Source organism: Nocardioides albertanoniae, assembly GCF_006716315.1.
GTDB lineage: Bacteria > Actinomycetota > Actinomycetes > Propionibacteriales > Nocardioidaceae > Nocardioides > Nocardioides albertanoniae.
Genome location: NZ_VFOV01000001.1, coordinates 1,195,723 through 1,252,775, shown reverse-complemented (window position 1 = coordinate 1,252,775; position 57,053 = coordinate 1,195,723). Strand labels below are relative to the sequence as shown.

Here is a 57,053-nt window from a genome sequence, read left to right as displayed (position 1 = left end):
CAACCTGAAGGGATAAGGCATGATCGGGACCATTCTCGTCACCCTCATCGGTGGCGTCGTCATCGGTTTGCTAGGCAAGTTCCTCGCCCCGGGCAGCCGGGACAACATTCCGTTCTGGCTCGTCGTCGTCTGCGGCATCATCGGCATGCTCGTCGGTGGCTGGATCTACTACGCCATCTTCGGTGTGGCCGGCAACGTCGAGGGCAACCCCGACTACGACATGTGGAACACGTCCAAGGGCATCGACTGGTGGCGTCACCTCTGGCAGGTCGTCGTCGCCGCCATCGCGGTCGTCGTGGCTGCCGGCATCACCGGCAAGTCCAAGGCCTGAGCTTCACCCAGGTCGCTCGAAGCGGCTCTGCCCCTGGGGGCAGGGCCGCTTCGCTGTTCCCGGCTGGGCGGCGGCGAGCTGTAACACGTCGTTCGTAGTACTACTCGCCCTATCTAAACGACCGGATAGTCCTACGAACAGCGTGTTACAGCTCCTGATCACGCCCAGTTCGGCTGGCTCGGAGGTTCGGGCGGCGCGACGTCCGGCGGGTGGATGACGTAGACGACCCTCCCCGACCGGGCCCAGGCGCGGTCGAGCTCGACGAGGTCGTACGTCGCTCGCACCTCCTCGTCGCTGGGGATCTTGTGGGAGGCGGGGTCGTGGACGACCGGGTTGCCGTCGGTGTCGAAGCCGACCAGCACCAGCAGGTGGCCGTTGGTGACATACCCGGCGCCGGTCAGCTCGCCCTCCTGGTGGGAGACGGCGAGCACGAGCGGGATCCCTGCCTCGACGAACCGGGCGGCCTCGGCGAAGGAGCGGAGCCGGGTGACGTACGCGACCAGGCCGCGCGAGCCCGCGTAGGCGGTGTTGAACGCCCAGTTGCCGGCGCCGCCGAAGGCCTCGTCGTAGACCTCGCGCACCGTGAACGGCACCTGCGGGTCAGGGGTCTTGTAGTCGACCCAGGCCATCTCCGCGCTCGACGGACCGACGCCCCAGAAGTCGGCGACCATCGCCGTCGACACCGCACTGCACCACGACTGACCGCCGCCGTCCCAGCGCGGACAGCGATCACGATGGAGCTGCTGCGAATAGGCCGGTACGCCACCCACGACCCTCCCGCGAGCCGACGGCCCCGGGACGGCTCCCGGCGCCGAGCCACGAGCATCGGCGGAGACCATCGCCCCCAGCAGGCTCACCCGGGGCCGGCTCGCCCGGGGCCGGCTCGCCCGGGGCCGGCTCCCCGCGGGACCGTGCACCGTGAGCCGCACCACGAAACCCGTGAACATGCGCCCCTCGCGCCCCAGGATCGTGTCGTCGGCCGCGACCGCGATCGGGTCGTCCTGACCGCCGACGGAGGTCGAGACGAAGGCCGGGTCGCTCGACCACCGCGCCAGGACCAGCCAACCGCTGCGCTCCCCCGATGCCGCGACCACCTGCGCGGCGACCTCGACCCACGTCTGGGGCGGGGTGGTCACGTTCCAGGAGGCGACCAGCTCGTCGAAGGCGAAACCCGGGCTGACCTCAGGAGATGTCCACACGCCGGAGGCGTCGGGAGCGATCTGCGCTCCCGACCATCCGGTCCAGGTGATGCCGGGGATCGGCCCGATCCTCAGTGCTCGAGGCCGAGCTTGCCCATGCGCTCGACGTGGCGCTGGGTGATCCGGGTCAGCATCTCTCCGATGGTGCCGAGGTCGAGCCCCGGCAGGTGGTCGTCGATGATCAGGCCGCTGAGACCCTCGCGGGTGGCCGCGATCTGCTGCGTCTGGGTGATCGCCTCGCCCATCAGACGACGACCCCACAGCGCCAGCCGGCCGCCGATGAGGTGGTCGGCCTCGATGCCGGCCCGCACCCGGTCGACCACGAAGTCTGCTCGCCCGGAGTCCTCGAGGGTGGTGACGACGAGCTTGCGGGTCTCCTCGTCGAGGTAGCCCGCGATCTCGCGGTAGAAGTCGTTGGCGAGCCCGTCGCCGACGTAGGCCTTGACCAGCGACTCCCACCAGTCGGACGGCCTGGTGTGGGTGTGGAACGCGTCGAAGCCCTCACGCAGCGGCTCCATGGCGGCGTACGCGTCGACTCCGAGCTCCCCGAGCCGGTCGAGGACCGGCTGGATCTTGGCCTGCTGAGCGGCCGCCATCGCGAGCAGCGCCGTCTTGTCCTCCAGCGACGGCGCCATCTTCGCGTCGTCGGTCAGGCGCTCGACGGCCGAGACCTCGCCGTAGGCGACCGCACCCAGCACGTCGATGACAGCGGCCTTGTAGACGGGATCACCGAACGGATCCTGAAGACCCTTGGACTCTGAGGATGCAACCACGGGAGAACCCTACCGATAGAATGATGATCGACCGACCCAGCACCGCCCGGATTCACATCACACGGCGGAGGACTGGATCCCGTATGTGCGCGGCGTGGCACTCGCCCCCGGCAAGCCCGAGACACCCGTGAGTCGCTCGCCGCATTCGATGAGACAAGCGAGTAGCGACGAAATCATGACAACGTTCAAGGACCTCGGTGTTCACCCCGAGATCTGCGCTCCCCTCGAGCGCAAAGGCATCACCACCCCCTTCGCCATCCAGGAGATGACCCTCTCGGTCGCCCTGCAGGGCACCGACCTGATCGGCCAGGCGCGCACCGGCTCCGGCAAGACGCTGGCCTTCGGCATCCCGGTCGTGCAGCGCAGCGTCTCCCCGAAGGACCCCGACTACCTCGACCTGCCCCAGGGCAAGCCGCAGGCGCTGATCGTGGCCCCGACCCGCGAGCTGGCCATGCAGGTCTCGGCCGAGATCTCGCTGATCTCCGAAGACCGCGGCCTCCGCGTGCTGACCATCTACGGCGGCGCCGGCTACGAGCCGCAGATCGAGGGTCTGGAGAAGGGCGTCGACATCGTCGTCGGCACCCCCGGCCGCCTGATCGACCTGGCCAACCGGAAGGTGCTCGACCTCTCCCACGTGCACGCGCTCGTGCTCGACGAGGCCGACGAGATGCTCGACCTCGGCTTCCTGCCCGACGTGGAGAAGCTGGTCACCCTCACCCCGGAGACCCGCCAGACCCTGCTCTTCTCGGCCACCATGCCGGGCGCGATCGTGGCGCTGGCGCGCTCTTACATGCGCCACCCGATGAACATCCGCGCCGAGTCCTCGACCGAGCGCGAGACGGTGCCCGCCACCGCCCAGTTCGTCTACCAGGCCCACGACCTCGACAAGCCCGAGATGATCGGCCGCCTGCTGCAGTGCGAGGACCACGACAAGGTCGTCGTCTTCGCCCGCACCAAGCGCCAGGCCCAGCGCGTCGCCGACGACCTCGCCGACCGCGGTTTCCCCGCCTCGCCGCTCCACGGCGACATGCAGCAGGCCGCGCGCGAGCGGGTCATGCAGCGGTTCCGTGACGGCAAGATCGAGGTGCTGGTGGCCACCGACGTCGCCGCTCGCGGCATCGACGTCACCGGCGTCTCCCACGTGGTCAACTACACGACCCCCGACGACGAGAAGACCTACGTCCACCGCATCGGCCGCACCGGCCGCGCCGGCGCCTCCGGTGTCGCGGTCACGCTGGTCGACTGGGCCGACCTGCACAAGTGGAAGATGATCAACAAGGCCCTCGACCTGCCCTTCGAGGAGCCGGTCGAGACCTACTCGTCCTCGGAGAACTTCCTCCACGACATGGGCATCCCGAAGGGCACCAAGGGCCGGATCAAGGCGGCCACTCCCGACCGCCCCAAGGACAAGGGCCCCAGGTCCGAGGGCGAGAAGCGCGAGCGCGCTCCCCGCAACCGTGACCGCCAGCGCACCCGGTCGCGCGGCGGCCAGGTCGTCGAGAAGTCCGGCGCGCCGGCTGCCGCCAACGCCGGGTCCGGCGAGGGCAAGAGCGAGGGGTCGGCGCCCCGCCGGCGCCGTCGCCGTCGTTCCTCGGGCGGCTCCTCCCCCAAGGCCGACTGACCGGCTCACCGAGTCGCCGGCGCCCTAGCGCGTCACGACCACTCGCGTGCCGACCGACGCGAAGCGCCACATGGCCTTCGCGTCGGGTTCGGCCTGCCGCACGCAGCCGTGCGAGAGCGGCGTGCCGAGCTGGCCCCGGGTCTGCACGCGCTTGCCCTTGTCGACCGGGATGTTGTGGAACCCGATCGCGGCGTTGGGGCCCTTCGTGAAGCGTACGAACCATCGCATCGTGCCCGAGTCGTCGATGCCCCTGGCGTGCTCGGAGCGGGAGAAGACCTTGTACCTCCCGGGCTTCAGGTTGTCGTAGACGCTGCCGGAGACTGGATACGTACGCCGCACCCGATCCTTCTCCGACACGATCCAGACACGCTGGCGGCTGATCGAGAAGACCGCCCGTCGACCGTCTCCGGAGCGCTCGGGAAGCGCCTTCTCCAAGGTGATCCGCCGCTCGGCGAGCCGACGGGACAGGTCGGCCTCGCGCTGGGCGTCGATCGGCGAGATCGGGTCGCGGAAGGTCACGTCCGGATCGATGCGCGCGCCCGCGGCCCCGGTGACCGGCTCGCCGGTCGCGCGAGGGTCGGCGAGGATCTCGACGCCGCCGTAGATCCCGGCGGAGGTCAGCATGGCCGCGGCAATGACCGACTTGGCCCGTCCCTTACGAGGGGACCGGCCGACCCGGTGCCGCCCTGAGCGGCTCACCTCTGCGTCATGCGCCGGAGACGCCGGCAAGCGTTGTCCACGAGCACCATCATCTACCCGTACGACCGCAAGTCAACTGTCACACGACAGGCCCACCGGACGGACATGGTAGAACTTGGCCGCATGTCGAACCCCACCGCGCTGATCACAGGCGCCACCGCCGGAATCGGACTCGCCTTCGCCCAGCAGCTCGCTTCCCGCGGCCACGACCTGATCCTCGTCGCACGTGACGAGGCCCGACTCGACGGCGTCTCCAAGGACCTCACCGCTGCTCACGGCATCACCGTCGAGACGCTCCGCGCCGACCTGGGCGACCGCGACGGCCAGCGGGTGGTCGAGGCCCGTCTCGCCGACGCCGACCGTCCGGTCGACCTGCTGGTCAACAACGCCGGCCACGGTCTCAAGAACCACTTCCTCGACAACACCACCGACGAGGAGACCGCGATGGCCGAGGTGCTCATCACGGCCCCGCTGCGCCTCTCCCACGCTGCTCTGGGCGCCCAGGTCGCCCGTGGCCACGGCGGCATCATCAACGTGGGCTCCGTCGCCTCCTACCTCCCCCGCGGCACCTACTCGGCCGCGAAGGCCTGGATCAACTCCTTCACCGAGTGGGCCCACAACGAGTACGCCGGCAACGGCATCAAGGTGATGGCCCTGCTCCCGGGGTTCACCAAGACCGAGTTCCACCAGCGCCTCGGCTCCGGCCACGACTCCGCACCCGCCTGGATGTGGCTCAACGTCGACGACCTTGTCCGCGAGGCCCTCGACGACTACGACGACAACAAGACCTTCTCGATCCCCAGCAAGCGCTACAAGACCCTCGCCACCCTCGCCCGGGTCGTGCCGAGCGGGGTGCTCCAGAAGTTCCAGAGCCTCGGCCGCAAGTAGCTCGGAGGTAGTCCCAGACGTTCCGGCCCATCACCCTCTGGGACTACCTCGAACCTCAGCCGTTGGCGTTGGCGATGAAGGTGGTCACGGCGTCGGCGACCATCTGGACGGCGATCGCGGAGAGCAGCAGACCGGCGATGCGGGTGATGAGGAGCACGCCGGACTCCTTGAGCACCTTGAGGATCGGGATGGAGAAGATCATCGCGAGCAGGAGGGTGAGGTGCACGACGACCAGGCCGAGACCGAGCCCGAACCCCGTCCCGATCGAGTCGACGTCCTGGACGAAGACCATCGTCGCGACGATCGCGCCCGGGCCTGCCAGGAGCGGGGTGCCGAGCGGCACCATCGCCACGTTGGCTCCGGCGGCGGCGACCGGGTCGTCGAAGTTGTCGGTGAGCAGCTCGAGGGCGACCAGCAGCAGGAGCAGCCCGCCCGCGCACTGCAGCGCTTCGAGGGAGATGTGCAGGAAGTGCAGGATCGCCTGGCCGAAGAGCGCGAAGATCGTGATCACCAGGAACGAGACCGCGACCGCCAAGATCGCGGCGCGGCGCTGCTTGGCCGGTGACTGGCCGGCGGTCAGCGAGAGGAAGACCGGGATCGTGCCGACCGGGTCCATGATCACGAAGAGCGTCACGAACGTGGAGACGAAGATCTCGGTCAACGTACGACCTCCGGGGTGGTTCGTCCGGAGGCCGCCGAGGCCGCGGCGGCTCGCTCCAGGAGCCGCGCATACTCGGCTGGTGCAGTGGTGTTCACACCCAGATCGTGACCCACCTTGCCGGTGCCGTGGTAATCGCTGGATCCGGTCACCACGAGGTCGAGGTCACGGGCGATCACCCGCAGCTTGTCGCGCACTTCGGGGCTGTGATCCTGGTGGTCGATCTCCAGCCCGGACAGGCCCGCATCGACCAGCGCGGAGATGGCGGCCTCGTCGGGCTGCTGGCGCGTCGACCGGCCCCACGGGTGGGCGATCACGGTGACTCCACCGGCGGCCGCGATCGTACGGATCATCGGCTCCAGCGGGGCGGCGTAGCGGTTGATGTACGCCGGTCTGCCGGCCCCCAGATAGCGGTTGAAGGCCTCGTCACGACTGCGCACATACCCCTTGGCGACGAGGGCGTCGGCCAGGTGCGGGCGGCCCGAGGCAGCGGCATCGCCGGAGACCGCCTCGACGTCTTCGAGGGAGATCTCGATGCCGAGGCCGGCCAGTCGGTCGAGCATCAGCGGCAGCCGTCCGTCGCGCCCCTCGAGCACCCGCTCGAGCTCGTCGACCAGCGGCGGATAGGTGCGATCGGGCAGGTAGGCCAGCAGATGCACGCCGTGGTAGGCGTGGATCGTGCTGATCTCCATGCCGCGCACCAGCTCGATGCCGACCTCGGCGGCGGCAGCAGCCGCCTCGTCCCAGCTGTCGGCGGTGTCGTGGTCGGTGATCGCGACGACGTCGAGCCCGGCGGCCTTCGCGGCCTGCATCAGCTCGGTGGGCGAATCGGTCCCGTCGCTCACCCGCGAGTGAGTGTGGAGGTCGATGCGCACCCGCACATCCTAGTGGTTGTGTTCCCTCGCGGTGCGAGAGCTAGTGGTCCCACCAGGATCCGCGAGGCCCGCCGAAGGGCAGCTCGACCATCTGCATGCCGAGCTCGCCGACCTCGCGCAGGTGCCAGCCGTCCTGGAGCATCAGCATCGCCGTGGCCGGACGGAAGACCATCCACAGCCAGCGGCCGTCGGCCTCGCCGACCACGACCGACCGCTCCCACTCCTCGGCCCCGTTCGTCCATTGGGTGATCGGCCACAGCGGCACCTGCTGCCCGGCCGCGCGCACCTTCGTCGTGGGCGGTCCGGTGCACGCGTCGACGCCGGGATCGGGGCCCGCGGTGCGCGCGCACCGAGCCCCCAGCCCGACACCGGCCTCCTCGGTCACCACGGTCATCTCGACCTGGCCGTCGTCGGGGGTCGTGCCGCTCAGGGTCAGCAGCGTCGCCGCCCCCTTGGTCGCATCGCCCACGACGGCGAGGTCGGCGATCGTCCAGCCCGACCCGATCGGCCAGGGCAGGAAGGTCGGCACGTCGCCGGCCAGCTCGAGGATCTCGACCAGGTCGGCATAGGAGGCCGTGTCGGTGCGCCACACCGGCGTGACCACGCCGTGCTCGGGGCACGAGTGGCTGCCACCGGCACCGACGCTGGCCACCGGCGTCGCGCAGCGTGGACAGCCGACCGCGAGAGCCACCCCACAACGGTGACTCCTCACGCCGGTCCGGTCAAGCATCTGCCCAGGTCAGGCGGGTCGCTACCCGTTCCAGCGCTTGATCACCGGCTGCTCGTGGTGGGCGTCGAGCATCGAGACCGTCGCGGTGTCGAGCCTGAAGAGTCGCCCCTCGCTGACGGGGAGGCCGAGCCACACCGCGGCCAGGGCGCACAGCGCGTGCCCGTGGGAGAAGACGAGCGTGTCGCCCGCACGCGTCCGGGCAGCGTCGACGACGCGACCGAGCCGCTCCTGCACGGCGTCGGCGGACTCTCCTCCGGGCGTCGGCGCCGTCCACAGGCTCCAGCCCGGGTCGCTGCGCTGGATCTCCTCGGTGGTGATGCCCTCGTAGTCGCCGTAGTCCCACTCGACCAGGTCGTCGGTGACGACGGCGTCGGGGAAGCCCGCGAGCTCAGCCGTACGCCGCGCCCGCTGTCGCGGCGAGGTCAGCACCGCGGCGTACCTCTGCTCGGCCAGCCGCGGCGCCAGCGCCTTCGCGTCCGCCTCCCCCTCGCTCAGGAGGGGGAGGTCGGTGCGTGAGGTGTGTCGGCCGTTGCGGGACCACTCGGTGGTGCCGTGCCTGACGAGGTAGAGGGCCATGCCCCCATCAAACCAGCCCGCGGGCCGGCCGCCGGGTCACGCCCGGGTGATGAGCCTGTTGACCTCGCGGGAGAGCACGTTGGGCGCGAGGTCGGCGGCGACGGAGAGTGCCTTGGCCGGGAACCCGACCGCGGTGTGCACCTTCGGCAGCCGGAGCAGCCCCGTGCGCGGCTGGGCCATCTCCCAGACCTGGTCGGCGACGTCGTCGACGGTGAGGCGTACGCCGAGCGTGCCGTGGGACGAGGCGACGTTGTCGTCGAGCATCGCGGTCTTCACCCACAGCGGCCAGACCGCCTGCACCCGGATGCCCTCCTTGCGCCACTCCAGCTCCAGCGCCTCGGTGAGGCCGCGCACGGCGTACTTCGATGCGCTGTAGGAGGCGATCTCGGGCTGCCCGTAGATCGCGCTCGCGCTGCACACGTTGATCACCCCGGAGCCCGGGGTGGCGCGCAGGTAGGGGTAGGCCGTGTGGCAGCCGTTGATCACGCCGTTGACGTTGATCTCGATGGTCTGGTGGTGCTTGGCCAGGTCGACGTCGGCGAGACGTCCGGCGCGCAGGATCCCCGCGTTGTTGATCAGCAGGTCGAGGCGGCCTCCGGCTGCGGTGGCGAACTCCTCCAGCGCCGCCTTCCACGAGGCAGGGTCGGTGACGTCGACCGCTCCGCCGACGGCGGTGGCCTCGCCGAGGCTGGCGGCGACCTGCCTGGCGAGCTCGGCATCGATGTCGTAGATGCCGACGAACCAGCCCTCGGCCGCGAACTTCTCGGCGATGGCCTTGCCGATGCCCTGGGCGGAGCCGGAGACGAAGATTGCTTTCTTGGTCGAAGCGGAGCTCGAGACGGTGTGGTTGGTCATCTGAGTGCGTCCTTCGTCGGTGTTCAGGCTGGGATGAGGGCCCAGTAGTCGAGGTCGAGCAGCACGCCGGGGGCGTACTTCCCGTCGTCGCCGCGCAGGGTCATCGACTCGTCGCGGCCCTTGGTGGCCACCAGCCGCAGGCGCAGCGCGCCGACGCCCGGGGCGACGTCCTCGACCCGGTCGAGCACCTCGGACCAGGCGTAGACGGTGTCACCGGCGTGGGCCGGCGCGGTGTGCGCGCCACCGTTGATCGCGGCGATGAGCTGGGCGTTGGCGAGGCCGTTGAACGAGAGCGCTCGCGCCAGGGAGATGATGTGGCCGCCGTAGACGAGGTTGCGCCCGTCGGGCCGCACCTCGGAGTTGAAGTGGACCTTCGCGGTGTTCTGCCACAGCCGGGTGGCCTGCTGGTGCTCGGAGTCGGTCAGGGTGACCCCGTCGACGTGGTCGATCTTCTCGCCGACCTCGTAGTCGGCCAGACGGTGCGGCTCGCCGGCGGCGGTGAAGTCGTACGCCGAGAAGTTCAGGCCCTTCGGCACGATCAGGTCCTCGGCGTCGACCGCCTTGGCCAGCTCGGGCACGACGGCCTCGGGGGCCGCGGCGTCCTGGTCGCGCTTGTGCACCATCACCCAGCGCGCCCACTCGATCGCGACCTCGCCCCGCTGGTTGGTGGCGGTCGAGCGCACGTAGACGACACCCGACTTGCCGTTGGAGTTCTGCTTGAGGCCGATGACCTCCGACTTGGTCGAGAGCGTGTCGCCCGGCACCACCGGCTGGTGGAAGCGGCACTCGGCGTAGCCGAGGTTGGCCACGGCGTTCAGCGACACGTCCGGCACGGTCTTGCCGAAGGCGATGTGGAAGCCGATCAGCTCCTCGACCGGGTGCCGCTCGAGCCCGACGGACGCCGCGAAGACGGCGCTCGAGGGCACTGCGAAGCGGGTCGGGTAGATCGAGCCGTAGGCAGCCCGGTCGCCATCGGTCACCGTGCGGGGCGTCGCATGCTCGATGACCTGTCCGACCTGGAAGTCTTCGAAGAAGTTACCGGGGTTGGTCTTGCTCATCTGCGGCCTCTCGTCGGTGAGTCTGACGGTGTTGCTGTCCTAGGATTACCGAGCAGTAACCTAGCCCACCGCCGATGCTCAGCCTACGTCCGTCCCACGCACGTGGACGACGGGGTCACACCAGGCCGTGAAGACGCTCGGGGATGCGTACGAGCGGCTGGCGCTGCAGGTTGTCGATGTGGCCCTTGCCGACCGCACGATGCACGCCGTCCTCCTCGCGGACCAGGCCGGTGGGCACGATCGCCGCCGGGTCGAAGACCGGCACGTCGGCGCCGACCGATCGGGTCTGCCGGGTCAGCAGCGTGCCCAGGTCGTCGCCCGAGCGTCCCCACGAGCTGCCCCGGCCACGCCCGACCGTCCTGGCCAGCTCGTTGCGCAGGTCGGCCTGCCGCTGGAGGAGGTCGAGATCGGCGAACTTCATGTGGACCATGAACAGGCTCGGGTCGGGCCGATAGGCGGCCTTGATCCCGTGGGAGGCGCACGTCCACGGCGCCGGCACCCGCTTGATCGACGGCTTGCACATCAGCGGCGCGAACTTCGCGTAGGCCCGCTGGCCGAGGATCGGCTCGCCGGCGACCAGGGGCCCTTCGACCGCGGTGTGGTGGACGACGTTGAGCGCGTACGGAGCGAGCACGTCCTCGCTGCGACGCGCCAGGTAGTCGGGCAGACCGGCGTAGATCGCCGGGTCGGGGATCAAGAACTCGTCGACGTCGGTGAAGATCACCCAGTCGTAGACCCCCAGCAGGCCGCGCGCGACGCCGCTGGCCAGGCTCATCCGGCCGGCCTCGAAGTTGCCCTTCCGGAAACCCGGCAGGTGCTGCACCGAGATGGGGAGGCCGTCGGTGGAGCCGTCGCTGGAGCCGTCGTCGAAGACGAGCAGGTTGTCGTGGCCCACCTGGGCGGCGTAGTGGTCGACCCAGCGCGCGAGCATGTCGCCCTCGTCGCGAGTGATGGTGAGCACGGCGATCTGCGGTGGCTCACCACTGAGCTCACCGGCGCGTTCTGGATGCTGCGCATCGACGGGGTTGCGTCGACGACGCAACCCCCAGGTGCCTGACAATGAATCCCCCGTTGATGTTGCGGCCCTACGTACGGACCAGCTCCTCTCGCCGGACGGACCACTCCACGAGGCCGGCCAGGGCGGACACCGCACGTGCGGAGGCCTTACGGCCTGCCCCCGGGTCGATGACCTCGTCTGGGATGGTCGGGTCGGCGAGCTTCTTGTTGAGGTCGGAACGCAGCGCGGCGTAGGAAGCCACCGCAGCGTCTCGGACCTGGTCGTGCGTGACCTCGCGCGGGTCGATGCCACTGACATCCACCGGGGCGAGGTCGCCGAGGTCGCCGTGGACGGTCGCGTCCAGGCCACGCAGCTGGGCGTCCTGGTCACGGGTGAACGCACGGGTCCAGCGCGGCGCCGCGAGCCCGATGCGTGGGTCGTCGATGGTCAGCTTCGGCATCAGATGCTTGCCGAGCGTGTGCTTGCGCAGGCCCATCGCGGCCGGGTAGGCCAGGCCACGGTCGTTGAGCTCGGCGTTGAGCCCGCGCAGCACCTCGACGGTCGCGGTGCCGAGGGAGGTGTTGCGCGGCGGCGCGGACTTGAGGCCCTCGGGATCGAAGCCCATCGCCGCCCCGAAACGCTCGAGCAGGAGCAGCGGCGGGCTTCCCGGGGGCGGCACGGTGACGAGGTGGAGCGGGCCGGCCTGGGCCCAGCGTCGCGCGATGGAGACCATGTCCTGCTCGCTCCAGAAGCGCTTGCCCGGCTTGGTGCGGTGCCGCTCGGCGGCGCCGGGGCGGCTCTTCTTGACCGAGGAGAGGAACTCCGACCAGGTCCAGTCCGAGCCGTTCTGCACGAGCTCCTGCCACATCGAGGGGATCTGGCGGTTGATGTCACGCAGCGAGAGCACGATCTCGGGGGTCACCCCCGAGAAGCTCGACGCGACCCGATCGACCGTCCCCTGGCCGACCGGGGCCAGCAGCTCGACGGAGATCAGGGCGGTGCCGTCCCACTCGTCGACCTCGGCGACCAGCCGGTCCCAGGCACCGGCGACCGAGTCGCCCTGGGGATGCTTGCTGCGGCCCTTCACATCGAGGACGGCCTCGATCTGGTGACGCCAGCGGGTGCCGGGCACGAGGAACCCGCGCTCGGCCAGGAGGCCCTTGTTCTTGTAGAGGGCACCCTGCAAGTAAGTCGTTCCCGACTTCATCGCTCCGATGTGGAGCACTACCCGGCGTGCCAACTTCTCGATACCTCTCGACCAAAACCCGACCCGACACCCCATCGGGTCGGCGAAAATTCAGCTCAGCATATGGCCGAATCAGGACCCGCCGCCACCGGCCTTGCGACGGTGCATCTTCGGCGCACCACCGACGACCTCGGACCCGTGCGCCTTCTCCTTGGCGTCGGCGGCCTCGGCGTGCGTGTGCTCGTGGTCCTTCTTCTTCTCGAGGGCCTCGCGCATCTTCGCCTTGAGATCGTCGTTCGTCATCGTGTCCCCCTACGTAGCGGTGCTGGGCAACAACCAACCTACGCGACGGCGCCCGCCGTTTCCCCCGATTTCATGTCGCTGACGCAGCTGTGGGCGACGAAAGATCGCTTTCGTCGCCCACAGCCGCGGTTCGGGCCGGACCGGCCCTCTGGTTCAGCTCTTGTAGTCCTTGAGGAGGCTGCGCCCGATGATCATCTTCTGGATGTCGGAGGTGCCCTCACCGATCAGCATGAACTTGACCTCGCGCATGATCCGCTCGATCTCGTACTCCTTGGAGTAGCCGTAGCCGCCGTGGATGCGGAAGGAGTCCTCGACGACCTCGTTGGCGTACTCCGAGGCGACCATCTTGGCCATGCCGGCCTCGACGTCCATCCGCTTGCCGGTGTCCTTGAGGCGCGCGGCGCGGACCATCATGTTGTGGGAGACCTCGACCTTGGTGCCCATCTCGGCGAGACGGAACAGGATCGCCTGGTGGTCGGCGATCTTCTTGCCGAAGGTGTGACGCTGCTGGGAGTAGGCGATGCCGAGCTCGAAGCCGCGGATCGCGAGACCGCAGGCGCGGGCGGCGACGTTGACGCGGCCGACCTCGACACCGTCCATCATCTGGGAGAAGCCCTTGCCCGGGGCACCGCCGAGGATCTGGTCGGCCGAGATCTTGTGACCCTCGAAGATCATCTCGGTCGTGTCGATGCCCTTGTAGCCCATCTTGTCGATCTTGCCGGGCACCGTGACACCCTGCGCGGTCTCGCCGAAGCCGGGCTTCTTCTCGACCAGGAAGGTGGTCATGTTCTTGTAGACCGAGTCGGCACCCTCGTCGGTCTTGGTCAGCACCGCGACGAGCGTGGAGGAGCCACCGTTGGTCAGCCACATCTTCTGGCCGGTGATCTCGTAGGAGCCGTCGTCGAGCTTGGTCGCCTTCGTCGACACGGCACTCACGTCGGAGCCGAGGCCAGGCTCGGACATCGAGAAGGCGCCGCGCACCTCACCGGTGGCCATCTTGGGCAGGTAGTGCTGCTTCTGCTCCTCGGTGCCGTGCTTCATCAGCATGTAGGCGACGATGAAGTGGGTATTGATGACACCGGAGACCGACATCCAGCCGCGGGCGATCTCCTCGACGCACAGCGCGTACGTCAGCAGCGACTCACCCAGGCCGCCGTACTCCTCGGGGATCATCAGGCCGAAGATGCCGAGCTCCTTGAGGCCCTCGACGATCTCGGTCGGGTATTCGTCGGCGTGCTCCAGCTCCTGGGCCACCGGAATGACCTTCTCGTCCACGAACTGGCGGACGGTCTTCAGGATCTCTTCCTGGATGTCGGTGAGACCTTCGGTCTCGGCAAGGCGACCCATGCTCTTCTCCTACTCTCGGTGGTCGAGCCTGTCGGGACCACCATGACGTGTCACAGCGGCAGGTTACCAATCAGTAACCGGAAGCGCCCGGTGAGGAATCCCACACTGCCGCACGCGGCCCTGTGCGGAAAGACCTTAGCCCGCCCGCGCGGGTGCTAGCCCCGGCGCCCAGCGGCTGAACGGAACGGCCCGAGAAGCTTGTCGTACGTCGTGCTGCTGACGCTGAGATATCCGGACCGCTTGCCCGACCCTGCCAGGCCCGACATCTGGGTGCTGGTGCTGAAGCTGAAGCGCGGGGTGGCACCGGCCCGGCTGACCAGCAGCACCGAGGCCCGCAGGCCGGCCCGGTCATAGCCGGCCGGTCTCGTCACGGCCCAGCTCGCCTTGTCGACGTCCTTGCCGAGCACCCGCTGCAGCGACCGCATCTGGGAGGTCGTGGAGCGCTCTGCGGTGACGACCTGCACCCGAGCGCCGCGTGCCTTGGCCCGCTTGAGCGCCTTGACCACCCGAGCGTTGGTGAGCACACGGCTGGCCAGGTGGACGACCTCGCCGCGCCGGGCGCTGTTGACCGCCTTCAGGACCGTACGCAGCACGCTCTGCTCCTCGGCCCTGCTCATCCCCGGGTCGGTGACCACGACACCGCGCCCGAACCGGGCCCGGCTCGAGCCCGAGGTGGAGGCCAGCGGCAGCGGCGAGAAGTCGACGGCGAGCGCGTTGTGGTCGGACCTGAGCGCGATCGCGCGCTGGTTGCCGGTGGCGAAGCGGCCGATCCCGCGGGCCAGGACGTAGTCGATCGTCGAGTCGCGACCATGGGTCACCGGTGCCTTCTCAGTGACGTCGTAGCTTGCGACGAGATGCTTGGCGGAGAAGATCTTGCGGGGATAGCGCGAGCCGTCGTACTGCACGTTCAGGTCGCCGCCGACGAGCACCGGCCCCTTCTTGCCCAGCTTCTTGACCAGCGCGTTCAGCGCCCGCGCCGAGGGGCGGATGAGGTCACCGTAGCGCTTGGACTTCGGTGCGAAGTGGGCAGCGATCACCGAGACGTCGCGCCCGGTCGCCCGGTTCTCGAGAGTCACCCAGTTGGCGTACCTGATCCCCCAGTGCAGTCGCTGCCCGGGAGCCTTGCCTCGCTTGTTGCTGATCTGATGGACGCCCCGCGACTTCGCCGACCACTTCTTGCCGTCCCAGGCGACCGCCGTCGCGGCCTTGTAAGGGCTGCCGCCCTTGCGCCACACCTGGTAGCGCCCCGGCGCGAGCGCCCCGCCGCGGCGGCCGTTCACCTCGTTGTAGGTGATGAAGTCGGGCGACATCGAGACGACCTTCTTCACGTCCTTCTTGAACCTGCCCGTGGGCATGGCCGCCTTGATGTTGGCCTGGACCATCCGATATCTCGGCGGCGAATAGGCGACGGTCTCCAGGTCTGCGGTGGTGGTGCTCGTCGAGGCGCTCACCGCCACGAGCGCGCCGCCGGCCAGACCGAGGCAGAGACCTGTGGTGATCAGTGACGTGGCCAGCCGGCGCCCGAAGGAGATGACATGAGGGTGCGTACGCATCGGTTCAGGTCCCTTTCGCTGCGGAGGCGACCGGTCACACTGGCCACGTAATTCACTTTTGTAACACAGTCCCGAGCGGGATCGTCGCCTTCGAGGGCGCGGTTCGGATAGATCATCGATTCATGTTCCGCGCCTTCGTGTGAGCGTCGAAGCGTCGCGCTGGCACGCATGTCATAACGTTGGCCCGGTGAGCGAGCGACAGGGAGTGAACCGGGAGGTGGAGGCGTGAGCACCTCACCCAACCGCGTGTACGCGGCCCGCCTGGTCGGCCTGCCGATCTTCGACCCGCTCGGCGAGCAGGTCGGCAAGGTGCGTGACCTCGTCGTCACCGTCAGGTCCGACGCCCGGCAGCCACGCGTGCTGGGCCTGGTGGTCGAGGTCTTCGGGCGCCGACGCATCTTCGTGCCGATGACCCGGGTGACCAGCATCGACTCGGGGCAGGTCTACACCACCGGCCTGCTCAACATGCGCCGCTTCCAGCAGCGCTCGACGGAGACCCTGGTGATCGGCCAGATGTTCGACCGGCAGGTCACGATCCGGCCGACGGGCGTCGCCGGCACCGTCTACGACATCGGGATGGAGCAGGCGCGCAACCGCGACTGGCTGCTCTCCCGGGTGGCCGTCCAGGAGCCGGCCAAGGGCCTGCGCCGCCGCGGCCAGACGCACGTGGTCGAGTGGAACGACGCCGAGGGCCTCGCCCGCCGCTCCCCCACCCAGGCCGCGACCCACCTGGTCCAGGCGATCCACGACATGCGGCCCGCCGACGCCGCCACGATGATCCACGAACTGCCGCCCGAGCGGCAGCGCCAGGTCGTCACAGCGCTCGACGACGAGCGGCTGGCCGAGGTGCTCGAGGAGCTGCCCGAGGACGACCAGGTCGCCATCGTCGGTGCCCTCGACTCCGAGCGGGCCGCCGACGTGCTCGAGGAGATGTCTCCCGACGACGCGGCCGACCTCATCGCCGAGCTGCCCGAGGAGACTGCGACCCTCCTGCTCGACCTGATGCGTCCCGAGGACGCCAAGGACGTCATCCGGCTGATGTCCTACGAGGAGGACACGGCCGGCTCGATGATGACCCCCGAGCCGGTCATCGTCGGCCCGGACGCGACCATCGCCGACGCGCTCGCACTCGTGCGCAACCCCGACATCTCCTCCGCCGAGGCCGCCCTCGTCTACGTCTGCCGCCCACCGCTGGAGACGCCGACCGGCAAGTTCCTCGGTATCGCCCACATCCAGCGGCTGCTGCGCGAGCCACCGTCCACACTGGTCGCGGGTGCCCTCGACGACTCCCTGGAGCCGCTGCGCCCCGAAGACAGCACCGAGCAGGTGGCGGCTCACCTGGCGACGTACAACCTGGTGGCTGCGCCCGTCGTCGACGAGAACGGGCACCTGGCCGGCGCCGTCACCGTCGACGACCTGCTCGACCACCTGCTCCCGGAGAACTGGCGCGAGAACCTCGCGCGCCAGGAGTCACCCACCGAGCCTCGCCCGGACACACGGCCCGACACCCGGCCCAACAAGGTGATCGGGTCGGAAGGGGCTCGCCGTGGCTGAAGCACGTGGAGCGCGCGCCCGCCTCGACACTCCCCGCGAGCTGCGCAACCCCCTGGTCAAGCGGCCCACGTTCCGGGCCGACGCCTTCGGTTCCTTCGCCGAGGCGTTCGCCCGCTACATGGGCACCGCCCGGTTCATCGCCTGGATGACCCTGGTCGTGGTCGTCTGGGTCGGCTGGAACACGATCGCTCCGCTCACCTGGCGCTTCGACGAGTTCCCGTTCATCTTCCTGACCCTCGCACTGAGCCTGCAGGCCTCCTACGCGGCGCCCCTGATCCTGCTCGCGCAGAACCGTCAGGAGGACCGCGACCGGGTGATCGCCGAGCAGGACCGCAGGATCGCCTCGCAGTCCAAGGCCGACATGGAGTTCCTCGCCCGGGAGACCGCTTCGCTCCGGATGGCGCTCGGTGAGGTCGCCACCCGCGACTATCTCCGCTCCGAGCTCCGGCTCCTCCTCGAGGAGCTCGACGAGCGCGACCGCCACCGTGGATCGATCGACCAGCCATCGGGCGATGCTGGAGACTTCCCACGCACGTCGTAGGGTTGTTTCTTGTGAGTAGCCCGCTTCTCGACCGTGTCAACGCAGCTCTGGCGACCGTCCAGGACCCGGAGATCAAACGCCCCATCACCGAGCTCGGCATGGTCGACTCGGTCGCGATCGACGACGCCGGCGTCGTCAGCGTCAAGGTCCTGCTGACCGTCGCGGGCTGTCCGCTCAAGGACACGATCAACCGCGACACCACCTCGGCGCTTGAGTCGGTCGACGGCGTCACCGGCGTCAACCTCGAGCTCGGCGTGATGACCAACGAGCAGCGTACGGAGATGCGCGAGTCGCTCACCGGCGGTCAGGCGCAGCGGGAGATCCCGTTCGCCCAGCCGGGCTCGCTGACCAAGGTCTTCGCGATCGCGTCGGGCAAGGGCGGTGTCGGCAAGTCGTCGGTGACGGTCAACCTGGCCGTCGCGCTGGCCCAGCAGGGCCTCAAGGTCGGCATCGTCGACGCCGACATCTACGGCCACTCGGTGCCCGCGATGCTGGGTGTCGCCGACTCCCGGCCGACCCAGGTCGACGACCTGATCATGCCGGTGCCGACCGCGTCCGGCGTCTCGGTGATCTCGATCGGCATGCTCAAGCCGCGCCGTGACCAGGTGGTCGCCTGGCGCGGACCGATGCTCGACCGGGCCCTGGTCCAGATGCTCTCCGACGTCTACTGGGGCGACCTCGACGCGCTGCTCCTCGACCTGCCCCCGGGCACCGGCGACGTGGCGATCTCGCTCGGCCAGCACCTGCCCAACGCCGAGATCGTCGTGGTCACCACGCCGCAGGAGGCTGCCGCCGAGGTGGCCGAGCGGGCCGGCACGATGGCCGAGATGATGCACCAGCGCGTCGTCGGCGTCGTCGAGAACATGTCCTGGCTGGCGCTGCCCGACGGCACCAAGATGGAGGTCTTCGGCTCCGGCGGTGGCCAGCGCGTCGCCGACACGCTCTCCCAGCGCTTCGGCTCGAAGGTTCCGCTGCTGGCTCAGGTGCCGCTGGAGCAGACGCTGCGCGAGTCCGGCGACGCCGGCAAGCCGATCGTGGAGGCCGACCCGACTGCCGAGTCGGCCAAGGTGCTGGCCGAGGTGGCGCGTACGATCTCGGGCCGCGGACGCGGCCTCGCGGGCATGCAGCTGGGCCTCACGCCCACCTCCAAGCTGTGACCCTGTAGGTTCACCTCCGTGTTCGGCATCGGCTTCGGAGAGCTCGCGGTCATCGTCGTGATCGCCATCCTGGTCTTCGGACCGGACAAGATCCCTGAGATGGCGCGTCAGATCGCCCGCGTGCTCCACCAGGTGCGCAATATGGCCAACAACGCGCGCGACGACCTACGCGGCGAGCTCGGGCCCGCCTACCAGGACCTCGAGCTGCGCGACCTCGACCCCCGCCGCATCGTGAGCAAGCAGATCCAGGAGGCTCTCGCCGAGATCGAGCAGGAGGAGGCCGTTGCCAGGGCCCCGAAGCCCCTCCTGGCCGGTGAGATGCCGCCCTACGACGACCAGGCGACCTAGGACCCACCAGTCACTCGCGTCTCCTTTCGCCACACTGGAACCTTTTTGTTACCCGATGGTTTAGAAACCAAAAATCCGGGTAAGAGGAGGTCGACCGTGAAGAAAGGAGTTCGCTCCTATGAGCGCTCAACCGTCTCGGGAACCAGATCCCGCAAGAGAACCGGGCAGACCCCGGTCGCCTGGCAAAGCATCCGACCAGGCATCTGGCAAGGCATCTGACAAGGCATCCGACCAGGCACCGGAGCAGGTGCCGCTGGCCGATGTGCAGGGCACGTTCGCCTTCTACCTCCAGCCACGCCTCGAACCACCCCGTCCACCCGGCGAGGACTCGGGAGACGACGCCGTGGCGCCACCGATCCCCATCGCTCCCGCCGACCGGCTCGACTCCTGGGTGCCGAGGTTCGCCCAGATGGCAGCCGAGGTCGTCGGCGGCGACCGCCCGGCGAGCCAGCTCGTGCGGTGGACGACCAAGGACGTCTCCTCCGAGCTGAGGTACCGCGCCAGCCTCACGGCGCGCTCAGGAGCGTACGACCCGGGCACCGGCCGCAACCAGCCGCTCCGCCCACGAGTCCAGCGCTCGCACGTCTACAAGGTCTCCGACGACATCGGGGAGGCCAACGTGACGGTCCAGTTCGGCGACGGCTTCCGGGCCCTCGCGCTCCGCTTCGAGCGCAGAGGCGCCAACTGGATCTGCACGGTGCTCAACTTCGGGCTCTACGACTGACCCGCGGGCGGGCCGTCGGCCCGAGCACGACCAGAAGAGCGCTGCACGCACCTTGTGCGTGCAGCGCTCCACTGGTTGGTCGCTGAGGGATCCTCAGCCGTTGACGCGGGTGGTGAGGCCGGTCGGGCCGCCGGGGCGGCCGTGGCACTGCTTGAACTTCTTGCCGGAGCCGCAGGGGCAGGCCTCGTTGCGGCCGACCTTGGCGTACGGGTCGTCGGCGTTGGTGACGGTGTCGTTCTGCGCCTCGGCCTGGCCCTGCTCGTCGGGGCCGGAGAAGGCCAGGTGCTTGGGCGCGGTCGGCCGCTGCAGGCCCTTGGCGCGGATCTGCGGCGCGCCCGGGCTCGATGCCGGCGCACCGGCACCCTGGGCCTTCAACGCGGCGGAGATGTCGCCGAGGCCGCCGGCCTGACCGACGCCGACCGGCGGCTCGGCGAGCGCGCCTTCGTGCATCGGACCGGCGTGACGGGTGCCGTCGGGGTGGTAGTGGAACTCCGGCTCCTCTTGTTCGACCTGGACCTCCAGGTTGAACAGGTAGCCCACCGCGGCTTCCTTGATGCCGTCCATCATTGCGGTGAACATGTCGAAGCCCTCGCGCTGGTATTCCACCAGCGGGTCGCGCTGGGAGTAGGCCCGCAGCCCGATGCCCTCACGCAGGTAGTCCATCTCATAGAGGTGCTCGCGCCACTTGCGGTCGAGCACCGAGAGCACGACCTGGCGCTCCACCTCTCGCATGCCCTCGGCGCCGATCTCGGCCTCGCGAGCGTCGTAGGCTTCCTGGGCGTCCTTCTTGAGGACCTCGATGAGCTCCTGGCGGTCGAGGTCGTCCTTGTGACCACCGGCGTTCGCGATCAGCGTCTTCGGCTCGACCGAGACCGGCCACATCTGCTTGAGGTCGGTCCAGAGCTGGTCGAGGTCCCACTCCTCGGCGTAGTCCTGGGTCGCTCCGGTGACGACACCGGTGACGACGTCGTCGATGAACTCGCGGATCTGCTCCTCGAGGTCGGCGCCCTCGAGCACCTCGCGGCGCTCGGCGTAGATCACCTTGCGCTGCCGGTCCATCACGTCGTCGTACTTGAGGACGTTCTTGCGGGACTCGAAGTTCTGGCCCTCGACCTGGGTCTGCGCGTTGGCGATCGACTTGGTCACCGACTTGGCCTCGATCGGCACGTCGTCGGGGATCTTCAGCGTGGTCAGGATGCGGTCGACCCACTCGCCCTTGAACAGGCGCATCAGGTCGTCCTCCAGGGACAGGTAGAAGCGGGACTCGCCCGGGTCACCCTGACGGCCCGAACGACCGCGCAGCTGGTTGTCGATGCGTCGCGACTCGTGGCGCTCGGTGCCGAGGACGTAGAGACCACCCAGCTCGGTGACCTCCTCGTGCTCGGCGGCGACCTGCGCCTTGATCCGCTCGACGGTCGGCGCCCAGGCCTGCTCGTACGCCTCGGCGGTCTCCCCCGCAGGCTCGAGGCCCTGCTTGCGCAGCTCCTGGTCGGCGAGGAAGTCGACCGAACCACCGAGCATGATGTCGGTGCCTCGACCGGCCATGTTGGTGGCGACCGTGACCGCGCCCTTGTGGCCGGCCAGCGCGACGATCTTGGCCTCGTCGGCGTGGTACTTCGCGTTGAGGACGGTGTGCGGGACGCCGCGCTTCTTGAGGATGCTGCCGAGGTATTCGGACTTCTCCACCGAGACCGTGCCGACCAGCACCGGCTGGCCCTTCTTGTGGCGCTCGACGAGGTCGTCGGCGACGGCGTCGTACTTCGCCACCTCGGTGCGGTAGACGAGGTCGGCCTGGTCCTCGCGGATCATCGGCTTGTTGGTCGGGATCGGGACCACGCCGAGCTTGTAGATCTTGTCGAACTCCGACTCCTCGGTCATCGCCGTACCGGTCATGCCGGAGAGCTTCTCGTAGAGGCGGAAGTAGTTCTGCAGGGTAATGCTCGCCAGGGTCTGGTACTCCTCGCGGACCTTCACACCCTCCTTGGCCTCGATCGCCTGGTGGAGGCCGTCGTTGTAGCGGCGGCCGGCGAGCATGCGGCCTGTGTGCTCGTCGACGATCAGGACCTCGTCGCCTGTGACGACGTACTCCTTGTCGCGGCGGAAGAGCTCCTTGGCCTTGATCGAGTTGTTCATGAACGAGATCAGCGGCGTGTTGACGGCCTCGTAGAGGTTCTCGATGCCGAGGTGGTCCTCCACCTTGGTGATGCCGCGCTCGAGGACGGCGATCGTCCGCTTCTTCCGGTCGACCTCGTAGTCGGAACGTGCGACCTCGAGGTAGTTCTCCCGGCGGGTCGCGTCGGTCCAGCCGGTCACGTCGATGCCGTCCATGGTCGCGGCGATCGTGGAGAACTCGTCGTACCACTTCACGTCGTCCTCGGTCGGACCCGAGATGATCAGCGGCGTACGCGCCTCGTCGATCAGGATCGAGTCGACCTCGTCGACGATCGCGAAGAAGTGACCGCGCTGCACCAGCTCCTCCATCGAGGAGGCCATGTTGTCGCGCAGGTAGTCGAAGCCGAGCTCGTTGTTGGTGCCGTAGGTGATGTCGCAGTTGTAGGCCTCGCGGCGCTGCGCCGGGGTCATCTGCGGCAGGATCACGCCGACGGTGAGGCCGAGGAAGCCGAAGATGCGGCCCATCATCTCGGCCTGGAACTTGGCCAGGTAGTCGTTGACCGTGACCACGTGGACGCCCTTGCCGGCCAACGCGTTGAGGTAGGCCGGGAGCACCGCGGTCTGGGTCTTGCCCTCACCGGTCTTCATCTCGGCGATGTTGCCGAGGTGCAGCGCGGCGCCGCCCTGGATCTGGACGTCGTAGTGACGCTGGCCCAGGACCCGCTTGGTGACCTCGCGAACCGTGGCGAACGCCTCGGCCATGATGTCGTCGAGGTCTTCGCCCTTCTCCAGGCGTTGCTTGAACTCGTCGGTCATCGCGCGCAGCTCGTCATCGCTCATCGCGACGAAGTCGTCCTCGATCGCGTTGACGGCCTTTGAGATCGCCTCGAGCTCACGAAGGATCTTGCCTTCGCCGAGGCGAAGGATCTTGTCGAGAATTGCCACGGTGGCGGGCTCCTACTAGCTGCAGACTGGGTAGCACGGTCACTCTACCCACCTGGCGGTCGCCTGATCACACCACGACCGGCAACAACTCTGTCTCAACTTCTCCGGCTCAACCGATCACCGCGGCAGCGAGGGGTGCGGCCAGGTCTCCCTTGGGGTCGACCTCGATCGCGTCCATGCCCAGCCAGCCGGCGAGTCGCTCGAGCTCGGCGGCCAGCTCCTCGGGTGTCTCCGCGGGGGCACCGGGCTCGGCGTAGGCGCCCTTGACCTGGAGCGTTCCGCTCCTGCGGTCGGCCTTCAGGTCGACCCGGCCCACGATGTGCTCACCGAGGAGGAACGGGAGCACGTAGTAGCCGTGGATGCGCTTCGGTGCGGGGGTGTAGATCTCGATCCGGTAGAAGAAGTCGAAGAGGGCCTCGGTGCGCTCGCGCTCCCACACCAGCGGGTCGAACGGGCTCAGCAGCGCACGGGCGGTGATGCGGCGCGGGAGCCGCGACCCGGAGAAGAGGTACGCCTGCTTGCGGATGCCCTCGACCATGACCGGCTCGACCTCGCCGGCGTCGATGAGCTGGTTCAGCGCGTGCGTCGTGTCGTCCACACGCATCCGGAAGTAGTCGGCGACGTCCTTGGCGGTGCCGACCCCGTGGGACCTTGCGGCGCGGCGTACGAGCTCGAGGTGGGCCTCTTCCTTCGAGGGCGTCGGAGCATCGAGGTGGATCTGCGGGATGACGCGCTCAGGGAGGTCGTAGGAGACCTCGAACTGGTCGTTGCGGCCGGCGATGGCCAGCTCGCCGAACATGTAGAGGATGTCGAGGGTCTTGCGGGAGTCGGACCAGTTCCAGCCCCAGTGGTCCTTGGTCTGCGGGCCGGCGTCGTCGAGGTGCTTGGCCGCCTCACGGGCGGTCATCGCGCCCTGCTCGGCCACCAGCGCGAGCACCTTCTCCTTCATGCCCTCGGGCACGCTCCCCCACCACTTCGAACCCCTGGTCGCGCGGTAGTGGTCCATCCGCCACTGCATGTGCGGCCACAGCTCGACCGGCATGTAGGCCTGCACGTGGGCCCAGTACTCCACCATCCTGCGGTCTCGCCGCCCCTTGCTCGCCCGGTGCAACAGACCGGTGTCGTAGGCCCCCATCCGGCTGTAGAGCGGCATGTAGTGCGCCCGCTGCAAGACGTTGACACTGTCGACCTGCAGGACCCCGGTGCGCTCCAGGGTGCGCTGGAACGTACGCATCGTGGGGGCGGTGTGGGGCTTGTCCGCGAACCCCTGCGCCGCCAGCGCGATCCGGCGGGCCTGGGACGTGCTGAGCTTTTGAGAGTTGGGCGACTGCACGCCGCCGACTCTAGAGCCGATTCCGGACGATCGCCGTCCGCCTCTGCTCACTGGACGATATGCTCACCGGCCACCTGTCGGCCGGCGGCCACAAGGTCACGCTGTTTGGGGTGCGGCACGCTGGTCTCGGCGTGTCATGGTCATGGCCAGAACCGTTCGTGGCCTCCAACTCGCTCAGCGGTTGTCGCCGCGCCCACCGATCGCGCCGCGCGCCTGCCTGTCGGCGAGCTTCTTGATGTTGAGCTCAGCGATGTCGTCGAGCGGGAGCTCGAAGTGGTCGGCGAGAACCGCGACGTACCAAAGCGTGTCACCGAGCTCCTTGGCCAGGTCCTCCCGATCCCACTGCGCAAAGTCGCTGTCGCGGTCCCGGACGATCTTCTTCGCCTTCTCCGCGATCTCGCCCGTCTCCCCGACCAGACCGAGCAGCAGATGGAACACCTCGTTTTGCTTGTCCTTCGGCGCCGCGGTCCGCAACGCCGCTTGCTGGTAGGCGTTCATATCCATCGCGCGACCGTATCGCGCACCGCCCGACCTGGCGCGCAGAGAGTGGGCAAAGGTGGCCGCCAGAACACCAGCGGACGAGCCCATTTCGCCCACTTTCGGCGTGATAGGCGCATCCCAGGTGTAGCCACCCGGAGTTGGACCTCGTTTCCTCGCCCACCGTGGGTGAACGGTGGATCCTCGAGTCCGAGATCGCCGAGCTGAGCCTGACCGCGATGGCCCGTGGCCGGCACGCGGTCGAGCACGGCCGACTGCTCACCAAGACAGCGGCGATCGAGCAGGCCGACGCACCGGCCTGGCTATGTGACCGGCTCCGGGAGCGGCGCCGGGGTGACCTGGCGCCGCCCCCTCGGCTGCGTACGGCGTGGATCGCCTGGAACGACGCCCGCCGGACGGTCGCCTCGCTCCGCCACGAGACCGAAGGCGGCACGACCGCGGACGGGTGCTGCTGATCTGACTGACCGGTCAGTCAGATCAGCAGCCGGCCCTGGGCTCACAGCGGGCCGAAGACCTTGCCCACGTCCGCGTCCAGCTCGAGCGAGTCGAGCACGTTGAGCAGCTTGCGCTCCTCGAAGCGGAAATGGGACTCCATGATCGCGGCGATGCCCTCGAGGTGCTTCCCGAGAGCCTCGGCGGTGTCGGCCCGGCCGACCGCGGCCTCGAGGCCGCCGAGGAGGTGGCCGATCATGGAGTGGTCCTGCTCGAGCTGCCGGATCGTGTCACGCAGCTCGGGATGAGCGGCGGCGATCGCCGGGAAGAGCTCCCGGTCCTCGCCTTCGTGGTGACCCGTCAGGGCCGCGCAGAACCCGTGGCAGAACAGCAGCAGGTCACGGGCTGCCGGCTTGGCCGGGTCACCGGCGGCGATGGCCTCCTGCGTCACCCGCAGGGCCTTGCGCAGTCTCTCGTGCACGCTGCGCATCTCGTTGCTCCAGGCGATCAGCCTGGTCTTCTCGCCCTCAGTCACGCGAGGGCGAAGGGGACGACATCATCATGTCGATCTCCTTCGTGTCCGGCGCCTCCATGCCTGACACGGTCTGTCACCGGCACGCGACGCTGGCGGCGAGCCTAGCGGACCCGCCGGGGTCAGTCCACGTTGAGCAGCTTCTGGCGCACGGCGTACATGACCGCCTCCATGCGCGAGTGGGCCTGGAGCTTCTCCAGGATGTTGCGTACGTGGTTCTTGACCGTGTTCTCCGAGATGAACAGCCGCTTGGCGATCTCGCGGTTGTTGAGGCCCTTGGCGACCAGACCGAGCACCTCGAGCTCGCGGTCGGTGAGCTTGGGGCCGGGCACCGGGGAGCGGTCGGGAGCCGACATCTGCTTGAACTCCTCCATCAGCTTGACCGCCATGGCGGGGCTGATCAGGGACTGACCGTCGGCGACCACCCGGATCGCCTGCGCGACCTGGTCGATCGAGGAGTCCTTGAGGAGATAGCCCATCGCGCCGGCCTTGACCGCGTCGTAGAGATCGGCCTCCTCGTCGGAGACCGTCAGCATGATGATGTTGGCCGAGGGGACGGCCTCCTTGATGGCGACGCAGGCCTCCAGACCCGTCTGCTTCGGCATCCGTACGTCGAGCAGCACGACGTCGGGAGCGGCAGCTGCCGCGCGCTCGGTGCCCTCGATGCCGTTGGTCGCCTCACCGATGACCTCGATGCCGTCCTCGCTGGCGAGCAGCGCGACCAGACCGCGTCGGAAGAGCTCCTGGTCGTCGACGACCAAGACACGGATCGGCTCACGATCGGGACCAGAAGTAGATGACACGAATGCATCATGGCACGTATCCCCTGTATGGACAGGGAATGACCGGGACTCCCCCATCGAAAGGGATGGGGAAGTCCCGGCCGGCGTGGTTCAGGTCGACGTCAGACGAGATCCGTGCGGTCGAGCGCGATCACGCCGTAGTCGTATCCCTTCCTGCGGTAGACGACCGAGGGCCTCGTCGAGTCCTTGTCGACATAGAGGTAGAAGTCGTGCCCGACCAGCTCCATCTCGTAGAGCGCCTGGTCGAGCGTCATCGGCTCGGCGGCATGCGTCTTCTCGCGCACCACCAACGGCCCCTCCCCCGTCACCGTGATCGGGCCGACCTGGTGCTCGCGCACCGTGTCGTCCGCGTAGTCGTCGTTGTCCGACTCGGATGCCAGGCCGTCGGGCTCGATGCCCGCCAGCGCCTGCCCCACGGACACCGGCGTGCGACGGCCGCGGTGAACCCTGCGGCGGTCGGCAGCGCGGCGCATCTGGGAAGCCATCTTGTCAACGGCCAGGTCCAGCGCCCCCATCTTGTCTTCGGCACACGCCTCGGCCCGGACGACCGGGCCCTTCGAGTGTGCGGTCAGCTCGACGTGCACCGCGCCCTTGTGCTGGCGCGGGTTGGGCTCGTTGTCGACCTCCACGTTGATCCGGATGATGCGGTGGTCATGCTTCTCGAGCTTCGCGAGCTTCTCGGCTACGTGAGCGCGGTAGCGATCTGAGACCTCGGCGTTGCGGGCCGTGACGACAACTTCCATGGGTACCTCCCGGTGTCTTGGGGGATGGCGGAATCCCGGATGGTCAGCGCATGTGACCTCCGGGACAAGGAGTCCGCCTGGCCGACCTGGTCTTCGACCCCACAACCGCCTGCTGAGGCTTTGCGGCTTGGTGCCACTCCACCTTCTCCGTGCCGGCTCCCGTATCTGACGGGAAGACATGGGCAGGACTTACCTCTAAGCCGCACCGTGATCCCCTATCTCTAGGGTTACGTGGACCGCTTCGCCTGCGACTGGCATCGGCTTGCCGCTCGGATGCCCGCACTGCGGACTTCTCTGCGACGCAACCACGGACCCAGGCGGACTCCATGTAGTGACGGTAGTTCGCCGCCGTGCCCCAGGAAAGGGCTTCTCGAGAATTACATGATGGTTTCCTCGGTTTGAACGCGAGACCGACGTTGGGTGGCCGCTACGGTCGCGATGCCCTTCACACGGAGTCCGGCCGATTCCAGCGCTCGCTGAGCGTCCCGCGCCGTCGCACCGGTCGTGATCACGTCGTCGCACACGATGAATCCGGCTCGCGGAGTCGTTCGGGCGAGTGTCCGGATGCCGGACGCCGGGCAGGTGATCGAACCGTCGAGGTTGGCCTGCCGCTGCCTGAAGTCGAGCCCGGCCTGGTCCGCGACACCTGGCCTGGTGCGCAGCAGCCGATGATGGCGTACGCCGACCCCTTGCCGTCTCAGGAGCGCGGCCGCACCACGGGTGATCGCCGAGGTGCTGTCGAGCCCGCGCTCGCGGACGGAGGCCGGCCTCGACGGGACGGGCACGAGGATCGTGGTGGCGTCGGGGTCGCCACTGGGGTCACCGCCGGTCGCGACCATCGCCTCGAGCACCGACAGCGCGAGCAGGCCGGCCAGCGGCGTACGGAGCGCGAGGAGCTGATGCTCCTTGAGGCCGATGACCAGCTCCTTGAGCAGGCCCTCGTAGGGTCCGGCGGCGAAGACCGGGACGATGCCGGTCGGGGCCGGCGCCGGCGGCCGCGACCGGGCCTGGGTCGGTAGCGCCGCACGACATTCGCGGCAGAGCAGACGGCCGGGCCGCCGACAGCCGATGCAGCTGCCGCCGACGACCAGGTCGTGCCAGGCGTCGGCGAGCTCGAGGGCGCGGAGCCCGAGACGGTTCGTCATAGCCCGATTCGACCAGCGCGCCACCGGCCGGGCAACCAGGTGCGGCGAAGCTGTGGATAAGTCTGTGGACAGCTCGCGCGTCAGCCCTGGTAGGTGACGTCGGAGAGATCGGAGGGCAGGGCCAGGTCGAAGCGGTCGAGGGGGTCCAGGAGCGTCCAGCCGGAGATGGCGTAGAGCCGGGCGGAGAGCACCGGCGAGCCCACGACACCGGTGACCCGGTCGCTGAGCGTGTAGCGCTCCCCACTGGGGGCACCGTCGAGCGAGACCGACTGGAACAGCGCCGTCGAGCCGATCTGCTGCACCGCGACGATCGTGGTCGGGGAGGTCCAGGCGATGTCGGTGACGTGCATCGTCGCGGCGTCTGGGTGTGGCAGCAGGACCGCCGAGGTGGCGTTGGTGATCTCGCCCTTCGAGGTGGCCCGCAGCCGGCTCACGACGATGCGGTCAGGGGTGTCTCCACCGATCGCCGCGACGAGCCGGGTGCCGTCGCGCGAGACCAGGAACCGGGTCACGTTCTCCCCCGTCACGCCAGGCACCGCGACGCGCACGAGGCGGTCGCCGTCGACGTACATGACCCGGGCGCCGGTCGGTGACTTGTCGATCAGCCACAGTCGGCCGGCGAGGTCCCAGGTGGGCCGGAGCAGCCGGGTGCCGGTCACCGGAGCCGAGCTGAGGTCGGCGTCGCTGCTCAGCCCGCCGACGATGACGCCGGTGCGGTCGGCCGTGATCGCGGCGGCTCTCGAGGCGTCGGCGTCGACGGCCACGTCGGTCACCCCGTGGGAGCGTGACCAGCCACCGAGCACCGGCACCCACGGGTCGTCGTCCTCGCCGGTGCTGGTCACCAGCGCGCCACCGCGCAACGCATAGAGATCGACCCTGGCCGAGGTGCCGTTGGGGTCGTAGCCTCCGCCGTTCTGGACGCTGAAGGTCTCGCTCCAGCCCGGGATCACCACAGGCTCGCCGTCGATCGTGAGCCTGATGCTCCTCACACTGGTGTCCTGGCGCAGCGTCCAGGCCAGCTGGGCACCCATGAGCCGAAGCTCCTCGGTGTCGTGCTCGCCCAGGTCACCGGCCAGATCGACCTCGGCGACCCCGTCGCGTACGTTCACCGACCTCGGCTCCTCCGCGTTCGCCGGGAGGGCGCTGCGGATCACGCCCTGCTCCTCCTCCCCCGGGCCGCTGAGCAGGCTGGTGACCAGGGTGCTGGCGTAGGCCGAGCCCTTGGGCGCGAAGATCGGCTCGGGAACCAGGGTCTGCCCGGCCGGCTCGACGTAGTAGAGGTTGCTGCGCGCATAGTGAGCCAGGAACCAGTCCTCCTCGATCACCAGCGCGTCCGGGGCCGAACTGATCCGCCACTCGCCGTCGGTACGGGTCAGCCCGAAGTCGAGGATCGCCTGGGAGCTGGCCAGGGCTCCCCGCCACACACCACGGTCGTCGAGCCAGCCGGCGTCCTCGAGCTCGACCGAGACCCGCGGCGAGGAGCCGACGTGGGAGCCGAGCTCGCCGTAGACCAGCGTGCGACCCGACGGGGTCCACTTCAGCGCCGCCTCCTTGGTGAGGTAGCGGCGGGCGAAGGACGTGCTCATCGGGGTCGCCTTCATCGCGTCGAGGAAGCCGTCGACGATCTCGCCCGGGGACGCGCCCGCGCGCGGAGCGCCCGGGTTGTAGGGGATGACCTCGTCCTGCGAGTCCGGTGCGGCCAGGTCGACGCGCTTGACCGGGCCCGAGTCGGGAACGCTCGAGCAGGCCGAGGCGAAGAGCGCGACCACGGTCAGGATCGCGGCGAGCGCGGATCTCACGGTGCCCCCAAGGTGTCTCGGGCGTCTACGGGTACGAGCGGGAGCGGGCTGTGGCGCAGCGCCACCCCGGCATGACGCGGCAAGGTCAGGCGGAACTGCGCACCCTGGTCGGGGCGCCCCCATGCCTGCAGCCAGCCGCCGTGGAGATGCGCGTCCTCGAGCGAGATCGACAGGCCGAGGCCGGTGCCGCCGCTCGAGCGGTCGCGGGCGGGGTCTGCCCGCCAGAACCGGTTGAAGACCAGAGCGGTCTCCCCGGGCGCGAGCCCGACACCGTGGTCGCGCACCGTGAGCGCGGCGGCATGGTCGTCGCTGTCGACACTGACCGTGACGCTCTGGCCGACGAGAGCGTGGTCGGTGGCGTTGGCGACCAGGTTGCGCACGATCCGCTCGACCCGTCGGTGATCGACCTGCGCGACGCACGGATGGCTCGGGGCGATGACCGTCAGCTCGATGTCGCGCTTCTCGGCCAGCGGCGTGTAGGCCTCCACGACGGCATGGGCCAGGGCGGTCAGATCGGTGTCGTAGAGGTCGAGCACGGCAGCTCCGGCGTCGAAGCGACTGATCTCGAGCAGGTCGCTCAGGAGCGTCTCGAACCGGTCGAGCTCGGTCTGCAGCAGCTCGGCGGCCCGAGCCGTCGGCGCGTCGAAGGTCTCGCGGGCCTCGTGGAGGACGTCACTGGCCATGCGCACGGTGGTGAGCGGCGTACGCAGCTCGTGGGAGACGTCGGAGCTGAACCGTCGCTGGATGCGGGAGAGATGCTCGAGCTGGCGGATCTGGTTCTGCAGGCCGCTGGCCATCTGGTTGAAGGAGAGCGCCAGGCCGGTGAGGTCGTCCTCCCCGTGCACGACCATCCGCTCCTCGAGGCGACCCGCGGCGAGGCGCTCAGCGGTGCGGCGCGCGATGCGGATCGGGGTCACGACATGGCGGGTCACGACCCAGCTGCCGAAGCCGATCAGCAGGATCAGGATCGCGCCGGCGGCCAGCAGCCCGCGGGTGATCACGCCGAGCGTCTCCTGCTCCTGATCCATCGGGAAGAGGAAGTAGATGTTGTACGTGTCGTCGTGCAGCTCCAGCTGCGACCCGATCACGATGCCGGGCGTGGAGGACCGCTCGCCGTCGTCGTAGGCGATGCGGGTGTAGGTCCAGGCGGGCTCGGCCCGGATCGACTGGAACCGGTCCTCGAGGTCACGAGGGACGCTGCGTACGTCGAGGCCGGGTGTCCACTCGACGCCGTTGTCGCTGATCCGCCCCGACCTGGGCGTGACCGGCCCGGCCATCACCACCCCGTAGCCGCGCGAGACGCTGCGCTGGATGATCGGGTCACCCAGGTCGTTGCGCTGCAGAGGGGTGCCGCCGTTGGCGCCGGAGGTGTCGACGATGCTCGTCCGGGCCGCGCTCAGCTCCTCGGCTGCCTCCCCCTTCGCGGCCGCGACGCGGTCCTCGACCATCTGGTCGCCGATCTGCTCCAGGAGGATCAGCCCGACCAGGCTCACCGCGCCCGCGGTGAGCAGCACGGTGTAGACGACCACGCGCGTCTGGATCGACCGGCGCCAGGTCGTGAGGAGTCGTTTCGGTGTCCGGCGTACGCCGCGGACGACCTGCTCGAGCGTCACACGGGCCCTGCCTTGTAGCCGACGCCGCGCACGGTGACGACGATCTCGGGGTTCTCCGGGTCGTGCTCGACCTTCGAGCGCAGCCGCTGCACGTGCACGTTGACCAGCCTGGTGTCGGCGGCGTGACGGTAGCCCCACACCTGCTCGAGCAGCACCTCGCGGGAGAAGACCTGGTGAGGCTTGCGGGCGAGGCACTCGAGCAGGTCGAACTCCAACGGCGTGAGCTGGATCTGCTCACCCGCACGCACGACCTGGTGGCCGGCGACGTCGATGGTCAGGTCGCCGATCTCCAGCACCTCGGGCAACGCGTCGTCGTGCCTGCGCACCCGGGCCCGGATCCTGGCGATCAGCTCCTTGGGCTTGAACGGCTTGACGACGTAGTCGTCGGCACCGGACTCCAGACCGACGACCACGTCGACCGTGTCGCCCTTCGCCGTGAGCATCACGATCGGCACGCCGGACTCCTTGCGGATCTGCTTGCACACCTCGATGCCGTCCATCCCGGGGAGCATCAGGTCGAGCAGCACGACGTCGGGCTTGTAGTCCTGGAACGCGTTGAACGCCAGGTCACCACGGGTGACGAGCCTCGACTCGAAGCCTTCTTGGCGCAGCACGATCGCGAGCATCTCGCTCAGCGAGGCGTCGTCGTCGACGACGAGGACCTTTCCCTTGGCGGGCTGGTCGGAAGTGCTGCGATCGGCCATACGTCCGATTCTGTCACCAGTGGTGTTCGACACGTCACACAAGCCCACCCACAACCGGCGAGTCGGCTCGTTCTGACCCGATCCCCCGCCGAGTCGGCGCGTTAGAACGCGCCGACTCGGCGGGGTTTTCGGTCAGGACGAGCCGACTCGGCTGGGGTTGGGCTCAGTAGCGGTAGTGGTCCGACTTGTAAGGACCCTCGACCGGGACACCGAGGTAGTCGGCCTGGGCCTGGTTGAGCTCGGTGAGCTCGACGCCGATGGCGTCGAGGTGGAGGCGGGCCACCTCCTCGTCGAGGTGCTTGGGCAGCACGTAGACGCCGATCGGGTACTCGTCCGTCTTGGTGAAGAGCTCGATCTGGGCCAGCGTCTGGTTGGTGAACGAGTTCGACATCACGAAGCTCGGGTGACCGGTGGCGTTGCCCAGGTTGAGCAGGCGGCCCTCGGAGAGCACGATGACCTTCTTGCCGTCCTCAAAGATCCACTGGTGGACCTGCGGCTTGATCTCGTCCTTGACGATGCCCGGGATCTTCGAGAGACCGGCGATGTCGATCTCGTTGTCGAAGTGACCGATGTTGCCGACGATTGCCTGGTTCTTCATCTTCTCGAAGTGCTCGACCCGGATGATGTCGAAGTTGCCCGTCGTGGTGATGAAGATGTCGGCGTACTCGACGACCGACTCGAGCTTGCGCACCTCGTAGCCGTCCATCGCGGCCTGCAGCGCGCAGATCGGGTCGATCTCGGTGATGATGACGCGAGCGCCCTGGCCGCGCAGCGACTCCGCCGAGCCCTTGCCGACGTCACCGTAGCCGCACACGACCGCGACCTTGCCGCCGATCATCACGTCGGTGGCGCGGTTGATGCCGTCGACGAGCGAGTGGCGGCAGCCGTACTTGTTGTCGAACTTCGACTTGGTGACCGAGTCGTTGACGTTGATCGCCGGGAAGAGGAGCGAGCCCTCCTTGAACCGGTCGTAGAGGCGGAGCACACCGGTGGTGGTCTCCTCCGTGACGCCCTTGATGCCGTTGGCGATGTTGGTCCAGTGCTGCGGGTCGTTCTTCAGCGAGCGGTCGAGGACCCGGAGGACCTCCTTGAACTCCTCGTTGTCGGTGGAGTCCTGGCCCGGCACCGAGCCGGCCTTCTCGAACTCGACGCCCTTGTGGACGAGCAGCGTGATGTCACCGCCGTCGTCGAGCAGCATGTTGGGGCCGACCTTGTTGCCGGCCTCGTCGGTGAAGTCGAAGACCTTCTCGGCCTCGTCCCAGTACTCCGCCAGCGTCTCGCCCTTCCAGGCGAAGACCGGGGTGCCGTTGGGCGCCTCGGGGGTGCCGGTGCCGACGACGACGGCCGCGGCGGCGTGGTCCTGGGTGGAGAAGATGTTGCAGGTGGCCCAGCGGACGTCGGCGCCCAGCGCGGTCAGCGTCTCGATGAGGACACCGGTCTGGATCGTCATGTGCAGCGAGCCGGCGATGCGGGCGCCCTTGAGCGGCTTGTCCTTGCCATAGCGCTCGCGCATGGCCATCAGGCCCGGCATCTCGTGCTCGGCGAGGGAGAGCTCCTTGCGGCCGAACTCGGCCAGGCTCAGGTCGGCAACCTTGTAGTCCATGGTTTTTCCTTACCGAAGTATTGCGAGCCTGCGTCGCGCATCTGCGCACCAGCGGGATCTCCCACGCAGGTTGCGTTCAGCGTACAAGCCGAAGTTGGCGGGAGAGTTAATCCTCAGTGGATCCGCAGAGCTGCAAACCAACGCATTGCCGAATTACGACTCTTCGCAGCCATGAGCCCAGCAAGTAGCGTGCTTCTCCACCCGTGCCCCCACCACGTGAGGACAGCCATGACCTATCGGCGACTGCCCGACAACCTGCCCGCGATCTTGCGCAACCACGGGATCGAGGTCATCGAGATCCCGGGCTGGCGCACCCGTGGCCGGCCGGCGTCGACGGGCGAGTTCAAACCGGTCGGCGTCCTGTGCCACCACACCGGGAGCTACGACCGCCTCGGCGACACCGCCGACGACACCGCGTACGCCGAATGGCTGGCGAAGGAGGGGCGCGCCGACCTTCCCGCTCCCCTGGCCCACCTCGCGCTCTCCCGTGGCGGGGTCGTCTTCGTGCTCGCCAGCGGACGGGCCAACCACGCCGGCCGGGCGAAGTCGTCGGGCACGGTCGCCGCCGGCGACGGCAACGCGCTCTACATCGGCATCGAGGCGATGAACGACGGGAAGCAGGGCTGGGACACCCGGCAGTACCAGACCTACGCCAAGCTCTGCGCCGTGCTGTCGCTGAAGGTGACCCACAACAGTGTGCGCACCGTGCGCGGCCACAAGGAGACCAGCACCACGGGCAAGTGGGACCCGGGCCGGATCGACATGAACGCCTTCCGCGAGCTGACGCTGAAGAAGATGAACCAGATCAGGGCCGAGGCATCCTTCGCCGAGCGCGCGCGGATCAGGATGGGCGGGCTGACCCGCTCCGTGCGCGATGCCTTCGGGCGTCTCGGCACCCGCCGGGCCACCTCGCCGGGCGAGGAGCTGGAGAGCGAACCCACGAGCTGAGCCCTGACGGGCCGGCCAGGCTCAGTACTCGGCTCGGTGCTCGGGTCAGTGCTTCTTGCCGAACGGCAGCAGGTGGAGCACGCCGACGACGATCGCGCCGACGATGAGACCGACCACCGCGGAGAAGAAGGTGTTGACCACCCAGCCGGCGGCCGCGCCGACCGGACCGAGCGCGTGCGCGACCTTCTCCTCGATGTGGTGGACTGTCTCGTAGGGCCAGGGCCAGCCGGGGTGGCCGGCGGCGAGGCCGTTGATGTCGTGCAGGCCGACCAGGATCAGGTGTCCGCCGACCCAGAGCATCGCGATCGTGCCGACGACCGAGATCACCGCGAGCACCTTCGGCATGGCCGCGACCATGCTCCGGCCCAGTCGCTGGGCGAAGGCACCCGAACGCTGGGCGAGCGCCAGGCCGGCATCGTCCATCTTCACGATCAGCGCGACGACGCCGTAGACGGCGATGGTGATCAGGATGGCGACCGCCACCAGGGCGCCGAACCTCATCCAGAAGCCCTGGTCGATGACCTCGTTGAGCGCGATCACCATGATCTCGGTGGAGAGGATCAGGTCGGTGCGTACAGCGCCGGAGATCATGGTCTTCTCGGACTCGGGCCCCTCCTCGACGACGGGCTTGTCGGCGGTCGCGTCGTGCGGCCGGACCCACTCGAGCACCTTCTCCACGCCCTCGAAGGCGAGGAAGCCGCCGCCGAGCATCAGGATCGGGGTGATCGCCCACGGCGCCCACTGCGCGAGGATCAGAGCCACCGGCAAGATGATCAGCAGCTTGTTGCGCAGCGACCCGATGGCGATCTTCTTGATGATCGGCACCTCGCGCTCGGCGGCGATGCCCTGGACGTACTGCGGAGTCACCGCGGTGTCGTCGATGACGACGCCCGCCGCCTTCGCTGATGCCTTGCCCGCCGCGGCACCGACGTCGTCGACCGATGCGGCAGCGAGCTTGGCGATGGCGGCAACGTCATCGAGGAGCGCGAAGAGTCCGGCGCTCATGCCGGCCCCTCCGTCGCGAACGGAGAAGAATACGGAGGCGCCGGCCTGAGGTCTGCTGTCGCTCGCTGTCGCTCGCTCATGCTCGGAACCTTAGCGGCTCATGTAGGGCCGAGTGATCTTGCGGGGCCCTACTCGACGCCCTGCTCGCGGAACAGCTCCGAGAGCGGATACTCGCGGAAGTACTCCGTCTTGATCCGCAGCCAGGTGCCGTCGATGATCATGTCGTCCAACGCGCTGTTGGCCTGGTCCTTGAGCCCGTCGCCCTTGCGGAAGACGAAACCGATCGGCGCCTTGTCGGACGGGTAGACGATCCGCTCCTCCATCGGGATCGGAGCGTGCTTGATCAGACCGTCGGTGAACGGGGCGTCGTAGAAGAAGGAGTCGGCCTTGCCTTCGGCGACGGCCTTCAGCGCGGCGGGCTCGTTCTTCCGCGACACGATCTCGGCCTTGGGGAACTGCGCCTTGAGGATGCTCTCCTGCGCGGTGCCGGCCACTATCGCCACCCGGGTGCCGTTGATGTCCTTGAGCTTCTTGATCGGCGAGTCCTTCGGGGTGGTGAAGGACAGGTAGGTCACGAAGTAGGGGTGCGAGAAGTCGTAGGCCTTCTGACGCTCTTCGGTCACGCTCACCTGCGAGGCGATCATGTCGATGTCGCCCTTGTCGAGCGCGGAGAACAGGTCGGCGAAGTCCATCGGGACGAACTCCGGCTTGATGCCGACGGTCTTGGCGACCTCGAGCCCCATCTCGTAGTCGAACCCCTTGGCCGATGACCCCTGGCGGTAGTAGACCGGCGCGCTGTCGAGGACGCCGATCCGCAGCTTCCCGTCATCGGCGGCGCTGCTGCGCTTGGCGCTCGACGGGCTTCCCGGCTCGACGGTGTTCGAGACCACGACCAAGATCACCAGAAGGGTGACCGCACCCGCGAGGATGAACTTCAGGGATTTCATACGACGTCCTGGTTGGGGGAGTTCGGACTGCGCCGCGGCGCTGACCTGGGATGATCCGGGCCAGTCAGGCATCGTAGGCCACGGCTGTTCACGCGCCCCAAAGCGGGGCGGCCGGGTTCGATCAGGCGCCCTTGTCCTTGAAGACCTCGGACAACGGATACTCCCGGAAGTATTCCTTCTTGATCTTCAACCACTCGCCGTTGAGGATCATGTCTTCGAGAGCCTTGTCGATCTGCGCCCTACGGTTGTCACCTTTCTGCATGACGAAACTGATCGGGGCGTCGTCGGCGGGATAGACGATCGCCTCCTTCAGCTTGATCGGCGCCCGCTTGATGATCGGCGCGGTATAGGGAGCGTCGTAGAAGAACGCATCGGCCTTGCCGCTCTGGATGGCGCTGACCGCGGCATCCTCGTCCTTCGCCTTGATGATGTTGACGTCCTTGTACTGCTCGGCGAGGTAGCGCTCCTGGATGGTGCCGTCGACGATGGCGACGTTCTTGCCGTTGACGTCGCTGCGGTTCTTGATGTCGGAGTCCTCAGGGGTGAGGAAGGACAGGTACGTCACGAAGTAGGGCGCGGTGAAGTCGAAGTCCTCCTTCCGCTCGGCCGTCTCGGTGACCTGAGCCCCGATCACATCGATCTTGCCGGCCTCGAGCGCCGGGAAGAGGTCTCCGAAACCCATCACCACGAACTCCGGCTTCACGCCCATGCCCTCGGCGACACCGAGAGCCATCTCGTAGTCGAAGCCCTTCGCGACGCCATCGACCTTGTAGAACGCCGGCTCGGTGCCGTCGACGCCGATACGGAGCGTGCCACCCGCGGCGGCGCTCGCCTGGTCGGTGGCCTTCGGCGCGGGGTCGGCCAGCGTGCCCCCGAGAACGAGGACGCCCAGGAGCACCAGGGCGCCGGCGACGACATATTTGATGTTGTTCATGCAAAGTCCTGTTTCGGGGATGGTGGGGGCAAGCCCGGCACGTCGCCACCGAGAGAAACGGACGTGCTGGCCAGGAGTGGCCGGATGATGTTGCATCAAACACCTGTCGGCTCCCCACGTCCAGGGTTTGTGGCATCATCGCGAAGTTCTCTACCCCTGCCCGCGCCGTGGGTTGTGACCCAAATCACAGCACGGGTTCACCATGTGGACTTATTCGTCCGCAACCAGGCCCAAACGCAGATATTCGGCAGCGTAGGTGCCTTGCAGCAGCAGCGAGGCGTACCGGCCCACCTCTGTGTTCGTGCCGGCCTCGACGACCTCCACCCGTACGCCGCGGGCGTCGGCCGCCTCGGTGAGGGATCGGCGCTGCCCGAGCATGATCTCGTCGGTCGCGCCGTCGTCGAGGACGACCAGGACGGGGCGTGCGACGGCCTGCTCCTCGGCGAAGGGGTCGTCGAAGACGTTGCGCGGGCGGGCAGCCTCGATGACCGGGAGCAGATCGTCGGCGTCGCCGGCGATGGCCCCGCGGCCGCTGGCCCGGCGCAGCCCCTCGGCCACGCGGCGGGCCGCGCGGGCGGCGAGGACGGAGCCGCCCCACACGACCGGGAGCGAGTCGGCGAGCGAGAGCGCCAGGATCTTGCCCGGGTTGACCGAGATGTCCTGGTGCGGCGAGCAGGAGGTGGCGACGTCGTCGAGCGCGTCGGCCACGTTGTCGGCGTCGGCCTCGGGACCGAGCCCGATCGAGTTGAGATAGGTGAGCATCAGGATCGCCGTCGCGAGCGTGTCACCGCTCTCGACCGGGATCAGCGTGCTGTCGCGACCCTCGGAGTGCTGGGCGACCAGCGATCCCGCCGGCGCGGCCACCACGAGCTGCGCCCCGCGGCGCACGGCCTCGGCGGCCGCAGAGGCCTCCCCCGGGTCGGAGCCGGTCGGCGCGAGCACGACCACGAGGTCGAGGCTGCCGGCCCACCCGGGAAGCCCCGGAGCCGGCCAGGCGACGAAGGGCACCGGGCAGAACGGCTCGAGCACCGCGCGCAGCAGGCGCGAGTCGGGTCCGGCCGCGACCACGGCACGGGGCCGGCCGGTCTCGGCGGCCCGGCGTACGGCCTCCTGCAGCGCTTCGGCGGCATCGGCGGCCTCGCGGCGGATCCGGGCGCCGGAGCCTGCCAGCGATCGCAGCAGCTGGTCGATCGTGGCAAGAGCCCGCTCGTCGTCCAGCCTCGACTCGTCGAACCAGGTCATCGGTTCACCCCTCGGCCGAAGGAGCCTTGGTGGATCGTGCCTCGTCGATGAGCAGGACGGGGATGCCGTCGCGCACCGGGTAGGCGAGCCCGCACTCGCCCTGGCAGACCAGCTCGCCGACCTGGTCGGGCGCGGTCGCCTCGACAGGCAGCAGGTCGCCGTGGCACTGCGGGCAGACGATGATCTCGAGCAGCTTCTCGCTGAGGCCCAGAGGGGTCGATGCGCCGGTCATTGTGCGTTGTCCTTTCGGATGATCGCGAGCGCTTCGTCGCGCACACGCTCCATGGTGGGCACGTCCCTGCCCTCGACGTTGAGCCGCAACAGCGGCTCGGTGTTGGAGGCACGGACGTTGAAGGTCCAGTCTGCGTGGGAGAGGGTCAGCCCGTCGAGACGGTCGAGGGTGACGTCGTCACGGTCTGCGTAGGCCTTCTCGATCTCGGCCACGGTCGCAGCCTGATCGGGCACGGTGGAGTTGATCTCGCCGCTCATCGGGTAACGAGCGTACGCCGCCAGCAGCTCGCTGAGCGGCTTGTCGGTCTCGGCGAGCGCGCCGAGCACGTGCAGCGCGGCGAGCATGCCCGAGTCGGCACGCCAGAAGTCACGGAAGTAGAAGTGGCCGCTGTGCTCGCCACCGAAGGCGGCCTCCGACTCGGCCATCACGGCCTTGATGTAGGAGTGGCCGACGCGGGTGCGCACCGGCTTGCCGCCCAGCTCGGTGACGATCTCGGGCACGGCGCGGGAGGTGATCAGGTTGTGGATGATCGTCGCGCCCGGCTCCTTGGCCAGCGTGCGCTCGGCGATCAGCGCGGTGATCGCGCTCGGGCTGACCACCTCGCCCCGCTCGTCGACGAGGAAGCAGCGGTCGGCGTCGCCGTCGAACGCGAGACCGGCGTCGGCACCGCTCTTGTGCACCTTGGCCTGCAGGTCGACCAGCGTGGTCGAGTCGAGCGGGTTGGCCTCGTGGTTGGGGAAGGTGCCGTCGAGCTCGAAGTACATCGGGATCAGCTCGACCGCCTCGGCACCCAGGCGACCGAAGACGGCGGGCGCGGTGTGGCCGGCCATGCCGTTGCCGGCGTCGGCGACGACCTTCAGCCTGCGGCCCTCGACCGGGGCCAGGTCGAGCAGGTGGGCGGCGTACGCCTCCAGCACGTCGGTCTCGCTGATGCTGCCGGCGACCCCCGGCAGCGGCACGTCGCCGGAGATCACCAGGTCGCGGATCTCGTCGAGCCCGGTCTCGGCCCCGACCGGCACCGCGTTGGCGCGGCACATCTTGATGCCGTTGTACTGCGCCGGGTTGTGGCTGGCCGTGAACATCGCGCCCGGCAGACCGAGATGGCCGGAGGCGAAGTAGAGCTCGTCGGTGGAGGCCAGCCCGATCAGCGTCACGTCGGCGCCGGCCTCGGTCGCGCCCGCGGCGAAGGCGCCCGAGAGCGCCGGCGAGCTGGGCCGCATGTCGTGGCCCACGACGACCCCGCCGTGGGCGCCGACCACGTGCACGAAGGCACGCCCGGCCCGCCGGGCGAGCGCCTCGTCGATCTGGTCCGGGACGGTGCCACGGACGTCGTAGGCCTTGAAGACGGCGTCGGCGATGTCGAGGTCAACTCTGTCCGGCATGCTCGGAACTCTAGTGCAGCACTACTCGGAGGTGAGCACGCGGAGGTGGCCGCGACGGGTGCCGGTCTGGCGCTGCTGAGCCTCGTCGTGCCCGGGCTCGGCCTCCGTCGGTGCCGGGGTGCTGACCGGGCCCCGCTGAGCGGGCGCCGGCGGACGGGCAGCCTCACGGACGGCATCGGCCAGCGCGAGCAGGTCGTCGCCCTTGGGCTGCGGGTCGACGGGCTCGCGAGCCAGCCGCACGACCTCCCACCCACGGGGCGCGGAGAGCCGCTCGGCGTGGTCTTCGCACAGGTCGTAGGCGTGCGGTTCGGCATAGGTCGCCAACGGGCCGAGGACGGCCGTCTGATCGGCGTACACATAGGTGAGCGTGCAGACGGCTTGGCGCTGGCAGGCGGTACGCGAACAACGACGAGCAGTCACGGGTGAACCGTACTCCCCTGGAGCCAGCCTCGCGGTTAGGCTCGCTACATGACCGACGCACGGGGTTCGAGCGGGTCCCGGGACAAGCCCCGCACCCGCGACCGGCACGGCCGCGGCACGCGCGGCCCGGTGGCGATGCCGGCCGACCCGACGGTGCCGGTCCGGCGCACTCGCCGAGAGCGCTTCGACGACATCGCGCTCGACATCGTCACCGAGATCGACGCCCGCTGGCAGTCGCGGCTGGGGCTGATCGAGTACGCCGTCGAGGAGTCGCCCGACATCCCGCCGGACTGGACGGTCGACGACTACATCCCGCTCGGTTCGCTCGAGCGCGGCTCCGGGGCCACCCCGGCACGGCTGGTGATCTACCGGCGGCCCATCGAGCACCGCTGCCTGACCCGCTCCGAGGTGGAGGCGATGGTGCTCATGGTCGTCGTCGAGCAGGTCGCCGACCTGCTCGGGATCGCCGCCAACGACGTCGATCCCCGCTACCAGCCCTAGGCCGTGCCTCCCAAAGACACGGCCTAGCCGGGTCGGCGTCAGTGGTCGAGAGGGAGCGGCAGACCCGGCGCGACCCCGGCGGTGCGCACCTCCGAGCGCAGCGGACGGAACGGCACCACCGCGTCGCCGTCACCGCTCATCACGACCGTCGCACGCACCTCGACGCCCTGGGGCACGAGCTGGATGAGCGCGGCCTCGCTGGGCACCTCGACCTCGGCGCCGGTGCCCGGGCCGACCTTGACGTCCTTCGCCTTCAGGGCCTTGCCCTTCGCGGTCATCGGCACCAACTTGACCGTGCCGCTGCTGCCTGAGTCGGCCGCCGGACCAGAGATCACGACCCGCTTCTTGTCGATGCTCGGACCGGTCGGGACGACCGCCGCGGTCGCCTTCGAGACGGCCTCGGCCGAGGTGGTGAGCGCGACGTCGCCGGTGTCGACCGACCGCATCGCGGCCGAGACCGGGCCGGAGGTGACGAGCTCGATGCCGTACGCGTCGTCGGCGCTGCTCTTGCCGAGCAGCTCGGTCAGATCGATCTGGGCCTGACCGCTGGGCGGCACACTGATCTCGGGAGCACCCTGCGGGCTGAGCACGTTCTTCGGCGTCAGCAGGCGCAGCTCGCCGCTCACCTGCGTCTTGCCGGGGTTGACGACCGTCAGGGTGCGGCTCTGTGCCTTGTTGGGATAGCCGACCAGCAGGTTGGTCTTGGCCGGCTTCGACTGCCCCGGGAAGTAGTCCTCGCTGGCCGCCTCCGACTCGAGCTGGACGTCGCGGTCGCGCACCATGACGCCGGCCTGGCCGCGTACGACCGTGGTGCGCATCGACAGGTCACCCTTGCGCGGGATCATGTGCAGCAGGTCGAAGGTGCGGGTGGTGTCACCGGGGATCGTGACGCCGCGCAGGTCTTCGGGCACCGCGACCGCGCCCTTGTCGTCGAAGAGCGAGACGTCGACGGTGGCCGCACCGTTGTTGGGGTTGGTCAGCTCGAGGATCGAGTTGTGGGTAGCACCCGCACCGATGCCGGGGAACCATGCCTCGGCCTGCGGCGCCAGGCAGCCCGTCGCCGCCAGCGGCTTGCTGGTCGAGCGGCCGGCGACCAGACCCGGCGCGACCTCCTTGCCGGCGCTGACCACGACCGGGCCCGCCTTGACGGGCTTGGCGGTGATCCTGCCCGACTCCGCGGTGGCCTCGATGCCCTTGCCGGCGCCCGGTCCGCCGAGCTGGATCGTGCCCGCACCGTCGGCGGCGTTGGTCACCGCGACCTCGTCGGAGCCGTTCTTCGGCTTGCCGGGGCACACGACGGTGGCCGAGGTCGGCGCGCTGCTGTCGGCGGCGAGCTTCGGCTGCTCCCACTGGTGGGGGCGGATGAGCAGCAGCGCCACCGCCATCACGGCGATCAGGCCGAGCGCCACCAGGGCGGTGTTGTCGAGGCGGCGGCCGCGCTGCCTGCGAACGCGCCGCAGGATCGGCGCCGCTGCGGCCGCGGCCGCGGCCATCCGGCCGCCCTGCGCCTGCTCGGGCTCTCCGGCGCGCATCTCGTCTGCGGTCGGCCAGGCTTCGTAGTCGGGCTGGAAGGCGCCGTCGTAGTCGCCCGGGTAGCTCTCCTCATAGCCCTGCTCGTAGCCGGACTGGGCGATGATCCGCCCGGTCTCCGGCCCGGGGACGTAGGGCTGCTGGGCATAGATCTGCTCGGGGGTGTAGGGCTCGGGAGCCGTCGCCTCCGGTGTCTCGGCATAGGGATCCGAGTAGGGATCGAGCATCCACGGCTCCTGGCCGTAGGCGCCGTCGGCCGGCTCCTGCGAGCGGTCGTAAGGGTCACGTGGATGGCTCACGCCGACTCCCTCCTCTGGATCAGTGTCGGCAGGCACAGGACCAGGACGACGAAGAGCCCGATCCCGGCCAGGGCCAACAAGACGATGCGGACGATGGACAGCGAGTCGGTCACACCCGGGTCACCCGGCTCGGCGTCGAGCAGCCAGGCGCGGGTCGAGGTCTCGACCGTGCTCGCCTGGGTCACCGCGCCGGACGCGTCGATCCCCTCGGCCACCGAGGAGTCGGCGGGCCCGGGCATCACGATGTAGGCCACCCCTTGAGCGGCCAGGTCGTCGATCACCGCGTCGTCGGGGTCGGCCGCCAGGCGGCGTACGACGCCGGTCAGGTCTTCGGACCCGCCGGCGACCTGGGCGATCTCGTCCTCGCCGAGGGTGATCCCGTCGTCGCGCAGGACCGAGTAGCGGATGCCGTCGTCGACCGAGCCGCGCAGCACCAGCACACCGTCCTCCGGCCCGAGCGTGGTCGAGGTCGGGTCGAGCATGTAGGAGGGTACGTCGGTGTGGCCCAGCGCCCGGGTGTCGTCGGAGAGGTCTCCGCTGCCGGCGTAGACGAACCAGCCGAGGCTGCCGATCGCGCCGACCGCCGCCACCGCGGCGGCAGCACCGACCAGGATCCTGCGCGGACCGCGCAGGCCGTCGAGGATCGCGCCCTGCACGCCGAGCACCGCCGCGACCACGGCGAGCCCCTGGATGGTGACCAGCGGGAAGCCCCAGCCGACCCGGGCGATGCCGGCGTCGAGGTGGATCGGGATCCACGACAGGAGCATGGTGACCACGGCGGTCGCGACCGCGCCGATCCAGCAGACCAGCACCGGGATGCGGGTGCGGCTCGGGATCAGCGCGAGCACCGCCAGCAGCGGAAGCGCGAGACCGAGCCACCACGGGGCACCGAGGTCGGCGCCGTCGAGCGCGGTCAGCCGGCCCACGAGCAGGTCGAAGCCGCTCGCGGCGGGGGCCGGGAGCCGACCCGGGTCGAGCAGCAGACCGGCCCAGCCGCCGGAGAAGATCAGCGGCAGCCACCACGGGAGCAGCAGCGCGACGGGAGTCGCGATCGCCGCGGTCGGCGGGCCCCACTGGTCGCGGTCGCTGAGCACCGCGGGCATCAGCTTGCGGATCACGATGAAGATGACGACCGCGAAGACCGCCGAGACCAGGAACGCCATCGGCGCGAAGGCGGTGATCATGGTCAGGAGCAGACCCGTGCGCCATCCCGCTCGCCAGCGGCGGTCGGCGACGGGGTCGCTGAACCCGAGGGCGGCATGGGCGAGCCAGGGCAGCAGGGCGCCGACGACGACCGGACCGATCCGGCCGTCACCGAAGGCACCACTGACGTAGGGGACGAGCGCGTACGCCGTCGAGCCCCACAGCAGCAGCCAGCGCGGGGCGCCGAGGTGGCTGATCAGGCGGCCGACCACCCGGAGCATGCGCCAGGCGCCGCCGAGCGCGACCGGGAAGCCGAGGAGCATGACCCCGGCGACCGCCAGGCTCGCGTTGCCGCCGAGGATCGTGGCCAGCACCGCCAGCGGGAAGATGTGAGGCGGCGCGGGCACACCGGTGCCCTGCGAGATCGCGTGCCACGACTCGATCTGCAGCCGCCACCACTCGCCCGCACCCTGCGGTGTCGGGCCGAGCCCGTTGCCCGCGACCCCGCCGAGCGCGACCCGGGCGCCGATCACGCCGAGGATGCCGACGACGACCAGCAGCACCGCGACCGGGTTGGTGAACAGCCGCACCAGCAGCCCGGTCTCGGCCGGGATCTCGTCTTCGTCGAGCTGGGCGCGCTCGGCCTGGCGCTTGGCCGCGAACGACGCCGGGTCGGCCTCGGCCTGCGCCATCTGCCGCCGCTCGGCGATGTCGGATGCCTGGAGCGTGACCGCGGTGGCCACGTCGGAGACGAAGTCGAGCCCGTGCCGATACGGCAGCCACGGGGGCGGCAGCAGCGCCTTGACCTCGTCCTTGTCGGCGTGCGCCTGCTTCCGGCGGCGCGCCTTGGCCGCCATGATCTGGCCGGTGTGGCCGTAGATCCAGCCCAGCGCGGCCAGGTCGTCGAGCGCGGTGCCCGGATCGCGCACGAGCACGAAGCCGAGCATCCGCCACAGGGTCTGGAAGAAGAACCGGATCATCCACAGCGGCAGCGTGCCCGGCCGGCCGTTGACCAGCAGGGTGTAGAGCGCGGCTCGGCGCTCCTGGTAGTGGATCCGGCGACCGGTCAGCTGCGTCTTGCGTACGCCGCGGTGGGCCGCCTCCACGTGGAAGACGGTCGCGTCGGGCACGGCGATGGTCGTGAACCCGGCGTTGGCGGCGCGCCAGCCGAGATCCATGTCGGTGCCGAGCACGGGCAGGTGCTTGTCGAAGCCGCCCAGGTATTCGAGGACCTCGCGGCGGATCAGCATGCCCGCGGTGTTGACGGCCAGGACGCGGCGTACGTCGTCGTGCTGGCCCTGGTCGTACTCACCCCGCTCCAGGCCGGTCTCGCGGTTACCGGTGCCCGAGATCGAGACGCCGAGCTCGAGCATCCGGCGCAGCGAGGGCCACTCGCGGATCTTCGGGCCGAGGATGTCGGCCTCCGGATACTCGTCGGCGGCGTTGAGCAGGGTCGCCAGCGCACCCGGGTCGGGCGTGGAGTCGTCGTGGAGGAACCAGATCCACTCCGGCGGCTGCGGGGCCTGGTGAAGGATGTCGAGCGCGGTGTTGGCGGCGTCGGCGTAGGTCGTCGAGGCCGGCAGCTGGACGACCTGGGCGAAGGTCTCCTCCAGGATCTCGACCGACCGGTCGGTCGAGCCGGTGTCGATCGTGACGGCAAAGCTCACCGGGGCCTGCTGGTTCCGGATCCCGTCGATGACGGTGGGAAGCCAGCCGGCGCCGTTGTGGGAGACGAGAACGAGGGCGACCGACGCTTGCACGATCGGCAACCCTAGTGCCCATCCGGTGATAGGCCGAATGGACCTGTCGAGCGATCGGCACACGCCCCGGCAGGTATCGCTCGGCGCCCACGAACCCCTGAGGTGCTCCCGAGAACCCCCGAAAACGACAGCAGGCCCGGACCGTGAGGCCCGGGCCTTGCTGTTGTGCTTGGTAGTTGCCTCAGACGGCGCGCTTCTTCAGCTTGCGGCGTTCTCTCTCGGAGAGTCCACCCCAGATCCCGAATCGCTCGTCGTTGCCCAGAGCGGACTCAAGGCAATCCTGGCGCACCTCGCAGGTCTGGCAGACCTTCTTGGCCTCCCGAGTCGATCCACCCTTTTCAGGGAAGAACGCCTCCGGATCCGTCTGCGCGCACAGGGCGCGCTCCTGCCAGCCCCCTTCGTCGGTGTCCGGCTCGAGGAGAAACAGCTCTCTCATCGTCTTTCCGACCTTTCGACCCTATTCAGCTTGTCTTCGGGACCGTGACCCAATCTTCTGGGCCAGTCACCTCACGCCATCGGCAGGTAACCGATCCCCCCGTTTATTTAGGAGCTTCCCCACAGGTTCGGCTTGTGGCCTCTCCTCTGGCTCAGCGCCCTGCTCGAATCCGCCCGAGATTCTTTCGGCGACGTCTCCACCACGTTCGGTCCCCGGTTCAGTTTCGAATAACACTGATGAAATTACATGCCTGTCGGTGCCACAAGTCAACCCTCAAATCTGCTAGGGCCGCAATAACACAGGTGGTACGGACCGGCTGAGGCTGGGGCATTGGTCCTCGTCTGAGAGGCTAGGACCATGCGCGACATCACCGTTCTCTCCGGCGGCCATGGTGGCTCGAAGTTCATCTCCGGGCTCCTCCACGGCATCTCCACCGGTCGCATCCCGGGCATTGAGGAAGATGCCCGGGTCACCGTGATCGCCAACACTGCTGACGACCTGTGGATGCACGGCGTCAAGGTCTGCCCCGACCTCGACACGGTGATGTACACCCTTGGCAACGGATTCGACCACGACCGCGGCTGGGGCCGCAAGGGCGAGACGTGGTCGATCAAGGAGGAGCTCGAGGCGTACGACGTCCCGGGCACGTGGTTCGGGCTCGGTGACCGCGACATCGCGACCCACCTGGTGCGCACCCAGATGATCGAGGCCGGCTATCCGTTGTCGCAGGTCACCACCGCATTGTCCGAGCGCTGGCTGCGCTCCGTGTGGGACGACCGGGTGCGGCTGCTGCCGATGACCGACGACCGCGTCGAGACCCATGTGGCGGTCAAGGACGCCGACTCACCCAGTGGACTCTCGGTCGTCCATTTCCAGGAGTACTGGGTGCGGCTGAGGGCGGGCGTGCCCGTCGAGAAGCTGATCTTCGTCGGGCAGGACGAGTCACGACCGGCCCCCGGCGTGATGGACGCGCTGCTGAAGGCCGACCTGGTGATCGTGCCCCCGTCCAACCCCGTCGTCTCCGTCGGCACGATCCTCGGAGTGCCCGGGATCCGAGAGGGCATCATCGCCACCCCGGCACCCGTCGTCGGCATCTCCCCGATCATCGGTGGCCATCACGTGCGCGGCATGGCCGAGCAGATGCTGGCCGCCATCGGCGTCGGCGCAACCGCTGCCGAAGTCGGTCTGCATTATGGTACGCGCGGCGCCGGCGGGGTCCTCGACGGCTGGCTGGTCGACGCCGCCGACGCCGACGCGCTCGAGTCGCTGCACGCCTCCGGCCTCAAGGCCGCTGCCGTCCCGCTGTGGATGTCGGACGACGACTCGACCGCCGACATCGCCGCCGCGGCCGTCGGGCTGGTCGCCCGGTGAGCGGGCGCCCCGAGAACGAGCAGAGCGCCGGGTCGGCGAACCGCTCGGCCATCACGGTCACCGCGCCCGAGGGCACGCCCGAGGTACGGAAGGGCGACGACCTCGCCGCCCTGCTCCTCACCGCGCTCGGCGCCGAAGAGCTGAGCGACGGGGATGTCGTCGTGGTGACCAGCAAGGTCGTCAGCAAGGCGGAGGGCAACGTACGGGAGGGCACCCGTGAGGATGCGCTCCCCGGCGAGACGGTCCGGGTCGTCGCCCGCCGCGGACCGACCCAGATCGTACGCAGCCGGCTGGGCCTGACCATGGCGGCGGCAGGCATCGACGCCTCCAACGTCGAGGCCGGTCACATCGTGCTGCTCCCCCTCGACCCAGACGCCTCCGCGCGTACGCTGCGCGCGACCTTGCGCGACCGCACCGGCGTGAACGTCGGGGTGGTCATCACCGACACCGCGGGGCGCGCCTGGCGCGACGGCCAGACCGACATCGCCATCGGGGCCGCCGGCCTCGAGGTGCTGGAGAGCTTCGCCGGCCAGGTCGACGCCTACGGCAACGACCTCGTCGTCACCGCCCCCGCGGTCGTCGACGAGATCGCCTCGGCCGCCGAGATCTCCCAGGGCAAGCTGGGCGCTCGACCCTTCGCGGTCCTGCGCGGCCGGGCAGACCTGGTCCGCGAGCCCGGCGACGACGGCCCCGGGGCGAGCGCGCTGATCCGCCCCGAGGGGTCGGACTTCTTCGGCTTCGGAGCCAGGGAGGCGGTCGTACGCGCCCTCAAGGGTGCTGCCGCCGACCAGGCTCCGTTCGGTGCGCCGGCGAGCGTCGAGGAGCTCGCTGCGGCCGTCACAGAGGTCACCGGGATCGCCCCGATCCCGCACGGGGACGGGCTCCGGGTCGACGACGCCGACCCCGCCGTGGTCGCCGCGCTGGCCTTCGCGCACGGCTGGCGATGCGAGCGCGACGACACCAATCTCGGGGCAACTTCCCTTCTGCAACCCATGACCGCCTAGAATCTGCGCGTCCCGACCACAGACCTGAGGTACGCCGACCGTGGCAAACAAGTCGCTCAACAAAGACCGCCGTGCGGTCATCGACAACATCCGCAAGAAGCAGGGTCGCTCCGAGCGTGCCCGCGGTGCGGCGATCGTCGGTGTCTGCATCGTCATCGCGCTGCTGATCGTGGGTGCTGCCGCGTGGGGCCCGATCACGGGCTACTTCAAGTCCAGCAAGTACGACGACGTCGCGCTGCAGGACATCGGCAAGAGCACCAAGGCCGCCGGCTGCCAGAAGGTCACCGAGACGAAGGCCGACGGCAACCAGAACCACATCGCGACCGGCACCGAGCAGACCTACACGACCGCTCCCCCGGCCTTCGGTCCGCACTGGAACGAGGCCAACGTCGCCCCGGCCGACATGTCGCGCAAGTTCTACTCCGCCGGCGACCGCCCCGACCTCGAGGCGCTCGTGCACAACCTCGAGCACGGCTACACGATCGTCTGGTACGACAACACCGTCTCCGAGGACGAGCTCAACCTGCTCCGCAGCATCGGTGACAAGTTCGCCGGCACCTCCAACTTCCGCTACAAGTTCATCGCCGCGCCGTGGACCGCCGCCGACCAGAAGGAGACCGCGGTCGCCGGCGACAAGAAGACCGAGTTCCCCTCCGGCACCCACATCGCCCTCACCCACTGGTACGCCGACCCGAAGAACCCCACCGAGGCGTCCACCCAGAAGGGCGTCTTCCAGTACTGCGAAGGCGTCTCCGGCGAGGCGATCAAGGACTTCATGCTCAAGTACCCCTACACCAGCACCCCGGAGCCCCAGGCCATGTGACCTGGTCCTCCCAGACGTACGAACGGCCGCCTCTCCTCTCTCAGGGATCGCGGCCGTTCGTACCTCCTGACCCGACTTCCCCCACCTGCCGAGACGTCACCCCTGCAGGTCGAGAGGTCAGGCCCGCAGGTCGAAGCGTCGCTTCTGCAGGTCGAGAGGTCAGGCCTGCAGATCGAGGAGTCAGTACGACGTGTCGACCTGCAGAAGTGACTTCTCGACCTGCACGAGCGACCCCTCGGCCTGCGGGAGTGACTCCTCGGCCCGCACGGGTGACCTCTCGACCTGCGGGAGTGACTTCTCGGCTGGGGCGGGTCAGGTGAGGTCGGTGCGGTCGGAGTCTTTGAGAGCGGCGACGATCTTCTTGACCTGTTGGGCCTTGGCGCGGGTGGTGACCAGGACGGCGTCGTCGGTGTCGACGACGACGATGTCGTCGAGGCCGATGAGGGCGATGGTGCGGCCGGAGTGGGGCACGACGAGGCCGGTGGAGTCGAGGGCGTGCACGAGGGTCTCGTCGCCGAGGATCGTGGGGCCGGCCGAGCCGGCTGTGCCCGCGGCCTGGAGCAGCGTCGCCAAGGAGTCGAAGTCGCCGATGTCGTCCCAGCCGAGGTCGGCGGGCACCGTGGCGACCTTTCCGGCGGCAGCGGCCGGCTCGGCGACCGCGTGGTCGACGGCGATCTTCGGCAGCGTCTCCCACAGCTCGTCGAGCCGCGCCGGGTCGGCGGCGATCGTACGCAGCTGGGCGGCGAAGGCCGGATCAGACTGCGCGAGCAGGTCGAGGAGAACCGTGGGGCGCACCACGAACATCCCGGCGTTCCAGCGGTAGCGGCCGGTGTCGAGATAGCGCTGGGCCACCTCGGTCGACGGCTTCTCGACGAACTCGTCGACCAGGTAGGCGCCTGGGTGGCCCGCCAGCGGCTCGCCCTCGGCGATGTAGCCGAACGCGGTGGAGGCGAAGGTCGGCGAGATCCCGATCGTCACCAGCCAGCCGTCTTCGGCGATCCTCGCGGCGCGGCGTACGGTCTCGTGGAAGGCGTCGAGGTTGCCGATCACGTGGTCGGCGGCGAAGGAGCCCATCACCGCGTGCGGGTCGCGCCGCTCGAGGAAGGCCGCGGCCAGACCGATGGCGGCCATCGAGTCACGTCCGCTCGGCTCGGTGAGGATCGCGTCGTGCGGCACCTCCGGCAGCTGCTCGCACACCGCCTGCTCGTGAACGGCGCCGGTGACCACCATGATGCCGTCGGAGACCGGCTCGAGCCGATCGTAGGTCTCCTGCAACAACGTACGTCCGTTGCCGGTGAGGTCGCGGAGGAACTTCGGCTCCGAGGAGCGCGACAGCGGCCACAGCCGGGTGCCTGCGCCGCCGGCGGGGATCACTGCCCAGAACGTCATGGACTCACTGGTCGCTCGCTGGCGCTCGCTCATGCCGCACACCTTAGAGTTTCGGCGTGAGCAGCTTTCCCCAGACCCTCGCCCGAGCGCTTCAGACCAGTCCCGGCAACCCGTTCGTGACCTTCTACGACGACGAGAGCGGCGAGCGCCAGGAGCTCTCCGTCACGACCTACGCCAACTGGGTCGCCAAGGCTTCCAGCCTGCTCGTCGACGAGCACGGCCTCGAGCTCGGCGACAGCATCCGCATCGACCTGCCGACCCACTGGCTGGCCACCGTCTTCCTCGGCGCCGCCTGGAACTCCGGGCTGGTCGTGACCGACGCGGAGACCCCGGACGCCGTCGTCTGCGGCCCCGAGACGCTCGACACCTGGACCGCGGACGCCGGGAAGCGCCTGACGCTGGCCTGCTCGCTGCTCCCCTTCGGCGTACGCTTCGCCGACCCGCTCCCCCACGACGTGCACGACGTCGGCATCGAGGTGTGGGGTCAGCCGGACGCGTTCACCCCGTTCGACCCGCCGGCCGCCGACGACGCCGCCGTCTCGTGGGTCGGCGAGGAGACCAGCCACGCAGAGCTGCTCGGCGACGGCGGGGGCGCGCGCGTGCTCTCGACCGCTCCCTCCGCCTCACCGGCCGGCGCGGCTCTCCTCGCCGGTCTGCTGGCCGGCGGCGGATCGCTCGTGCTGGTCACCCACGCGACCGAGGAGCGCCTGGCCACCCTCGCCGAGAGCGAGCGCGCAAGCATCGCTTGAGCGGTGAGCGCCGGCTGCCCCAGATCAGCCCACCTGGTCGTAGCCGCGCACGACACCCATCTGAGTCTTCCGGTCCCAGCCGCCGCCCTGGTTGTGCTCGTAGCCGAACCACATCCCGTCGGAGATGCGGCGGAGCAGCTGGTCGCTGCCGCTGGAGGCGCCCCGCAGGTCTTTGACCCCGACGATGAAGTCGAACGGGGTGGTGTCGAGGTTGGTCGCCGAGGAGCTCACCAGCCCACCGGGCCCGTTGGTCTTGTAGACGCGCAAGGTGCTGCCGACCTTGAAGATGCTCTCGGGAGCACCGTCGTCGTTGTACCAACGCCCCATGCCGACCTGCAGGGTGACTCCGCTGATGCCGCTCCCCATCCGGTAGGAGGCGCCGAGGGTGCTCGTGCCGCGGCCCGGCCAGATGCGGATCTCGCCGTTGGGATGGCGGCCCATGATGTCGGGGCGGCCGTCGCCGGTGACGTCGCTGACCACGTCGATCATCGAGACGCGGTCGAACCCGGAGCCGATCACGACCCCTGGCGCGAAGGTCTGGGTGCCGTCGCCCCGGTTGACCCGGATCGTCCCGTCGGCGTGGCGGAACAGGATGTCGCCATCACCGTCGCGGTCCCAGTCACCGCCGTTCATCAGCGTGGTCGAGGACGCCGCGGTCAGGTTGGTCGCCAGGGACCTGCCGAACCGCGCCTGGCCGTCGGTGGGCAGCACGAAGATGCGCTTGTCGCTCGCCCGGCGCGCGACCAGGTCGGGGTAGGCGGAGCCGGAGACCTGCGACTGCAGCTCGCGAGACGCCCAGCTGTTCTGCTTCGAGCCCGCCTGCGAGCGGATGGTGCTCAGCTTGGCGTACAGATAGCGGCCCGGGCACGCGGTGGAACCGGCGTCGCGGTGGCCCATGATCGCGTGCGAGAAGGTGCGGTCGCCGATGCGGGTCGAGCCCTTGTTGCCGCGCACACCGTGCAGCGACAGCTTCCACGCGAACAGCGTGCCGAAGGCGTTGACCAGCGCCGTCGGCGGCGAGGTGGTCTCGAAGTTGCCGATCGCCGAGGCACCGAAGGCATCACTGTTGTAGCCGCCGGTGTGGGCGCCGACGACCGGGCGGTCCACGCCGCCGTAGCGGCCCTCCCAGATGCGGCCGAACTTGTCGAGCAGGAAGTTGTAGCCGATGTCGCGCCAGCCCCGGCTCTTCACGTGGTAGGTGTAGATGCTCCGGATGATCCCCGGCACCTGCGCCTGCGAGTACGAGTTGGTGTTGACGGTGTGGTGCACGAACCCGCCGTGGATCGTGCCGTAGTCGGGCGGCCCGGATTCGCGCACGCTCTCGTCGGCGCCCCACTGGCGGCGGCTGTAGATGCTGGGTTTGGGCGTGTACGCGGCCGCCGACAGCGTCGCCTCCGCACCCGCCTCGCCCGCGTCGCTGTGGGGCTTCGCGGCGCCTTCGGCCGGCTCCGGCACATCACCGGTGCCCGTGACGATCTCGGGCGACTCGTCGTGGCTCGCGGCGGCCCTGCCGGGCGTGATCACCGCGAGCCTCAGGTCGGCCGGCACCTGCGCGTCGGTCAGTCTCAACCGTGCCTGCACCTGGTCGACCTCGCCGAGGATCGCCTCCATCGTGCCGGGCCGCGACCCGTCGTGCTCCGCGGTGCCCGGATCGGGCGCATGGTCGTCGAGGTGCACGTCCAGCGCCTGCCAACCGCTCCACGCCCCGTCCTTCAAGGTGCGTACGTCGGCAGCGACCCCCGACTCCGGCACGGTCGCGCCGGGCGCCCAGGTGAGCCCGACGGTGCCGAACCCGTCCACCGGCTGGGGATCGCTGGTGAGGCTGGTGCGGCTCGCGTCGCGCGAGGCCGTCGTCTTCGCCTCGGCGGTGACCCGTCCACGCACACCGTGGCCGGACTCGTGGCCTCGGGCGAGGGGCTCGGTCAGCGAGATCTCGTTCAGGTGCGCCTCGACCGTGTCCGCGGGCACCTGCGCTGCCGACGGCAGGGCCGCCTCGGCACCGGCGGACGGCACGTCACCGGGGCGCACGACCTTCAGGTCGACGATGGCGCTCGCCGGGACCAGGGCCGCCATGACGACCCCGATGACGAGCAGCTGCTGGGTCGAGGCGACGTAGCGGGAGCGAGCGCGCTGAGCGTCACCCGTTCCCGGTTGCCCGACCTGCTGCCAAGACATGCGTGGATCCCCCTGGTCTCGTAACACCAGGGAACATCTTTCACATCCGCCACAGCCGGCGGAAGGGTTATCGAAGAACTACAAACCTGTAATTACCCGAGGGCTGGCCTGCGACTTCGCCGCAGGCCAGCCGTCTCAGACCTCGGCTCCGAGAGCGCTGTCGGCGGCGTCGAGCTTCTTCTGGCTCGCCGACCCCTTGGCGTCGTCGTCGCCGTAGTGGAGGTAGTCGATGCCCTCGTCGACGTCGCCGTCGAAGACCAGGCGCCCCTTCTCCAGGCAGATCACCCGGTCGCACATCCGCTTGACCGAACCGGCAGCGTGGCTGACGTAGACCACGGTGCGGCCGCTGTCGCGGATCTCCTCCATCTTCTCCATGCACTTCTTCTTGAAGGGCTTGTCACCGACGGCGAGCACCTCGTCGGCGAGGAAGATGTCGGAGTCGATGTGCACGGCGACCGAGAAGCCCAGCCGCGAGTACTGCCCCGAGGAGTAGTTGCCCACCGGCGAGTTGAGGTGGTCACCGAGCTCGGCGAACTTCACCACGTCGTCGTAGATCGCCGCGGTCTCCTCGCCCGAGAGCCCGTAGATCGCGGCGTTGAGGAAGATGTTCTCCCGACCGGAGAGCTGCGGGTGGAAGCCCGCACCGGTCGCGATCAGGCCCGCGATCTGGCCACGGGTCTTGACCACACCCTGGTCGGGGCGCATCACGCCGCTGATCAGCTTCAGCAGCGTCGACTTGCCCGATCCGTTGAGACCCATCAGACCGACAGACTCACCCTGCTTGATGGTGAAGCTGACGTCGTCGAGGGCCTTGAAGGTGTTGGACACGGCCCGCCCCTTAGCCTTGGCGACGGTGATGTCCTTGATGCTGCGGTGGTAGCGGAGCGTGAAGTTCTTCGTGACCCCGTCCACCACGATCGAGTCGGCGTTCATGTCAGTCGCTCCGGAATCTTGTTCTCGTGCTTGCTGAAGATCAGCTGGCCGATCACCAGGAGCACCAGCGAGACGCCGAACGCGGCCAGGCCGAACAGCCACAGATGCTCGGGCAGGTGCTCGGCTGCGGTCTTCTCCGGATTGGGGGTGACCCCGACCCAGAAGGCCTGCTGGAAGAGCAGCACCGCGTCGGAGATCGGGTTGAGCAGGTAGATCCAGGACTTGTCGCCCAGAGCACCCTCGATCATCGAGAACGGGTACATCATCGGCACACCGAAGCGGATGTAGTTGGTCAAGATGTTGACCGCGCTGCCGAAGTCACGGAAGAAGACGTTGGCCAGGCTGAAGACCAGCGCCAGAGCCGTGCCCAGCGCCATCACGATGCCGAGCGCGAGGAACAGCGACGGCACCGCCTCCCAGGTCGGCTTCCACCCGCTGAGCAGGCAGACGACCACCAAGATGATCGTCGCCGGCACCAGGTGGTAGAGCGAGACCAGCATCGAGGCGACCGGGAACATCTCCTTCGGCATCGCCATCTTCTTCAGCAGACCCTTGTTGCCGAGCAGCGAGCGCGTGCCGGCGCCGAAGGTCTCGGTGAAGAAGTGGACGATCACGAGGCCGGCGAAGAGGTGGACCGGGTAGTTGTCCATCCCCTTGTCGGCGCCCATGATCTTGCCCATGAACAGCCAGTAGACGCAGAACTGCGTCAGCGGGTTGATGTAGGACCAGAAGACGCCCAGGATCGAGTTCGAATAGCGACCGCTGATCTCCCGCTGCACGAGCAGCTTGAGGAGATAGCGACGCCTGAAGACCGAGAGCAGTCCGAGGTTCTCCGCCGGCGGTGCCAGCGGCGCGTCGACGACGCGTACGGGGCGTTCATCAACTCCGGTTGCCATCGGTGTCCTTCTCCTCAGCGACCGTCCACGGTTCGAACGTCTTCTCCCACGCCTCCGGCGAGGTGAACTCGGGAAGCTTGGTGCGGTACTCCTCGGCCAGCTCGGGCCAACGACGCTTGAGCTGACGGTGCACCTTGATGGTGTCCTTCAGCATCTGCCGGAACAGCTTCTTGTCACGGCGGTAGAAGGCCGCGCCCTGCTGGTCGTTCATCGACACGATGGCGCTGTCGTACCTGGTGATCCGGTACCACTGGTTGTCCATCGCGGCGAGCTCGGCCTCGGGGAACTCCTCAGCGAGCTTGCGCGGGTTCAGCACCTGCCGCAGCGGAGCCTTCAGCGCAGCCAGCTTGACCTCGCGGTTGGTTGGCACCTCGGTGTCGTCCTTGCCCTTGCGCGGCGGCTTGTGGCGGCGCACCGGCGGGAACGCGTCACGGTCGGCCTTGAGGTCGGCGTCTGCGAAGCCCTTGGTCATCTCGCGTACGGCCGGCAGCTGGGTCGCGAGGGTCTCGTGGAGCTTCTCGGGCCCGGCGAGCACGTCCAGGAGCGCCTTGTGCCGCAGGTGGACGGTGGAGTACTGCATCGAGACCAGGTGCTTGACCTGGTGGGAGAACGACTCGGTGACCATCCGGCCGCCGTCGTCGTAGATCGAGTGCAGCAGCGCGGCGACGAACCGGTTGCGCTGGTGGAAGTAGGACTGCC

The 57,053-nt window shown here is 69.0% G+C and carries 55 protein-coding genes (1 of these 55 running past the window's edge); 15 read left to right on the top strand and 40 right to left on the bottom strand.

The annotated features are described in order from the left end of the window. Positions 1–19 precede the first annotated feature (19 nt). The gene (locus FB381_RS06000) at positions 20–331 is read left to right on the top strand and encodes a hypothetical protein (protein WP_141779448.1); all 312 of its coding nucleotides are present in this window, start codon (positions 20–22) and stop codon (positions 329–331) included. 158 nt (positions 332–489) lie between these two features. Here FB381_RS06000 and FB381_RS05995 read toward each other — a convergent pair whose 3' ends face one another. Both FB381_RS05995 and FB381_RS05990 read right to left on the bottom strand, forming a co-directional pair. Then, complete coding sequence (locus FB381_RS05995; RefSeq protein WP_141779447.1) at positions 490–1,530, bottom strand: C39 family peptidase; 1,041 nt, start codon at positions 1,528–1,530, stop codon at positions 490–492. Between the two features lie 71 nt (positions 1,531–1,601). After that, a complete protein-coding gene (locus tag FB381_RS05990; protein WP_141779446.1) occupies positions 1,602–2,303 on the bottom strand; it encodes a ferritin-like fold-containing protein in 702 nt (233 codons plus the stop codon). Positions 2,304–2,478: 175 nt separating this feature from the next. Here FB381_RS05990 and FB381_RS05985 point away from each other — a divergent pair, with 175 nt between their 5' ends. Further along, entirely contained in the window at positions 2,479–3,924 is a 1,446-nt protein-coding gene (locus tag FB381_RS05985) for a DEAD/DEAH box helicase (RefSeq protein WP_141779445.1), read from the top strand. A gap of 24 nt (positions 3,925–3,948) precedes the next feature. Here the strand turns inward: FB381_RS05985 and FB381_RS05980 are convergent, their stop codons facing one another. Further along, complete coding sequence (locus FB381_RS05980; RefSeq protein ID WP_141779444.1) at positions 3,949–4,548, bottom strand: L,D-transpeptidase; 600 nt, start codon at positions 4,546–4,548, stop codon at positions 3,949–3,951. 198 nt (positions 4,549–4,746) lie between these two features. On the opposite strand from FB381_RS05980, the gene FB381_RS05975 reads away from it, so the two are divergent. Next, the gene (locus FB381_RS05975; protein WP_141779443.1) at positions 4,747–5,511 is read left to right on the top strand and encodes an SDR family NAD(P)-dependent oxidoreductase; all 765 of its coding nucleotides are present in this window, start codon (positions 4,747–4,749) and stop codon (positions 5,509–5,511) included. A 55-nt stretch (positions 5,512–5,566) separates the two neighbouring features. On the opposite strand, the gene FB381_RS05970 is transcribed toward FB381_RS05975, so the two are convergent. The 11 genes from FB381_RS05970 to FB381_RS05930 all read right to left on the bottom strand — a co-directional run bounded on the left by FB381_RS05970 (position 5,567) and on the right by FB381_RS05930 (position 15,649). Continuing rightward, a complete protein-coding gene (locus tag FB381_RS05970; protein ID WP_141779442.1) occupies positions 5,567–6,172 on the bottom strand; it encodes a MarC family protein in 606 nt (201 codons plus the stop codon). Further along, entirely contained in the window at positions 6,169–7,044 is an 876-nt protein-coding gene (locus FB381_RS05965) for a PHP domain-containing protein (protein WP_141779441.1), read from the bottom strand. The genes FB381_RS05970 and FB381_RS05965 overlap by 4 nt, the downstream gene beginning before the upstream one ends. A gap of 40 nt (positions 7,045–7,084) precedes the next feature. Then, complete coding sequence (locus tag FB381_RS05960) at positions 7,085–7,735, bottom strand: DUF6758 family protein (protein ID WP_141779440.1); 651 nt, start codon at positions 7,733–7,735, stop codon at positions 7,085–7,087. A 60-nt stretch (positions 7,736–7,795) separates the two neighbouring features. Next, the gene (locus FB381_RS05955) at positions 7,796–8,350 is read right to left on the bottom strand and encodes a histidine phosphatase family protein (RefSeq protein WP_141779439.1); all 555 of its coding nucleotides are present in this window, start codon (positions 8,348–8,350) and stop codon (positions 7,796–7,798) included. Between the two features lie 36 nt (positions 8,351–8,386). Continuing rightward, complete coding sequence (locus FB381_RS05950; RefSeq protein ID WP_141779438.1) at positions 8,387–9,205, bottom strand: SDR family oxidoreductase; 819 nt, start codon at positions 9,203–9,205, stop codon at positions 8,387–8,389. Positions 9,206–9,228: 23 nt separating this feature from the next. Then, positions 9,229–10,263 (bottom strand): MaoC family dehydratase, encoded by a 1,035-nt coding sequence (locus FB381_RS05945; RefSeq protein ID WP_141779437.1) that lies wholly within the window; start codon positions 10,261–10,263, stop codon positions 9,229–9,231. Positions 10,264–10,378: 115 nt separating this feature from the next. Continuing rightward, complete coding sequence (locus FB381_RS05940; protein WP_170225070.1) at positions 10,379–11,323, bottom strand: glycosyltransferase family 2 protein; 945 nt, start codon at positions 11,321–11,323, stop codon at positions 10,379–10,381. 25 nt (positions 11,324–11,348) lie between these two features. Continuing rightward, entirely contained in the window at positions 11,349–12,500 is a 1,152-nt protein-coding gene (locus FB381_RS23825; protein WP_170225069.1) for a hypothetical protein, read from the bottom strand. Between the two features lie 78 nt (positions 12,501–12,578). Beyond that, positions 12,579–12,749 (bottom strand): DUF5302 domain-containing protein, encoded by a 171-nt coding sequence (locus tag FB381_RS23820; RefSeq protein WP_170225068.1) that lies wholly within the window; start codon positions 12,747–12,749, stop codon positions 12,579–12,581. A gap of 153 nt (positions 12,750–12,902) precedes the next feature. Continuing rightward, positions 12,903–14,096 (bottom strand): acyl-CoA dehydrogenase family protein, encoded by a 1,194-nt coding sequence (locus FB381_RS05935; RefSeq protein WP_141779435.1) that lies wholly within the window; start codon positions 14,094–14,096, stop codon positions 12,903–12,905. Positions 14,097–14,251: 155 nt separating this feature from the next. Beyond that, positions 14,252–15,649 carry an endonuclease/exonuclease/phosphatase family protein gene (locus FB381_RS05930; protein WP_141779434.1) on the bottom strand — a complete coding sequence of 466 codons (1,398 nt, stop codon included), beginning with the start codon at positions 15,647–15,649 and terminating at the stop codon, positions 14,252–14,254. 225 nt (positions 15,650–15,874) lie between these two features. Here FB381_RS05930 and FB381_RS05925 point away from each other — a divergent pair, with 225 nt between their 5' ends. From FB381_RS05925 to FB381_RS05905, 5 genes are all read left to right on the top strand, one after another. Continuing rightward, entirely contained in the window at positions 15,875–17,203 is a 1,329-nt protein-coding gene (locus FB381_RS05925; RefSeq protein ID WP_141779433.1) for a magnesium transporter MgtE N-terminal domain-containing protein, read from the top strand. Next, on the top strand, positions 17,196–17,744 hold the full coding sequence (locus FB381_RS05920; RefSeq protein WP_141779432.1) for a DUF1003 domain-containing protein: 549 nt from the start codon (positions 17,196–17,198) through the stop codon (positions 17,742–17,744). The genes FB381_RS05925 and FB381_RS05920 overlap by 8 nt, the downstream gene beginning before the upstream one ends. Before the next feature lie 11 nt (positions 17,745–17,755). Next, entirely contained in the window at positions 17,756–18,901 is a 1,146-nt protein-coding gene (locus FB381_RS05915; protein WP_141779431.1) for an Mrp/NBP35 family ATP-binding protein, read from the top strand. Positions 18,902–18,919: 18 nt separating this feature from the next. Further along, positions 18,920–19,249 (top strand): sec-independent translocase, encoded by a 330-nt coding sequence (locus FB381_RS05910; protein ID WP_141779430.1) that lies wholly within the window; start codon positions 18,920–18,922, stop codon positions 19,247–19,249. A 247-nt stretch (positions 19,250–19,496) separates the two neighbouring features. Further along, complete coding sequence (locus FB381_RS05905) at positions 19,497–19,973, top strand: Rv3235 family protein (RefSeq protein ID WP_141779429.1); 477 nt, start codon at positions 19,497–19,499, stop codon at positions 19,971–19,973. 93 nt (positions 19,974–20,066) lie between these two features. Here the strand turns inward: FB381_RS05905 and secA are convergent, their stop codons facing one another. From secA to FB381_RS05890, 3 genes are all read right to left on the bottom strand, one after another. After that, complete coding sequence (secA, locus tag FB381_RS05900) at positions 20,067–23,030, bottom strand: preprotein translocase subunit SecA (protein WP_141779428.1); 2,964 nt, start codon at positions 23,028–23,030, stop codon at positions 20,067–20,069. A 109-nt stretch (positions 23,031–23,139) separates the two neighbouring features. Further along, on the bottom strand, positions 23,140–24,363 hold the full coding sequence (locus FB381_RS05895) for a winged helix-turn-helix domain-containing protein (protein WP_141779427.1): 1,224 nt from the start codon (positions 24,361–24,363) through the stop codon (positions 23,140–23,142). A 174-nt stretch (positions 24,364–24,537) separates the two neighbouring features. Further along, a complete protein-coding gene (locus tag FB381_RS05890) occupies positions 24,538–24,867 on the bottom strand; it encodes a nucleoside triphosphate pyrophosphohydrolase family protein (RefSeq protein WP_141779426.1) in 330 nt (109 codons plus the stop codon). Between the two features lie 158 nt (positions 24,868–25,025). Here FB381_RS05890 and FB381_RS05885 point away from each other — a divergent pair, with 158 nt between their 5' ends. Beyond that, a complete protein-coding gene (locus FB381_RS05885) occupies positions 25,026–25,316 on the top strand; it encodes a hypothetical protein (RefSeq protein ID WP_211352332.1) in 291 nt (96 codons plus the stop codon). A 41-nt stretch (positions 25,317–25,357) separates the two neighbouring features. Here FB381_RS05885 and FB381_RS05880 read toward each other — a convergent pair whose 3' ends face one another. The 8 genes from FB381_RS05880 to ahcY all read right to left on the bottom strand — a co-directional run bounded on the left by FB381_RS05880 (position 25,358) and on the right by ahcY (position 34,235). Further along, the gene (locus FB381_RS05880) at positions 25,358–25,828 is read right to left on the bottom strand and encodes a hemerythrin domain-containing protein (protein WP_141779425.1); all 471 of its coding nucleotides are present in this window, start codon (positions 25,826–25,828) and stop codon (positions 25,358–25,360) included. A gap of 119 nt (positions 25,829–25,947) precedes the next feature. Further along, positions 25,948–26,628: a response regulator gene (locus FB381_RS05875; RefSeq protein ID WP_211352331.1), complete on the bottom strand. Its 681-nt coding sequence runs from the start codon at positions 26,626–26,628 to the stop codon at positions 25,948–25,950. Positions 26,629–26,729: 101 nt separating this feature from the next. Next, on the bottom strand, positions 26,730–27,371 hold the full coding sequence (hpf, locus tag FB381_RS05870) for a ribosome hibernation-promoting factor, HPF/YfiA family (protein ID WP_141779423.1): 642 nt from the start codon (positions 27,369–27,371) through the stop codon (positions 26,730–26,732). A gap of 377 nt (positions 27,372–27,748) precedes the next feature. Further along, positions 27,749–28,516 (bottom strand): ComF family protein, encoded by a 768-nt coding sequence (locus FB381_RS05865; protein WP_141779422.1) that lies wholly within the window; start codon positions 28,514–28,516, stop codon positions 27,749–27,751. A gap of 80 nt (positions 28,517–28,596) precedes the next feature. Beyond that, a complete protein-coding gene (locus FB381_RS05860) occupies positions 28,597–30,315 on the bottom strand; it encodes an LpqB family beta-propeller domain-containing protein (RefSeq protein ID WP_170225067.1) in 1,719 nt (572 codons plus the stop codon). Next, entirely contained in the window at positions 30,312–31,928 is a 1,617-nt protein-coding gene (mtrB, locus tag FB381_RS05855; protein ID WP_141779420.1) for an MtrAB system histidine kinase MtrB, read from the bottom strand. Before mtrB ends, FB381_RS05860 begins: the two co-directional genes overlap by 4 nt. Further along, on the bottom strand, positions 31,925–32,632 hold the full coding sequence (gene mtrA, locus FB381_RS05850; RefSeq protein ID WP_141779419.1) for an MtrAB system response regulator MtrA: 708 nt from the start codon (positions 32,630–32,632) through the stop codon (positions 31,925–31,927). Before mtrA ends, mtrB begins: the two co-directional genes overlap by 4 nt. 163 nt (positions 32,633–32,795) lie before the next feature. Beyond that, entirely contained in the window at positions 32,796–34,235 is a 1,440-nt protein-coding gene (ahcY, locus tag FB381_RS05845; RefSeq protein ID WP_141779418.1) for an adenosylhomocysteinase, read from the bottom strand. Positions 34,236–34,463: 228 nt separating this feature from the next. On the opposite strand from ahcY, the gene FB381_RS05840 reads away from it, so the two are divergent. Continuing rightward, positions 34,464–35,183, top strand: coding sequence for a peptidoglycan recognition protein family protein (locus FB381_RS05840; protein ID WP_170225066.1), 720 nt, complete (start codon positions 34,464–34,466; stop codon positions 35,181–35,183). Positions 35,184–35,228: 45 nt separating this feature from the next. Here FB381_RS05840 and FB381_RS05835 read toward each other — a convergent pair whose 3' ends face one another. The 7 genes from FB381_RS05835 to FB381_RS05805 form a co-directional block, all read right to left on the bottom strand. Further along, the gene (locus tag FB381_RS05835; RefSeq protein ID WP_141779416.1) at positions 35,229–36,188 is read right to left on the bottom strand and encodes a DUF808 domain-containing protein; all 960 of its coding nucleotides are present in this window, start codon (positions 36,186–36,188) and stop codon (positions 35,229–35,231) included. A gap of 128 nt (positions 36,189–36,316) precedes the next feature. Further along, on the bottom strand, positions 36,317–37,135 hold the full coding sequence (locus tag FB381_RS05830; protein ID WP_141779415.1) for a substrate-binding periplasmic protein: 819 nt from the start codon (positions 37,133–37,135) through the stop codon (positions 36,317–36,319). 121 nt (positions 37,136–37,256) lie between these two features. After that, positions 37,257–38,069, bottom strand: coding sequence for a substrate-binding periplasmic protein (locus FB381_RS05825; protein WP_141779414.1), 813 nt, complete (start codon positions 38,067–38,069; stop codon positions 37,257–37,259). A gap of 210 nt (positions 38,070–38,279) precedes the next feature. Then, positions 38,280–39,311, bottom strand: a complete 1,032-nt coding sequence (locus FB381_RS05820; RefSeq protein WP_141779413.1) for an SIS domain-containing protein — start codon at positions 39,309–39,311, stop codon at positions 38,280–38,282. A gap of 4 nt (positions 39,312–39,315) precedes the next feature. Continuing rightward, entirely contained in the window at positions 39,316–39,543 is a 228-nt protein-coding gene (locus tag FB381_RS05815; RefSeq protein WP_141779412.1) for a Trm112 family protein, read from the bottom strand. Further along, positions 39,540–40,925: a phosphomannomutase/phosphoglucomutase gene (locus FB381_RS05810; RefSeq protein WP_141779411.1), complete on the bottom strand. Its 1,386-nt coding sequence runs from the start codon at positions 40,923–40,925 to the stop codon at positions 39,540–39,542. The genes FB381_RS05815 and FB381_RS05810 overlap by 4 nt, the downstream gene beginning before the upstream one ends. Positions 40,926–40,946: 21 nt before the next feature. Beyond that, positions 40,947–41,345 (bottom strand): DUF3499 domain-containing protein, encoded by a 399-nt coding sequence (locus tag FB381_RS05805; protein WP_211352330.1) that lies wholly within the window; start codon positions 41,343–41,345, stop codon positions 40,947–40,949. 48 nt (positions 41,346–41,393) lie between these two features. Between FB381_RS05805 and FB381_RS05800 the strand changes: the two genes are divergently transcribed. Next, on the top strand, positions 41,394–41,846 hold the full coding sequence (locus FB381_RS05800) for a metallopeptidase family protein (protein WP_141779410.1): 453 nt from the start codon (positions 41,394–41,396) through the stop codon (positions 41,844–41,846). 38 nt (positions 41,847–41,884) lie between these two features. Here the strand turns inward: FB381_RS05800 and FB381_RS05795 are convergent, their stop codons facing one another. The 3 genes from FB381_RS05795 to FB381_RS05785 all read right to left on the bottom strand — a co-directional run bounded on the left by FB381_RS05795 (position 41,885) and on the right by FB381_RS05785 (position 47,014). Beyond that, a complete protein-coding gene (locus FB381_RS05795) occupies positions 41,885–43,675 on the bottom strand; it encodes a DUF5719 family protein (RefSeq protein ID WP_141779409.1) in 1,791 nt (596 codons plus the stop codon). Then, positions 43,672–46,578: a glycosyltransferase family 2 protein gene (locus FB381_RS05790; protein ID WP_170225065.1), complete on the bottom strand. Its 2,907-nt coding sequence runs from the start codon at positions 46,576–46,578 to the stop codon at positions 43,672–43,674. The genes FB381_RS05795 and FB381_RS05790 overlap by 4 nt, the downstream gene beginning before the upstream one ends. 181 nt (positions 46,579–46,759) lie before the next feature. After that, positions 46,760–47,014, bottom strand: coding sequence for a WhiB family transcriptional regulator (locus tag FB381_RS05785; RefSeq protein WP_008361238.1), 255 nt, complete (start codon positions 47,012–47,014; stop codon positions 46,760–46,762). Between the two features lie 357 nt (positions 47,015–47,371). Between FB381_RS05785 and cofD the strand changes: the two genes are divergently transcribed. From cofD to FB381_RS05770, 3 genes are read left to right on the top strand one after another with little or no spacing between them, the layout of a single operon-like run. Further along, on the top strand, positions 47,372–48,385 hold the full coding sequence (gene cofD / locus FB381_RS05780; protein WP_141779407.1) for a 2-phospho-L-lactate transferase: 1,014 nt from the start codon (positions 47,372–47,374) through the stop codon (positions 48,383–48,385). Further along, positions 48,382–49,389 carry a coenzyme F420-0:L-glutamate ligase gene (locus FB381_RS05775; protein WP_246087978.1) on the top strand — a complete coding sequence of 336 codons (1,008 nt, stop codon included), beginning with the start codon at positions 48,382–48,384 and terminating at the stop codon, positions 49,387–49,389. Before cofD ends, FB381_RS05775 begins: the two co-directional genes overlap by 4 nt. A 40-nt stretch (positions 49,390–49,429) precedes the next feature. Continuing rightward, positions 49,430–50,212 carry a DUF3105 domain-containing protein gene (locus tag FB381_RS05770; RefSeq protein ID WP_141779406.1) on the top strand — a complete coding sequence of 261 codons (783 nt, stop codon included), beginning with the start codon at positions 49,430–49,432 and terminating at the stop codon, positions 50,210–50,212. A 312-nt stretch (positions 50,213–50,524) separates the two neighbouring features. Here the strand turns inward: FB381_RS05770 and FB381_RS05765 are convergent, their stop codons facing one another. Beyond that, positions 50,525–51,634 carry a mannose-1-phosphate guanylyltransferase gene (locus tag FB381_RS05765; protein WP_246087977.1) on the bottom strand — a complete coding sequence of 370 codons (1,110 nt, stop codon included), beginning with the start codon at positions 51,632–51,634 and terminating at the stop codon, positions 50,525–50,527. Between the two features lie 23 nt (positions 51,635–51,657). Here FB381_RS05765 and FB381_RS05760 point away from each other — a divergent pair, with 23 nt between their 5' ends. Continuing rightward, a complete protein-coding gene (locus FB381_RS05760) occupies positions 51,658–52,350 on the top strand; it encodes a TIGR03089 family protein (RefSeq protein WP_141779405.1) in 693 nt (230 codons plus the stop codon). A 24-nt stretch (positions 52,351–52,374) separates the two neighbouring features. Here FB381_RS05760 and FB381_RS05755 read toward each other — a convergent pair whose 3' ends face one another. The 4 genes from FB381_RS05755 to FB381_RS05740 form a co-directional block, all read right to left on the bottom strand. After that, positions 52,375–54,525, bottom strand: coding sequence for an N-acetylmuramoyl-L-alanine amidase (locus tag FB381_RS05755; protein WP_141779404.1), 2,151 nt, complete (start codon positions 54,523–54,525; stop codon positions 52,375–52,377). Positions 54,526–54,660: 135 nt separating this feature from the next. Beyond that, positions 54,661–55,458 (bottom strand): ABC transporter ATP-binding protein, encoded by a 798-nt coding sequence (locus tag FB381_RS05750; RefSeq protein WP_141779403.1) that lies wholly within the window; start codon positions 55,456–55,458, stop codon positions 54,661–54,663. Next, positions 55,455–56,354: an ABC transporter permease gene (locus FB381_RS05745; protein WP_141779402.1), complete on the bottom strand. Its 900-nt coding sequence runs from the start codon at positions 56,352–56,354 to the stop codon at positions 55,455–55,457. Before FB381_RS05745 ends, FB381_RS05750 begins: the two co-directional genes overlap by 4 nt. After that, on the bottom strand, positions 56,338–57,053 hold the 3' end of the coding sequence (locus FB381_RS05740) for a glycosyltransferase (RefSeq protein WP_141779401.1). The gene runs 1,312 nt beyond the window's last position; 716 of the gene's 2,028 nt are visible here — the last part of the coding sequence; the start codon falls outside the window, past its right edge; the stop codon is at positions 56,338–56,340. The genes FB381_RS05745 and FB381_RS05740 overlap by 17 nt, the downstream gene beginning before the upstream one ends.

Bases quoted from the DNA above. Each gene is read 5' to 3' on its own strand.
- FB381_RS05950 (WP_141779438.1), bottom strand. From the start codon at position 9,205: ATGACCAACCACACCGTCTCGAGCTCCGCTTCGACCAAGAAAGCAATC.
- FB381_RS05785 (WP_008361238.1), bottom strand. From the start codon at position 47,014: ATGAGAGAGCTGTTTCTCCTCGAGCCGGACACCGACGAAGGGGGCTGG.
- FB381_RS05800 (WP_141779410.1), top strand. From the start codon at position 41,394: ATGACCGACGCACGGGGTTCGAGCGGGTCCCGGGACAAGCCCCGCACC.
- FB381_RS05985 (WP_141779445.1), top strand. From the start codon at position 2,479: ATGACAACGTTCAAGGACCTCGGTGTTCACCCCGAGATCTGCGCTCCC.
- FB381_RS05765 (WP_246087977.1), bottom strand. From the start codon at position 51,634: ATGAGCGAGCGCCAGCGAGCGACCAGTGAGTCCATGACGTTCTGGGCA.
- FB381_RS05980 (WP_141779444.1), bottom strand. From the start codon at position 4,548: ATGCTGACCTCCGCCGGGATCTACGGCGGCGTCGAGATCCTCGCCGAC.
- FB381_RS05890 (WP_141779426.1), bottom strand. From the start codon at position 24,867: ATGGATATGAACGCCTACCAGCAAGCGGCGTTGCGGACCGCGGCGCCG.
- FB381_RS05810 (WP_141779411.1), bottom strand. From the start codon at position 40,925: ATGCCGGACAGAGTTGACCTCGACATCGCCGACGCCGTCTTCAAGGCC.
- FB381_RS05750 (WP_141779403.1), bottom strand. From the start codon at position 55,458: ATGAACGCCGACTCGATCGTGGTGGACGGGGTCACGAAGAACTTCACG.
- FB381_RS05935 (WP_141779435.1), bottom strand. From the start codon at position 14,096: ATGGGTCGCCTTGCCGAGACCGAAGGTCTCACCGACATCCAGGAAGAG.
- FB381_RS05830 (WP_141779415.1), bottom strand. From the start codon at position 37,135: ATGAAATCCCTGAAGTTCATCCTCGCGGGTGCGGTCACCCTTCTGGTG.
- FB381_RS05840 (WP_170225066.1), top strand. From the start codon at position 34,464: ATGACCTATCGGCGACTGCCCGACAACCTGCCCGCGATCTTGCGCAAC.
- FB381_RS05825 (WP_141779414.1), bottom strand. From the start codon at position 38,069: ATGAACAACATCAAATATGTCGTCGCCGGCGCCCTGGTGCTCCTGGGC.
- FB381_RS05745 (WP_141779402.1), bottom strand. From the start codon at position 56,354: ATGGCAACCGGAGTTGATGAACGCCCCGTACGCGTCGTCGACGCGCCG.
- hpf (WP_141779423.1), bottom strand. From the start codon at position 27,371: ATGGAAGTTGTCGTCACGGCCCGCAACGCCGAGGTCTCAGATCGCTAC.
- FB381_RS05815 (WP_141779412.1), bottom strand. From the start codon at position 39,543: ATGACCGGCGCATCGACCCCTCTGGGCCTCAGCGAGAAGCTGCTCGAG.
- FB381_RS05835 (WP_141779416.1), bottom strand. From the start codon at position 36,188: ATGAGCGCCGGACTCTTCGCGCTCCTCGATGACGTTGCCGCCATCGCC.
- FB381_RS05930 (WP_141779434.1), bottom strand. From the start codon at position 15,649: ATGCGTACGCACCCTCATGTCATCTCCTTCGGGCGCCGGCTGGCCACG.
- FB381_RS23820 (WP_170225068.1), bottom strand. From the start codon at position 12,749: ATGACGAACGACGATCTCAAGGCGAAGATGCGCGAGGCCCTCGAGAAG.
- FB381_RS05955 (WP_141779439.1), bottom strand. From the start codon at position 8,350: ATGGCCCTCTACCTCGTCAGGCACGGCACCACCGAGTGGTCCCGCAAC.
- cofD (WP_141779407.1), top strand. From the start codon at position 47,372: ATGCGCGACATCACCGTTCTCTCCGGCGGCCATGGTGGCTCGAAGTTC.
- FB381_RS05945 (WP_141779437.1), bottom strand. From the start codon at position 10,263: ATGAGCAAGACCAACCCCGGTAACTTCTTCGAAGACTTCCAGGTCGGA.
- FB381_RS06000 (WP_141779448.1), top strand. From the start codon at position 20: ATGATCGGGACCATTCTCGTCACCCTCATCGGTGGCGTCGTCATCGGT.
- FB381_RS05820 (WP_141779413.1), bottom strand. From the start codon at position 39,311: ATGACCTGGTTCGACGAGTCGAGGCTGGACGACGAGCGGGCTCTTGCC.
- ahcY (WP_141779418.1), bottom strand. From the start codon at position 34,235: ATGGACTACAAGGTTGCCGACCTGAGCCTGGCCGAGTTCGGCCGCAAG.
- FB381_RS05755 (WP_141779404.1), bottom strand. From the start codon at position 54,525: ATGTCTTGGCAGCAGGTCGGGCAACCGGGAACGGGTGACGCTCAGCGC.
- mtrA (WP_141779419.1), bottom strand. From the start codon at position 32,632: ATGGCCGATCGCAGCACTTCCGACCAGCCCGCCAAGGGAAAGGTCCTC.
- FB381_RS05865 (WP_141779422.1), bottom strand. From the start codon at position 28,516: ATGACGAACCGTCTCGGGCTCCGCGCCCTCGAGCTCGCCGACGCCTGG.
- FB381_RS05975 (WP_141779443.1), top strand. From the start codon at position 4,747: ATGTCGAACCCCACCGCGCTGATCACAGGCGCCACCGCCGGAATCGGA.